The 57,671-nt window shown below is 44.1% G+C and carries 42 protein-coding genes and 1 tRNA gene (2 of these 43 cut by a window edge); 25 read left to right on the plus strand and 18 right to left on the minus strand.

The window, feature by feature from the left end:
• The 14 genes from DXX94_RS14490 to metH all read left to right on the plus strand — a co-directional run.
• On the plus strand, window positions 1–1,304 hold the 3' end of the coding sequence (locus tag DXX94_RS14490; protein ID WP_116016968.1) for a LamG domain-containing protein. 3,058 nt of this gene lie to the left of the window's left edge; only the last 1,304 of its 4,362 coding nucleotides appear in the window; the start codon falls outside the window, past its left edge; the stop codon is at window positions 1,302–1,304.
• Window positions 1,305–1,787: 483 nt separating this feature from the next.
• Window positions 1,788–2,831 (plus strand): rod shape-determining protein, encoded by a 1,044-nt coding sequence (locus tag DXX94_RS14495; protein WP_116001432.1) that lies wholly within the window; start codon window positions 1,788–1,790, stop codon window positions 2,829–2,831.
• 102 nt (window positions 2,832–2,933) lie between these two features.
• Window positions 2,934–3,884, plus strand: coding sequence for a rod shape-determining protein MreC (mreC, locus tag DXX94_RS14500; protein WP_116016970.1), 951 nt, complete (start codon window positions 2,934–2,936; stop codon window positions 3,882–3,884).
• Window positions 3,871–4,350, plus strand: coding sequence for a rod shape-determining protein MreD (gene mreD / locus DXX94_RS14505; RefSeq protein WP_116001428.1), 480 nt, complete (start codon window positions 3,871–3,873; stop codon window positions 4,348–4,350). The genes mreC and mreD overlap by 14 nt, the downstream gene beginning before the upstream one ends.
• Before the next feature lie 9 nt (window positions 4,351–4,359).
• Window positions 4,360–4,965 carry a Maf family protein gene (locus DXX94_RS14510; protein ID WP_116016972.1) on the plus strand — a complete coding sequence of 202 codons (606 nt, stop codon included), beginning with the start codon at window positions 4,360–4,362 and terminating at the stop codon, window positions 4,963–4,965.
• Between the two features lie 136 nt (window positions 4,966–5,101).
• Entirely contained in the window at window positions 5,102–6,568 is a 1,467-nt protein-coding gene (gene rng / locus DXX94_RS14515; protein ID WP_116001424.1) for a ribonuclease G, read from the plus strand.
• A gap of 152 nt (window positions 6,569–6,720) precedes the next feature.
• Window positions 6,721–10,770, plus strand: a complete 4,050-nt coding sequence (locus DXX94_RS14520) for a YhdP family protein (RefSeq protein WP_116016974.1) — start codon at window positions 6,721–6,723, stop codon at window positions 10,768–10,770.
• A gap of 28 nt (window positions 10,771–10,798) precedes the next feature.
• A complete protein-coding gene (locus DXX94_RS14525) occupies window positions 10,799–11,653 on the plus strand; it encodes a carbon-nitrogen hydrolase family protein (RefSeq protein ID WP_258872179.1) in 855 nt (284 codons plus the stop codon).
• The gene (gene tldD / locus DXX94_RS14530) at window positions 11,646–13,085 is read left to right on the plus strand and encodes a metalloprotease TldD (RefSeq protein WP_116018551.1); all 1,440 of its coding nucleotides are present in this window, start codon (window positions 11,646–11,648) and stop codon (window positions 13,083–13,085) included. The genes DXX94_RS14525 and tldD overlap by 8 nt, the downstream gene beginning before the upstream one ends.
• A 200-nt stretch (window positions 13,086–13,285) precedes the next feature.
• Complete coding sequence (locus tag DXX94_RS14535) at window positions 13,286–16,423, plus strand: efflux RND transporter permease subunit (RefSeq protein WP_116016978.1); 3,138 nt, start codon at window positions 13,286–13,288, stop codon at window positions 16,421–16,423.
• A gap of 6 nt (window positions 16,424–16,429) precedes the next feature.
• Window positions 16,430–17,602 carry an efflux RND transporter periplasmic adaptor subunit gene (locus tag DXX94_RS14540; RefSeq protein ID WP_116016980.1) on the plus strand — a complete coding sequence of 391 codons (1,173 nt, stop codon included), beginning with the start codon at window positions 16,430–16,432 and terminating at the stop codon, window positions 17,600–17,602.
• A gap of 125 nt (window positions 17,603–17,727) precedes the next feature.
• The gene (locus tag DXX94_RS14545) at window positions 17,728–18,798 is read left to right on the plus strand and encodes a trypsin-like peptidase domain-containing protein (protein WP_258872180.1); all 1,071 of its coding nucleotides are present in this window, start codon (window positions 17,728–17,730) and stop codon (window positions 18,796–18,798) included.
• 185 nt (window positions 18,799–18,983) lie between these two features.
• Entirely contained in the window at window positions 18,984–19,949 is a 966-nt protein-coding gene (locus DXX94_RS14550; RefSeq protein WP_116016982.1) for a homoserine O-succinyltransferase, read from the plus strand.
• A gap of 1 nt (window position 19,950) precedes the next feature.
• Window positions 19,951–23,667, plus strand: coding sequence for a methionine synthase (metH, locus tag DXX94_RS14555; RefSeq protein ID WP_220348112.1), 3,717 nt, complete (start codon window positions 19,951–19,953; stop codon window positions 23,665–23,667).
• Window positions 23,668–23,797: 130 nt separating this feature from the next.
• Here the strand turns inward: metH and DXX94_RS14560 are convergent, their stop codons facing one another.
• Window positions 23,798–24,805: an NADP-dependent oxidoreductase gene (locus tag DXX94_RS14560; protein ID WP_116016986.1), complete on the minus strand. Its 1,008-nt coding sequence runs from the start codon at window positions 24,803–24,805 to the stop codon at window positions 23,798–23,800.
• 234 nt (window positions 24,806–25,039) lie between these two features.
• On the opposite strand from DXX94_RS14560, the gene DXX94_RS14565 reads away from it, so the two are divergent.
• Complete coding sequence (locus DXX94_RS14565) at window positions 25,040–25,291, plus strand: hypothetical protein (protein ID WP_116001404.1); 252 nt, start codon at window positions 25,040–25,042, stop codon at window positions 25,289–25,291.
• Between the two features lie 77 nt (window positions 25,292–25,368).
• Here DXX94_RS14565 and DXX94_RS14570 read toward each other — a convergent pair whose 3' ends face one another.
• The 4 genes from DXX94_RS14570 to radA form a co-directional block, all read right to left on the minus strand.
• Window positions 25,369–25,662 carry a hypothetical protein gene (locus tag DXX94_RS14570; protein WP_116016988.1) on the minus strand — a complete coding sequence of 98 codons (294 nt, stop codon included), beginning with the start codon at window positions 25,660–25,662 and terminating at the stop codon, window positions 25,369–25,371.
• Window positions 25,663–25,667: 5 nt separating this feature from the next.
• Window positions 25,668–27,374, minus strand: a complete 1,707-nt coding sequence (locus DXX94_RS14575) for a methyl-accepting chemotaxis protein (RefSeq protein WP_116016990.1) — start codon at window positions 27,372–27,374, stop codon at window positions 25,668–25,670.
• Between the two features lie 443 nt (window positions 27,375–27,817).
• A complete protein-coding gene (locus DXX94_RS14580) occupies window positions 27,818–30,046 on the minus strand; it encodes a S9 family peptidase (RefSeq protein ID WP_374188851.1) in 2,229 nt (742 codons plus the stop codon).
• A gap of 112 nt (window positions 30,047–30,158) precedes the next feature.
• On the minus strand, window positions 30,159–31,520 hold the full coding sequence (gene radA, locus DXX94_RS14585) for a DNA repair protein RadA (protein WP_116016994.1): 1,362 nt from the start codon (window positions 31,518–31,520) through the stop codon (window positions 30,159–30,161).
• A 181-nt stretch (window positions 31,521–31,701) separates the two neighbouring features.
• Here radA and DXX94_RS14590 point away from each other — a divergent pair, with 181 nt between their 5' ends.
• Window positions 31,702–34,146 (plus strand): PilZ domain-containing protein, encoded by a 2,445-nt coding sequence (locus DXX94_RS14590; protein WP_116016996.1) that lies wholly within the window; start codon window positions 31,702–31,704, stop codon window positions 34,144–34,146.
• Window positions 34,147–34,257: 111 nt separating this feature from the next.
• Here DXX94_RS14590 and serB read toward each other — a convergent pair whose 3' ends face one another.
• Window positions 34,258–35,265 carry a phosphoserine phosphatase SerB gene (gene serB / locus DXX94_RS14595; protein ID WP_258872181.1) on the minus strand — a complete coding sequence of 336 codons (1,008 nt, stop codon included), beginning with the start codon at window positions 35,263–35,265 and terminating at the stop codon, window positions 34,258–34,260.
• Window positions 35,266–35,346: 81 nt separating this feature from the next.
• Between serB and DXX94_RS14600 the strand changes: the two genes are divergently transcribed.
• A complete protein-coding gene (locus tag DXX94_RS14600) occupies window positions 35,347–35,955 on the plus strand; it encodes an AhpA/YtjB family protein (protein ID WP_181901568.1) in 609 nt (202 codons plus the stop codon).
• Between the two features lie 17 nt (window positions 35,956–35,972).
• Here the strand turns inward: DXX94_RS14600 and DXX94_RS14605 are convergent, their stop codons facing one another.
• From DXX94_RS14605 to DXX94_RS14630, 6 genes are all read right to left on the minus strand, one after another.
• Window positions 35,973–36,773: a TatD family hydrolase gene (locus DXX94_RS14605; protein ID WP_116017000.1), complete on the minus strand. Its 801-nt coding sequence runs from the start codon at window positions 36,771–36,773 to the stop codon at window positions 35,973–35,975.
• Between the two features lie 92 nt (window positions 36,774–36,865).
• A complete protein-coding gene (locus DXX94_RS14610) occupies window positions 36,866–37,987 on the minus strand; it encodes an HDOD domain-containing protein (protein WP_116017002.1) in 1,122 nt (373 codons plus the stop codon).
• 73 nt (window positions 37,988–38,060) lie between these two features.
• A complete protein-coding gene (argS, locus tag DXX94_RS14615) occupies window positions 38,061–39,806 on the minus strand; it encodes an arginine--tRNA ligase (protein ID WP_116017004.1) in 1,746 nt (581 codons plus the stop codon).
• Between the two features lie 133 nt (window positions 39,807–39,939).
• Window positions 39,940–41,520 (minus strand): peptide chain release factor 3, encoded by a 1,581-nt coding sequence (prfC, locus tag DXX94_RS14620; protein ID WP_116017006.1) that lies wholly within the window; start codon window positions 41,518–41,520, stop codon window positions 39,940–39,942.
• Between the two features lie 169 nt (window positions 41,521–41,689).
• Window positions 41,690–42,478, minus strand: a complete 789-nt coding sequence (locus tag DXX94_RS14625; RefSeq protein ID WP_116017008.1) for an acyl-CoA thioesterase — start codon at window positions 42,476–42,478, stop codon at window positions 41,690–41,692.
• 6 nt (window positions 42,479–42,484) lie between these two features.
• Window positions 42,485–43,042: a YaeQ family protein gene (locus DXX94_RS14630; RefSeq protein WP_116017010.1), complete on the minus strand. Its 558-nt coding sequence runs from the start codon at window positions 43,040–43,042 to the stop codon at window positions 42,485–42,487.
• Between the two features lie 258 nt (window positions 43,043–43,300).
• Between DXX94_RS14630 and DXX94_RS14635 the strand changes: the two genes are divergently transcribed.
• From DXX94_RS14635 to DXX94_RS14645, 3 genes are read left to right on the plus strand one after another with little or no spacing between them, the layout of a single operon-like run.
• The gene (locus tag DXX94_RS14635; protein ID WP_116017012.1) at window positions 43,301–44,113 is read left to right on the plus strand and encodes a hypothetical protein; all 813 of its coding nucleotides are present in this window, start codon (window positions 43,301–43,303) and stop codon (window positions 44,111–44,113) included.
• Window positions 44,114–44,168: 55 nt separating this feature from the next.
• Window positions 44,169–44,543, plus strand: a complete 375-nt coding sequence (locus DXX94_RS14640) for a BlaI/MecI/CopY family transcriptional regulator (RefSeq protein ID WP_116017014.1) — start codon at window positions 44,169–44,171, stop codon at window positions 44,541–44,543.
• The gene (locus DXX94_RS14645; RefSeq protein WP_116017016.1) at window positions 44,536–45,804 is read left to right on the plus strand and encodes a M56 family metallopeptidase; all 1,269 of its coding nucleotides are present in this window, start codon (window positions 44,536–44,538) and stop codon (window positions 45,802–45,804) included. The genes DXX94_RS14640 and DXX94_RS14645 overlap by 8 nt, the downstream gene beginning before the upstream one ends.
• Before the next feature lie 38 nt (window positions 45,805–45,842).
• Here the strand turns inward: DXX94_RS14645 and rimI are convergent, their stop codons facing one another.
• The 5 genes from rimI to aceK form a co-directional block, all read right to left on the minus strand.
• Entirely contained in the window at window positions 45,843–46,325 is a 483-nt protein-coding gene (rimI, locus tag DXX94_RS14650; protein ID WP_116017018.1) for a ribosomal protein S18-alanine N-acetyltransferase, read from the minus strand.
• Between the two features lies 1 nt (window position 46,326).
• Entirely contained in the window at window positions 46,327–46,668 is a 342-nt protein-coding gene (locus DXX94_RS14655; protein ID WP_116017020.1) for a DNA polymerase III subunit psi, read from the minus strand.
• A gap of 101 nt (window positions 46,669–46,769) precedes the next feature.
• A tRNA-Trp gene (locus tag DXX94_RS14660) sits at window positions 46,770–46,846 on the minus strand.
• Between the two features lie 520 nt (window positions 46,847–47,366).
• The gene (locus DXX94_RS14665; protein ID WP_116017022.1) at window positions 47,367–48,044 is read right to left on the minus strand and encodes a tetratricopeptide repeat protein; all 678 of its coding nucleotides are present in this window, start codon (window positions 48,042–48,044) and stop codon (window positions 47,367–47,369) included.
• Between the two features lie 279 nt (window positions 48,045–48,323).
• A complete protein-coding gene (gene aceK / locus DXX94_RS14670; RefSeq protein ID WP_116017024.1) occupies window positions 48,324–50,066 on the minus strand; it encodes a bifunctional isocitrate dehydrogenase kinase/phosphatase in 1,743 nt (580 codons plus the stop codon).
• 465 nt (window positions 50,067–50,531) lie between these two features.
• Between aceK and queA the strand changes: the two genes are divergently transcribed.
• From queA to secF, 5 genes are all read left to right on the plus strand, one after another.
• Complete coding sequence (gene queA / locus DXX94_RS14675) at window positions 50,532–51,578, plus strand: tRNA preQ1(34) S-adenosylmethionine ribosyltransferase-isomerase QueA (RefSeq protein ID WP_116017026.1); 1,047 nt, start codon at window positions 50,532–50,534, stop codon at window positions 51,576–51,578.
• Window positions 51,579–51,683: 105 nt separating this feature from the next.
• Window positions 51,684–52,817 carry a tRNA guanosine(34) transglycosylase Tgt gene (gene tgt, locus DXX94_RS14680; protein WP_116017028.1) on the plus strand — a complete coding sequence of 378 codons (1,134 nt, stop codon included), beginning with the start codon at window positions 51,684–51,686 and terminating at the stop codon, window positions 52,815–52,817.
• A 93-nt stretch (window positions 52,818–52,910) separates the two neighbouring features.
• Complete coding sequence (gene yajC, locus DXX94_RS14685; RefSeq protein ID WP_116001367.1) at window positions 52,911–53,240, plus strand: preprotein translocase subunit YajC; 330 nt, start codon at window positions 52,911–52,913, stop codon at window positions 53,238–53,240.
• Between the two features lie 141 nt (window positions 53,241–53,381).
• Complete coding sequence (gene secD, locus DXX94_RS14690) at window positions 53,382–55,229, plus strand: protein translocase subunit SecD (RefSeq protein WP_116017030.1); 1,848 nt, start codon at window positions 53,382–53,384, stop codon at window positions 55,227–55,229.
• 9 nt (window positions 55,230–55,238) lie between these two features.
• Window positions 55,239–56,186 (plus strand): protein translocase subunit SecF, encoded by a 948-nt coding sequence (secF, locus tag DXX94_RS14695; RefSeq protein ID WP_116017032.1) that lies wholly within the window; start codon window positions 55,239–55,241, stop codon window positions 56,184–56,186.
• Between the two features lie 136 nt (window positions 56,187–56,322).
• Here the strand turns inward: secF and DXX94_RS14700 are convergent, their stop codons facing one another.
• Window positions 56,323–57,671, minus strand: the 3' portion of a protein-coding gene (locus DXX94_RS14700; protein WP_116017034.1) for a Na/Pi cotransporter family protein. Its footprint extends 436 nt past the window's final position; the window shows 1,349 of its 1,785 coding nt (coding positions 437–1,785); its start codon lies off the right edge, out of view — the gene reads right to left on this strand; its stop codon occupies window positions 56,323–56,325.

The raw sequence follows: 57,671 nt of genomic DNA on the forward strand, positions 1-57,671 counted from the left end.
AACCGAGTAATTTACGAATTAACTTACAGAGAACAGGCCCAACTGATGCTGCCGCGATAGAAGGTATTTTGAATCTGCCTGCTTTGGCCGACATAACTTCTGGAACGCCAGCTAATGTCACTAATCCTCTTGCTCAACCGTTGTTTGCAGCAGGAAAATACGAAACAACAGGGGCAAAGTACAGCGAAGTCGGTTTAGTAACACTTGATGTTTCTGATACCAACTTTGGCGATCAAACCCCTGCACTTATTGTTGATGGTGGGTTGTGGAATGCGAACAGCCTCAGCGAAACAACTGCCATAGATATTGGTCGTTTTATTCCTGCCTATTTTATTCAAACCGTGAAAGTAGATGCTAATGCCATGCCTGCAATTGACAATCACGGAACCTTGACGTCAGTAGAGCCACAAGTGAACTGGGTGTATTCAGGTCAAGAAGATACCAGTGGAGACGGTAGTATTAGATATCAGCAGCAGCCTAAAATTACTATTACCGCCTACAACAGTGATGACGAAGTGACGCAAAATTATATCGGCGACTTTATGCGCTTATCGCAGTCAAAAATTACCATTGAGTTACCAACTGAAGATAGTAAAAATGGTAAACTAAGTAATACTAAATTGGCGATATCAAAGGCAGAGATTATTACGAATAATCAGCTATTTGCTCGAATTGAAAAGGGTGAAGTTGATTATGAACTCAGTACAATGGATAACTTTGCGTATGCTCACGAAGAGAATGCTGAAATCCCGCCATTTGAGCCAGAATTTACTATGACTGTAACCCGAATTGAAGATGATGATGGCGTTACGGCGAATAGTAGGCAAAGCATCACACCAAAGCCGTTTGTGAATAGCTCAAACGAAACATTCAACGTTAGGTTTGGCCGTTTGGTTATTGATAATAGCTTTGGGCCTGAAACAAGCAATCTAAGACAGAATATTTACGTTGAATTTCTTAACGATAGTAATGTCTACCAATTGAATACTGATGATAGTTTCACAGTGCTAGAACTTACTGACTTGTCGCTTTCTAATATTGATATACCAAGCTTGCCCAGCCCTGCGACTGGTGTTGAGTCATTATCAACGCTCACATTGAGTGGCGGTGAGTTTACCGATTTTTCAGTTCTTGCCCCTGGCGTAAATAATCAGGGACAAACTAATGTAAATTATCAAAGTCCAACTTGGCTTCAATTTGACTGGGATGGTGATGGTAATCACGACGACAACGCCTCAGCGATTGCAACTTTTGGCCGCTATCGTGGTAACGATCGCATAATCTACTGGCGAGAAGTTAATTAACCTCAGCTCTGGATACCTAATGCGCTTCTAGCGGCTATTTTTACTGCTACCAGCGTTAAATTAACTTGCAATAGACTAGCTATTGACGCGCAAATTTGCCTTGATATCAGCAAAAATCTCTCGCTAGAAGACAACGATTAACATAAGCATTTGAAATGATTTGTTATTCACTATTTCTTATGCAAACCTGAGGTTAATTAGCAAGTACTAACTATGCGTTGGTGAGGATAATTAGCTGCCCCTTTTTGTTTGTGGCAGCTGATTGAGCTGGTAGATTTTTGTCAATCGTATTTTTATGTGCTGTTTTTTTAACCGCTTGATCTCCAATATGAAAAAAACTTGCCATTCAGCGTGATTTTTTGCGAATCAGTGCACACATCAGATAAATACTGGGTTATGATAGCTCGATCAAAAAATCAGAAATGATAAGCACATTCACGTTGCTGCGGCCAATCAGTAACAGTTATAGGGTATTGCGTTCATATGTTTAAGAAATTGCGCGGAATGTTTTCTAACGATTTATCAATCGATTTAGGAACAGCGAACACATTAATTTATGTAAAAGATCAAGGGATTGTACTTAATGAACCGTCAGTAGTGGCGATTCGACAAGACCGTGCAGGTGGCTCTAAAAGTGTTGCTGCCGTAGGTTTAGCAGCCAAGCAAATGCTAGGCCGTACACCCGGTAATATTGAAGCAATTCGCCCAATGAAAGATGGCGTTATCGCCAACTTCTTCGTCACTGAGAAAATGCTGCAGCACTTTATTAAACAAGTGCACAGCAATAACTTTTTACGCCCAAGCCCACGTGTTTTAATTTGTGTACCATGTGGTTCTACCCAAGTAGAACGCCGCGCTATTCGTGAATCTGCACTGGGTGCTGGTTCACGTGAAGTTTACTTAATTGATGAGCCGATGGCTGCCGCAATTGGTGCTGGCTTACCAGTGTCTGAAGCGACTGGCTCTATGGTTGTTGATATTGGTGGTGGTACCACTGAAGTTGGTATTATCTCGTTAAATGGTGTGGTTTACTCATCTTCTGTTCGCATTGGTGGTGACAAGTTTGATGAAGCCATTATCAACTATGTACGTCGCAACTTCGGCAGCTTAATTGGCGAAGCAACGGCAGAACGCATCAAGCACGAAATTGGTTCAGCGTACCCAGGCGAAGAACTGATTGAAATTGAAGTACGTGGTCGTAACTTAGCTGAAGGTGTACCGCGCAGCTTCACACTTAATAGCAATGAAATTCTTGAAGCACTACAAGAGCCATTAACGGGCATTGTCAGTGCAATTATGGTCGCGCTAGAGCAATCACCACCAGAATTGGCGTCAGATATTTCTGAACGCGGTATGGTGCTTACTGGCGGTGGTGCATTACTGAAAGACTTAGATCGTTTGTTAATGGAAGAAACGGGCATTCCAGTAGTGGTTGCTGAAGATCCATTAACTTGTGTGGCACGTGGTGGCGGTAAAGCGATTGAAATGATCGATATGCACGGCGGCGACCTCTTTTCGTATGAATAGCTTTCGTATGAGTAACGCTTATACAAATAGTTTTCTTAGCAAAAACTGACAGAGTGCCAGCGCCGCTGGCATTTTTTCCTTTAATCTGCACTTGGGTTAGTCATGAATCCAATCTTTAAACATGGCCCTTCTCTTCAGCACCGTCTTGCACTGGTCATGATCGTGTCTGCCTTGTTAATTTTCTTTGATCACAAAATGCAAAGCTTTGATAGCGCACGTGGCTATTTACAGTCGGTGGTGAGCCCATTGCAGTATATGGCGAATACGCCAAAAGAGTTGATGACATGGACAGCGGAAAACTTAGTCACTCGTCAGCAACTGATTGAAGAAAATGAAGCGCTAAAAGTTAACGAGTTAAACTTTCAGCAGCAACTGATGGAGTTGGTCATCGTGAAGCAAGAAAATGAACGATTACGCTCGCTGCTTGCATCGCCCTTGCGCACTGAAACTAAAAAAATGGTTGCCGAAATACTGTCAGTAGATAGCGACCCCTACTCGCATCAAATTGTGATTAACCGCGGTGCTAACGATGGTGTTTATGAAGGCCAACCAGTGCTCGACGAACAAGGCATTGTTGGTCAGATACTACACGTTGGTACTACCACTAGCCGAGTGATTTTAATTACCGACTTAACTCATGCTGTGCCTGTGCGCGTTAGCCGCAACGGTACGCGTATTATCGCCAATGGCTCGGGGCAAATAGATCGTTTATCGCATGCTCATGTACCCCATAGTGCCGACGTTCAAACCGGCGATTTGTTAGTAACGTCTGGTTTGGGTGGCAAATACCCTGAAGGTTACCCTGTATCGAATGTGATCATGGTGCGCAAAGATGAGTCTCGCCCATTCGCTCAGGTTTACAGTAAGCCTGTCGCACAAATTGATAAATTGCGATATTTGCTGCTGTTGTGGCCTGAGCAACCAGCCAGTATTTTTGCGCCTAAGCAGCTAAGTAAGCAGTCAAACAATCAACCGTCAAATAGCCAGTCGAGCATGCAACCAACAGGCTCAACAAATAATCGTGCACAGGAGGCAGCCAATGCTAGCCAATAACGGCATTATTATTGTACTGAGTTTGCTACTGGCATTAATTGCCAGCATAGTGCCGATGCCGCATAGTGTCGATGCGTTTCGCCCAGATTGGGTGCTGGTTGTACTTATTTACTGGAGTTTAGCGCTGCCAAATCGCGTGAGCGTTTTTACCGCTTGGGTGATGGGCTTTCTATTAGATGTATTGCTTGGGTCTACACTTGGCGTACATGCAGGCGCTATGGCCTTGTCTGTTTACATTGCCGCGGTTAACTTTCAAAAGATACGTAACTTTTCATTATGGCAGCAAGCACTAATCGTTGGTGTGTTAGCTGCGCTTTACCACTTGCTCGTATTCTGGATGCAGCGAGTGTTAACCGATGTGGTGTTCTTACCAAGCTATTTATATCCAGTGATGAGCTCGGTTATTTTATGGCCTTGGGCTTTCTTACTGCTGCGTAAAGTACGTCGCCATTTTAAAATTTCTTAGCGAGTGAACATGACTCAACCGGAACTTATTCTTGCCTCACAATCACCACGTCGTAAGGCGCTGTTAAGTCAGTTGGGCTACCAATTTAGCTGCCTACCTGCCGATATCGACGAATCTGTATTAGCCGATGAAAGTGCTAGTGATTATGTGCACCGTTTAGCTATTGCGAAAGCGCAAACCGCATTTGCTGCCGCCCAAGAAAAACAACTTAGCCAAGGCGAATTAGTTGTCTTAGGCAGTGATACTAATGTGGTATTCGATAATCATATTTTAGGAAAGCCGGAGAGCTTTGAGGATTTTGTCAGTGTGATGACCATGCTCTCTGGAGAGCGGCATCAAGTACTAACGTCAATTGCTGCGTTGAGTGAATCCGAGGTGCAAGCACAAGTTATTGTTACCGATGTGTGGTTTAAACAGCTATCCTCAAAAGAGATCAGCGATTATTGGCAAACGGGTGAACCACAAGATAAAGCGGGTGGCTATGGCATCCAAGGTATTGGCGGGCAGTTTGTCAGTAAGCTTGATGGCAGCTTTTTTGCCGTGGTTGGTTTACCGCTTTATGAAACGTCATTATTGCTCAATAAGTTTGGCGTTACTGGGCATGTGTCGCCATAGTGGGTTAGTGGAGCGGCTTTTAGCTGGCAAGTGGATTAGAAGTATTAACCAATAGACTATTGTTAGTAACCGTTGAGCGTTGTCTTTTTAAAACAAGGGTTAGCTAAAGGATTGGTATAAAAGAGAGGAGTGGTACATGAGTGGTGAGTTACTGGTTAATATTACCCCAAGCGAAACACGCGTTGCATTAATTGAAAACGGTGTGCTGCAGGAGCTACACGTTGAGCGTGAGGCCAAGCGTGGCTTGGTGGGGAATATTTATCTAGGTAAAATTATTCGTGTCTTACCCGGCATGCAAGCGGCATTTGTTGATATTAATTTAGACAAAGCTGCGTTTTTACATGCTTCTGATATTCACTCTAAGCTCATGCTTAATGACGATGGCAAAGAGCCTGAACAAGTGCCTGATATCCGCACACTTGTTCACGAAGGCCAGTACCTGATGGTACAGGTCGTCAAAGACCCGCTAGGCACCAAAGGCGCTCGCCTAACCACAGATATTACTATTGCTTCTCGTTACCTAGTGTTAATGCCAAATGCTAGCCACGCTGGTATATCGCAACGCATTGAAGACGTTAGCGAACGCAATCGCTTAAAAGATATTGTGGTACCTTATTGTGATGATAAGCACGGCTTTATTGTCCGTACTGCCGCAGAAGGTGCCGGTGAGCTAGAGCTTAAGCATGACGCAGAATTTTTACGTCGCGTTTGGGCGAAAGTCAGTGAACGAAAACAGCGCAAGCAAATTAATGCGCCTATTTATCAAGACTTGTCGTTGGCATTTCGCGTGCTGCGTGACTTTTTTGGCACTGAGCTTGAACGCATTCGCATTGACTCAAAGCTCACTTATGATCAGTTAATGGAGTTCACCCAAGAATTTGTGCCTAACTTAGCGCACGTGCTTGAGTACTACCCAGGTGAGCGACCGATATTCGATTTGTTCGATGTTGAAGCCGAAATCCAAAGGGCGCTAGAGCGTAAAATCATGCTCAAATCTGGTGGCTATTTGATTATTGATCAAACCGAGGCAATGACCACGATAGATATCAACACTGGGGCTTATGTTGGGCATCGCAATCTTGAAGAAACCATTTTCAGTACCAATGTGGAAGCCACGCAAGCGATTGCGCGCCAGCTAAGGTTGCGCAATTTAGGTGGCATTATCATTATCGATTTTATCGATATGGTAAGTGAAGATCATCGACGCCGTGTTTTACATAGTCTTGAAATGGCCATGGCAAAAGACAAAGTGAAATTTAGCATTCACGGCTTTTCGTCACTCGGTTTAGTAGAAATGACACGCAAGCGCACACGAGAAAGTTTAGAGCATATTTTGTGTGGTGAATGCCCCTCTTGCCAAGGGAAAGGAACGTTAAAGACGGTTGAGACGGTCTGTTTTGAAATACTACGTGAAATTGTTCGTGTTAATCGTGCTTATGATGCAGATCAGTTTATTGTTTATGCATCCACTGCGGTAAGTGAGTCTTTACTTAATGACGAGTACCACAATCTAGCAGAGCTTGAAGTCTTTATCGGCAAGCTAATTAAGGTTCAAACAGAACCTATGTACAATCAAGAACAGTTTGACGTAGTCATGGTCTAAAGCCTAAAGCTGGCGTGCGGCTAAAACTCGCTTACAAAGTAACGCTTGGCAAATGCCAACTGGTATGAAAGCCTCAATAGCAATAACAGGCTTAAACTATAGGCCTAAAAACTGGCAAAATAATTGGCGTTAAAAACTAGGTAGTAACAAATTTGAATATAACGGCATTTTCTAACAGGTGGTTAAATCGGCTCTACAAGTGTATCGCCATACTCTTGGTTGTCGTTGCCGTATTGATCAGTGCCATGCGCTTGTTACTGCCTTATATGCAAAATTATCGGGCAGAACTTCAAAACCATATTAATACGACCTACAACACCAATATTCACATTGGTGCGCTAACCATGGATTGGCAAAAAGTTGGGCCTGTTTTAGTCGCTAACAATGTTCGCTTGGTTGATACCGAATCAGCCGTTGTCTTTATCGAACATTTAGACATTAAAGTTAACTTTTGGCGCAGTATTCAACATCGCACCTTGGTGACAAGGGGACTGACACTAGACGGCGCTAAAGTCGTGATAGATACGACTAAACTTGCCAACAACGGCATCAGCACCGAAGACAGCTCAAATTACGACCGTTTATCTGACATTTTCCTGCTACACGTTAGCAATTTTTCATTAACCAATAGCCAAGTTGTGGTGCGAACGGCTAGTGGTGACAAAAAACTCGCCCTTAAACACCTTAACTGGCTTAACCAAGGTAATCGTCACCGCGCTAGTGGTGAGGTGTTAGCTCAAGGCTTAGCAACCAATACCGCCAAAGTATTGGTTGATTTTACCGGTAGTGAAGTGGCGGATATGTCAGGCCAAATCTACTTGCAAGGGCAGCGTGTTAACGTCACACCATGGCTAGATCGTGCCTTAATCCTAGAAAATGATAAAACCTACTCTGAGCTTAATTGGCAATCTTGGCTGACCATAGACAATGGCCTAGCCAGTAACTTACTCGTTTCAATCGAAGACTCTAAACTACGCTGGATAGTGGACGAGCAAGAGCATGAAGTACAACTTAAAGAAGCGTTGCTCAATGCTGACATTTTAGGTGATCGTATTGTCTTAAATTCTGCGCCAATTAATGTCGAAGTGAGCGGCCAAGCTTGGCAACCAATCTACCTCAATGCTGATGTGATTGGTGACGAAGTTGACGCTTATCTCTCTGGTCTAGATATCGCTGGCGTAAGCGAACTGCTGCCGTTATTTGTGGACTCACCAAAGCTTTCAGCAACACTTGCTCAGCTTAGCCCAAGTGGGCAACTAAGTGATATTCACATTCGCCGCTTGTCAGGTGAATTTGCCGCAACGGCTGAGCTAATTGATTATCAGCAGAATTATGCAAACGGAATTCCGGGCGTTGGCCGACTTAATGCCAGTGTTATTGCACAGGGTAAGCAAGTCATCGCTCAGCTAAAGGCAAGCGATAGCCAATTGGACTTTGCCGAGCACTTTAAACAGCCTATTGCTTTTACTGAGCTGGCGGCCAATTTATCTGCCCAATTTGGTGATAATGGCCTGAACTTAAATGTCGACAGCTTTGATTTTGTTGCACCTAACATTGCATTAGCAGGTAAAGTGAATATTGCGGTGCCTAAAGGTGGTAATGCGAGCATGGCGCTACTGGCAAATATTGAACGTGCAAATGTGCAGCAAGTTAATTTGTATTACCCACACCGCTTAATGGGTGACGATCTCGTTAACTATCTCGATCGCAGTTTAATTGATGGACAAATTAGCTCGGGTCAGGTGTTGTTTAATGGAGCCTTTCGCGATTTTCCGTTTAACGAGCAGCAAGGTATTTTTGTTGTTGATGCTGAGCTAAGCAATGCCACGTTTGCTTTCGACACCAAATGGCCAGCCATTGAGCAAATGGATGCCAATTTAAACTTTACCAATAATGGTATGTTGATAACGGCGCGCGAAGGTAGCCTGACGGGTTTAAATGTTGCAGGTGTTACCGCTGAAATTGCTGATCTCAGCAAAGAGCAATTACTACTGGTATCAGCAGACATTAACCAAGAGTCACCTGCCAATGTCACGCAATTAATGCAGCAAAGCCCACTGAAAAAGAGTGTGGGTGAAGTGCTGACGACACTGCAGATTAGTAATCCAATATCCGGTAAATTCGATCTATCGCTGCCACTTAAGGATATTAAAGGAGTGATGGCGAAAGGCTACGTTGACTTTATTGATAACCAACTAGAGTTAACTAAACCCGAGATGTCATTCGCTAACGTTAATGGTCGGCTGACCTACCAAAATGACATAATTGATACTCAGGACTTATCGTTGAAATGGCGTAATATGCCGCTGAGCATTGAAGTGACTGGCCGTGACCAGCAAGACTATTATCAAACCTTGTTGGCAATTAAAGGTGACTGGGCAGCTGAGGAGTGGTTGGCACAAGTACCAGATCCGCTAAAACCCTATGCGGATGGGCAATTGAATTGGCTAGGCCAAGTGGCGTTGAATTCGCATCGCGGTGGTGGCTTTAGCTACGAAGCCGATATTACCAGTGACTTATTGACGACAGCGCTTAATTTGCCAGCACCATATGGTAAAGCTAAGCAATCGTCATTACCGTTAACAGCGAAAGTAACAGGGCAGTTGGATAAATCGACGGTTTCTGTCAGTGCTGGCGAAGAGCTCAGTTTTTATGGCGTGCTTAGCCATAGTGAAACACAGTTTCAGCGTTCTCACTTAGTATTGGGTAATGACACCATGTTGTTGCCGATGAATGGTTTTCACATCACAACTAAGCTTGCTTTTGCCGACATACAGGCGTGGCAGCCTTTTATTGACGACATTCTAAAAAGTTTACCGAAAAGTAGTAAAGATAATAAAACCGCCAGTTTATTTCCTGCGCCAGAGCGAATTCGCGGTAATATTGACCAACTTGATGTCTTAGGGCAATCGCTCACCAATGTATCTTTTAACCTGCTTGATGAAAAAAATTGGTGGTTACTCAGGCTCAATGCCAAAGAGGCGCGTAGCGAGATAAAATTCTTCCCGAATTGGCACGAACAAGGGCTTGAAGTTGATGCTGATTTTATTCATTTAGCGGCTGATATGGGCGACCAAGGAATCGCAGATGAAGGCGCTAAAACAAGCGCAAATGAAGCCTCAGATAAGAACCAAACTACACAGCCGCCAGTTGAATTAACCTATCAAGAGCGTTTGGCATTATTTAACAGTATTCCGAAGTTAGATGTGGTGTGTGATAGCTGTAAACTGGGCAAACTAGATTTTGGTCAAGTGAGTTTTCAGCTTAAACACAATGGTGACAAGTTAAACTTGGAAAACTTTAAAGCCAAACGCGATAAATCTAAGCTTGAGCTTGCCGGTTTTTGGCAGTTAAGCCCTGAGCAGTCAATGACTGAGCTAACCGGCAAAATTAATATTAAAGAGCTTGAGCGTGAGTTTGATAAATTTGATTACGCCAGTGTGATTAAAGATAGCGGCATGGCAGCCGACTATGATGTTTATTGGCAAGGCGGCCCAACTGAATTTAGTTTAGCCAAACTCAATGGCCAAGCATCGATTGATATTGATGATGGTTACTTAAGTGAAGTGAGCGACAAAGGCGCACGTATTTTCTCTGTGCTGAGCTTACAATCACTGGTGCGTAAACTCACCTTAGATTTTCGCGATATTTTCTCTGATGGCATGTTCTACACCTATATTCGCGCCGACGCACAAGTTAAAGATGGGGTCTTGTATACCGACAATATGCGCATGAAAGGCGCAGCGGGTGACCTATCGGTGAAAGGCAATACTGAACTGGCGGCAGGTATTCTCGACTATCGCATGAGCTACAAGCCGAATTTAACTTCAAGCTTACCAGTACTCGCGTGGATCGCCACTTTAAACCCAGCAGTCTTCCTTGCTGGTGTCGCTATTGACGAGGTATTTACCTCAAAGGTGGTGTCAGAGTTTAATTTTGAACTGACCGGCAGTGTTAACGATCCTAGCTTTAAAGAAGTTAACCGCAAAAGCCGTGATGTGAGTGTTGGCCGCTCTACGCCGCCAACATTTGTCGAAAATAAGCCGACAATGCCAGCTAAGCCAGCAGAGCCGGAAGATATTATGCCAGAAGGTCAGCTTGATGAATTTATCCCACCGACACCGCTTGATTTAAACCTTAATCTGGTTCCTAATTTAGGCTCTAACTCAAGCCCTAACTTGAATATGTACAATAATGGCTAAGCAAACAGTTTGCCTCTCGGCGGTGCAAATGTGCGCCATACCGGATATTGATGCCAATCTAGCGCAAATTGCTGAGCAACTGACGGTGCTGACAAACAAGGGTGATAGCCATGCGGCTGCTAGTGTGACTAGTAACGCAGAAGTTAGTCATATTGTGCTACTGCCAGAATGTTGCCTTTACTTTGGTGGTAAAGAGCAAGATCAATTGCTGCTTGCCCATAATGCTGAGCAGCAGGCGAAGATATTTCAAGGGCTTGCTGCATTAGCTGAGCGCTATCAAGTGTATTTGCTTGCGGGTAGCTTACCAACGCCTGCCAATACAATTGACAAGTTTTACAATACGTCGTGTTTATTCTCACCGCAGGGTAAATTGCTCGGTGACTACCAAAAATTGCATTTGTTCGATGTCAGTGTTGCTGACAATGAAAAAAATTACCAAGAGTCACGCTACACAGCAGCAGGGGAGCAAACGAGCTGTATAGCGCTACCTTTTGCCCAATTAGGTTTATCAATCTGCTATGATGTTCGCTTTCCTGAGTTATATCGCCAATTAGCGGACCAAGGCGCGGATATCATTACCGTTCCAGCTGCGTTTACTCGAGTGACCGGTAAAGCGCATTGGCAAACATTACTGCAAGCAAGGGCGATTGAAAACCAAGTTTATATTATTGCTGCTGGCCAAGAAGGCGTGCATGCTAATGGCAGAGAAACCTGGGGGCATTCGATGATCATCAGCCCTTGGGGTGAAATATTAGCCGAACAGGAAGCGGGTATTGGCGTGATTAGTGCCGACTTTGATCCTGATTTGTTGGCGCAAGTAAGAAACAGTATTCCGGTTCGCCAACACAACCGATTTAAAACAGAGTTAATCCATGATGAATAAAGTTGAGCAAGTGTTACTTGCAGATAGTCAGTTAGACCGCAGTGCGTTAACCGACACCCTCAGTCAAATCCACCAACATCAAGTGGACTTTGCGGATTTATATTTTCAATCATCACGTCATGAATCGTGGATGCTTGAAGACGGCATTGTTAAAGAAGGCTCATACAATATTGAGCGTGGCGTCGGTATACGTGCGATTTCAGGCGAAAAAACGGGTTTTGCATACTCGGATGATATTTCACTACAAGCATTAGACAAAGCAGCCAACGCTGCGCGTGGCATTGCGGCAATTGGTCAGCATGGCAAGGTACAAGTTTTTAGCGATGTGAGCAGTGAAACGATTTATCATGCGATTGACCCACTAGCGAGCTTAAGCCAAGAAAAGAAAATCGCACTGATGCATGAGGTTGAAGCACATGCACGCAGTGTCGATAGTCGAGTTAGCCAAGTGATTGTCAGTTTATCTGGCGTTTATGAACATGTGTTAGTCGCAGCTACTGATGGCACCTTTGCAACCGATATTCGCCCGCTTGTTCGTTTAAATTGTTCGGTACTTGTTGAGTCTAACGGTAAGCGTGAGCGCGGTAGTTCAGGTGGTGGTGCCCGCACTGACTATAGCTATTTCTTTGAAGCCCAAGGGGATAAGCCAAGATATAAGTTTTACGCAGAAGAAGCTGTGCGCCAAGCGGTGGTTAATTTAGATGCCATTGATGCCCCTGCTGGTAGCTTCCCTGTCGTTTTAGGTGCTGGTTGGCCGGGCGTATTATTACACGAGGCGGTTGGTCATGGTCTTGAGGGTGACTTTAACCGCAAAGGTTCGTCAGCATTCTCTGGCAAAGTAGGTCAGCAAGTAGCATCTAGCCTGTGCACTATTGTTGATGATGGCACCTTGGCAGATCGTCGAGGCTCATTAAATATTGATGATGAAGGGACACCAGGCCAATACAACGTACTGATTGAAGACGGTATTTTAAAAGGCTATATGCAAGACAAGCACAATGCTGGCTTAATGGGCGTTGCACCAACGGGTAATGGTCGTCGCGAGTCCTACGCGCACCTGCCTATGCCACGCATGACCAACACTTACATGCTTGCTGGTGAGTCTTCACCAGAAGACATTATTAAGTCAGTGAAAAAGGGGATTTACGCGCCTAATTTTGCGGGTGGTCAGGTAGATATTACCTCTGGTAAGTTCGTATTCACTAGCGCTGAAGCTTATCTCATTGAAGACGGTGAAATTACCTCGCCAGTCAAAGGGGCAACCTTAATTGGCAGTGGCCCTGAATCCATGCAAAAAGTGAGCATGGTGGGTAATGACTTAGCCTTAGACGCTGGCGTTGGAGTATGCGGTAAAGACGGTCAAAGCGTCCCGGTTGGTGTTGGCCAACCGACATTAAAAGTCGATGAGATGACAGTTGGTGGTACTCAATAATCGCATTTATGATGGTTAACACTAAGGCTGCTTTTGCAGCCTTTTTTTATGAACTAAAGTCACAGCGTATAAGATGAGTTGTAACGACTTGTTACGCTTTGTCATTTTATCGCATAAATTATCGCGTTAAACTTATCGGGCTCCCGTCGCGAGCAGAGATTGGTTACCCTGTGCGGCGAAAACGAAAACTAGAGCCTGCCATGAATTTAACCCGAGCCGCATTAAAAAATCCTGCCGCAATTATTGTCGTTGCTGCCTTAATTATGGTGTTTGGTCTGTTAAGCGTGACTAAACTACCCATTCAGCTGACACCGGATATTGAACAGCCTCAAATCTCGATTTTTACTGGCTGGCGAAGTGCTGCGCCAGAAGAAATGGAATCCGTCATTATTGAGCCGCTGGAAAATGCCGTCAAAAATACGCAAGGAGTGACTAAAGTAACCACCTTTATCCAGCGTGGCTCAGGTAATATCACCCTTACCTTTGACGTGGGTGCCGATATGCAGAAGGCGATGCTTGAGGTGATTAACAACCTTAACCAAGCGCCACCACTGCCGCTTGATGCGATTGAGCCGGTGGTATCTGCTGGCGGCGGGCGAGGTGGGCCACAAACCGCGTCATTGCTGATCAAAACCTTACCTGATAACCCCAATCGCGATCTCGGCCAATACCAAAAGCTGATTGAAGATGTGGTGAAGCCGCGTTTTGCGCGTATTCCGGGGTTAGCGCAAGTGAATTTAGCCAGTCATCGTCCACGAGAATTAAGGGTAACCTTTGACCCGCTGCGTGCCGCTTCTCTTGGTTTACCTATCGCTGATATTAGCGCCACTATCGCACGAGCAAACGACGTTTCGGCAGGTACGGCTGATGTAGGACGACGCCAATATACCGTGCGCTTTGCTGGCAAGTATGATGTCGATAACCTCACCGAGATGATTGTTGGTTATAGCGGTAATCGCCCGATTTATTTAAAAGACATCGCAACAGTAGAAAACACCTTAGTTGATCGCAACGGCTTTAGCCTGCGCAGCGGTCAACCGGCTTATTACTTCACCTTAACAAGGCAAAATGATGCCAATACCGTGGCGTTACTTGATGAAATAAACGTTGCGATTAAAGAGCTCAATGAAGGGCCAATGCGTGCCGCCGGTCTTACCATTGATTTAAGTTTTGATTCTTCTGTTCACATTCGCAATGCCTTAACACTGGTGAAAAGTAACCTAGGGCTTGGTGTGTTATTAGCGCTGATGATCCTGTGGTTATTCTTGCGTGGTATGCGCAACACATTAATTATTGCGACCACGATTCCTATCTCTTTGTTTGTGTCATTTGTTGCGTTAAGTATTTTTGAACGCAGCTTAAACGTAATTTCGTTGGCGGGTTTAGCATTTTCGGTTGGCTTGGTGCTTGATGCAGCCATTATTGTGCAAGAAAACATTGTACGTATGCGTACCAATGGCTTGGATAACCACAAGGCTGTGCTTCGCGGTGCCATGCAAGTGACAGGTGCGCTGTTTGCTTCAACAGCGACAAGTGTCGCTATTTTTCTGCCGATATTATTTATGGAAGGGATTGAAGGTCAGCTGTTCTCCGATTTGGCGTTAACTTTGTCGATAGCCGTTATTGCTTCGCTAGTGACGGCGATAACAGTATTGCCAATTGCCAGCAAGTTTTGGCTGAAAAATGTGAAAGAGTCTGACCCTTATGACCATTATTGGCAAAAGCTAACAAACTTAGTGATGCGCTTAACCAACTCGCGAATTAAACGCTACAGCTGGGTTGGCGTGTTGCTCGGTGGCTCTTTAGTGATAAGCGTAACTATGTTACCGAAAACTGATTTTATGCCTCGTGCACCCATTGATGGCTTCTTTTACTCGCTAAACATGCCGCCAGGTGGCAATGTTGATTTTGTCGAAAATGAGATGGCCGCTTTAATCAAATCGCGTCTAGCGCCATATTTAGCTGGTGAGCAGCAACCTAAGATTAAGAGTTATAATTTCTATTCAAACGGCTCTGCCAATACTGGTGGCTTTATTTATGCCGACGACCCAACGCGGGTGGAAGAGCTGATGAACATAGTGCGTAACGAAATATTCAAAGGCTTACCTGATACACAAGCGTTTTTATTCCGTGGCTCTATGATTAACGTTTCTGGTGGTGGTAATGGCCGCACGGTTGATATTGATATTTCAGGCCCTGATATTGAAGCCTTGATGTCAGTTGCGCAGGTTGGCATTGATGCGATAAACCAGAACATGGCAAATACCACAGCATTTCCGATGCCGAGCTTAAGCTTGGCAGAGCCTGAGCTTAAGTTAACGCCTGACGACCAACGCATTACCCAAGCAGGGTTAACTCGCCATGATGTTGCCAATGCGGTACGCGCATTTACCAGTGGTTTATTCATTAACGAGTACTTTGACGGTAACGATCGAGTCAATGTAATTTTGCGCGCCGATCAATGGCAAACGCCAGATGAGCTCGCCGCTTTACCTGTGTATTCACCGTTCGCAGGCATTCAAACCATAGGTGAGCTAACCCAGATTGAGCGCACCGCTGGGCCCACGCAACTGCGCCGTGTAGACGGTAAGCGCACGATCAGTATTCAAGTAACACCACCAGCAGATATGTCGTTGGAAGAAGCGCTTGCGATACTGAGCGAAAAAGTTGTACCCGCGATGCAGATAGATTTGCCAGATGACTCATCAATTTTGCTCAGTGGTAATGCCAATAAAATGGCCGCCGCGATCCAAGATATGATCCAAAACTTTGTGTTAGCACTGGTGATTCTATTTTTGTTGATGACGGCTTTGTTTAAGTCAGCAAAAGATAGCTTATTAGTGTTAATGGTAATGCCACTAGCCGTTGCTGGCGGTGTTTTAGCGTTAAATGGCTTGAACTTGTTTACCTATCAGTCATTAGATTTACTGACCATGATTGGCTTTATTATTTTACTTGGTCTAGTGGTTAACAATGCAATCTTATTGGTTGATCAAACTCGCCAAGCTGAACGCGAAGGGCTAACTCGTCGCCGCGCGGTAGCACAAGCAGTGCGAGTAAGAGCAAGACCTGTGTACATGAGTACCTTAACCAGTTTATTCGGCATGTTGCCGTTAATGCTAATGCCAGGTGTAGGTAGTGAAATTTATCGTGGCCTGGCTACCGTTATTGTTGGTGGCATGATGGTGAGTGCGCTATTCACCTTAGTGTTGTTTCCTGCATTACTGCGTTTTAATGAATCAGACAGCAAGGTTGATGGCAGCGACGATGAAAATAATACCAATGACAATATTGAGCCGTTGCACCCAACACCACAACTTAAAATTAGCAATCGCTAGGAATTTATGATGTTTGTTAAACTTTATAGCCATAGTAAAAGTAGCCCAATTAAAAGCAACCAAAATAAAAGTAGCCAAAGCAAAGGCATCCTTCGTTCTTCACGCAGCGCGTCACGTAATAGATTTCGCTTAATCAACAGAGCTTTTAAGCCATTCATCTTGGCTACTGGTTTGCTGTTATCGCTAGTAAGCAATGCTAATGAAGCACCAGCTAGTGCGGTTAAAGTAGATGTTGTGACTAGCATGTCGCTAGCAGCAACGGCAGAGTTAATGGGTACAGTTCACAGTAAAATGCACGTTCCTATTACCGCTGGGGTTAGTGGCCGAGTTGATTGGGTGGCAGCACCAGGTAGCTTTGTAACTGCTGGTGGCGAATTAGTGAAAATGGATATGTTGCCATTGAAGTTAAGCCGAGCGGAGCATGTTGCTCAACTCAAGCGTGCCAAGGTTAATCGTGATTATTACGCTAATGAAGTGAATCGCTTAGAAACGTTACGTAAAACCAATGCCACGTCGCAATTTCAATTGGATCAAACGCGCTCTCAATTTGAACTGGCGGAAGCTGATATCGAAATTGCGCAATTGCAGTTAGAGCAAATTGACGATCAAATCTCACGCGCAACAGTGATAGCTCCATATGATGGCGTAGTCACTGAACGATTAGTGTTAGCCGGAACCGATGTTAATCGCAGCGATGTGCTCAGCCGATTCTTAGATACCGAGCACTTAGAAGCAAGAGTTTTTGTACCAGTAAAATACTTAGCATTCTTGCGCTTAGGCAATGAGCTAACGCTTGCCAATGAGCAACAAACATTAAATGCGTCGATCACCGCAGTGATCCCAAGTGCCGACCCTCGCTCGCAAACTTTTGAAGTGCGCGTTGAAATACCAAGTCACCTCAACACCCTATGGGCTGCTGGTCAATTGGTTAAAGTCACAGTGCCAATCCAGCAAGCACAACCGACATTAACGGTGCACCGTGATGCTCTAATCTTAAGAAAAGATGGTACCTATGTGGTGAAAGTTGGCGCAGATAACAAGGTATCGCGTTTACCGGTAAAGGTTGGCAAAGGAACGTTTGAACGGGTCTCTGTGAGTGGTGAATTGTACGATGGTGACAAAGTTGCTATTCGCGGCGCCGAGCGATTGCAAGACGGCCAAACCGTGGTTATTCAGTAAAACTCTAACTGTGGATAGCTGTCAGCTTTCACAATCAAGTTATCAACAGTCTATAAACTCCTGATATTAATGTGATAGAGTTAAGCCATAATAATAATTGGTTTAGCTCTTTCAGATCTCAAATTTTGTCAAAATTCATCGCCTTTATTAAATATATAGTTCAGTCAGCAAGCTATGGTGTGCTTGCTGCCGTTATCTTGATCTTGTTGGTACCTGATTTGCGCATGCAATTGGCTAACTCAACCTTTTTAAATGGCGAAAAAGAAGAAACCGCACCTTTGTCATACGCTAAAGCGGTCAGCAGAGCAGCGCCCGCTGTTGTCAATATCTACTCAACTGACCATGCTCAGCCTAGGCGCTATTCACGCAATGTCGCTAACACTACCCGTTTAGGTTCAGGGGTGATCATGGATCCTAACGGCTACATTTTGACTAACTACCATGTGGTGCAAAATGCGGATCTAGTGTCGGTATGGCTGCAAACAGGTCAGCGTTATGATGCGGTATTAATTGGTTTTGATATTTACACCGATTTAGCGGTACTTAAAGTCGACGCTGTTAATCTGCCGGTTATCCCGCAGCGCAATGACTTGGAATCGCTCTCTGGCGATGTCGTGTTAGCGATTGGTAACCCGCTGAATTTGGGGCAAACGGTCACCCAAGGTATTATCAGCGCAACGGGCCGCAATGGCTTAAGCAGTACTAGCTATTTACAATTCCTGCAAATGGACGCGGCCATCAATGAAGGCAATTCGGGTGGTGCGTTAGTTAACACAAACGGCGAGTTAGTTGGCATAAATTCACGTAAATTTACGCAACGTAATTCGCAGCTGAATGTGCAAGGTATCTTTTTTGCGGTGCCATATAAGCTCGCCAATCGAGTTATGCAAAAAATTATCGAAAATGGCCGGGTAACACGTGGTTGGCTAGGTGTTAATACCGAGCAGCTGCCATCACATACCAAAGGTTTTACCATTACTGCCATTAGCCCCAATAGCCCTGCGCAACGCGCTGGCTTGCAAGTCGGTGATTTGGTTTATCAATTTGATGATGTTGAGATTACGGGTGTTGAGCAAGCGCTAGATATCGTTGCAGAAACCAGACCAGGTAAAAGCATTATGGTAAGCCTTTACCGCAACAAGCAAACGCTGCAGTTACCTGTGCAAATTGGTGAGCTTAGAAATATCGGCAATTAAAGAGCATTTTAAATTTGGGGTCACTGACCATTAAGGCAATGGCTAGCTAAAGCAGCGCTTTACTTTATATCTCAGAATCATTTCTCAAATATGTTTAGACGTCTAAACGTTTAGATGTTGACATAGCTAAAGAACCAAGGCACATTTACTAGCTCAATTATTCGCTAGTGTCTTGTGGATTTGTTATGCCAATTAAAATTCCTGATCAGTTACCTGCCTTAAAAATTCTTGGTAACGAAGATATCTTTGTGATGTCGGAGCACCGCGCCGCCAATCAAGATATTCGACCGATGGAAATGGCGATCCTCAATTTAATGCCGAATAAAATTGAAACCGAAGTGCAAATTTTGCGCATGCTGTCGAATACGCCGTTGCAAATTAATGTCGATTTAGTGCGTATTCACGCCAACCCTTCAAAGAATACACCAACGTCGCATTTAGAGTCGTTTTATCGCTTGTTTGATGATGTAAAACACAAGCAATACGATGGCATGATCGTTACGGGTGCACCACTTGGCTTAATGAATTATAAAGAAGTCAGCTATTGGAACAAAATTCAAGAAGTCTTCGATTGGGCGCAGAATAATGTAGTTTCTACCATGTACTTATGTTGGGCTGCTCATGCGGCTTTATATCATCATTATGGCCTAGAACGTCAGCTTCGTGATGCCAAGCTTTCAGGTGTTTATCGCCATGATAAGTTACGCCCCCATGAAAAACTAACGCGTGGTTTTGATGATGAATTTTGGGTACCCCATTCACGCTACGGTGAAGTATTGCCAGAAGATTATCAATCGGTTGAGAGCTTAAATATTCTCGCGCAATCAGCAGAGGCAGGGGTTTATTTAAGTGCCAGTGAAGACAAACGCCAAGTGTTTGTCACTGGCCATCCTGAATATGACCCAACCACGTTAGACGATGAATATCGTCGAGATTTAGCCGCTGATTTGTCTGACGGTTTAACGCCAGCGATTCCCGTGAATTACTATCGCGATAACAATCCAGACTCTGCGCTTGAGAAACCGCCAGCGAGTAAATGGCGCAGTCATGGTAGCCTGTTGTTTAACAACTGGATCAACTACTATGTGTATCAAATCACCCCTTACCAATTAGATGCTGAGCATATTCAGACATCAATCACAGGAGAGTAACGTGCAGCAGTTAGCATCGTTTCAACAACTTCAGCAAGCCCTTAACGAGCGTATTTTAATTCTCGATGGCGGTATGGGGACAATGATCCAAAACCGCAAATTCAGCGAAAGTGATTTTCGCGGTGAGCGCTTTCAAGATTGGCACTGTGATATTCAAGGCAATAACGATTTATTGGTACTGACCCAGCCAGACACGATTAAGGCAATCCACTCTGAATACCTTGAAGCTGGCGCCGATATTCTAGAAACCAATACCTTTAACGCAACGACGATTGCCATGGCCGATTACGACATGGAAGCGGTAAGTGCTGAAATTAATCTTCAAGCCGCTAAACTGGCGCGCGCTGCGGCGGATGAATACACCAAGAAAACACCGCATAAACCGCGTTTTGTTGCTGGTGTGTTAGGGCCAACAAACCGCACCTGTTCGATTTCGCCTGATGTTAATGACCCAGCGTTTCGTAATATCACCTTTAATGAGCTCGTCACCGCTTATAAAGAATCGACCGAAGCGCTTATTGACGGTGGCTCTGACATTATTCTGATTGAAACCATTTTCGATACGCTAAACGCAAAAGCCGCCATTTTTGCCGTCGAAACGGTATTTGCAGAGCGCGGTGTGAAGCTGCCGATTATGATTTCCGGCACCATTACTGACGCTTCAGGTCGCACGCTGTCAGGTCAAACAACCGAAGCGTTTTACAACTCATTGCGCCATGCCAAGCCAATTTCTTTTGGCCTTAACTGTGCGCTTGGGCCTGTTGAGCTGCGCCAATACGTGGAAGAAATGAGCCGTATTTCTGATGTCGCGGTTTCTGCTCACCCAAATGCGGGTTTACCAAATGCCTTTGGTGAGTATGACTTCTCTGTCGAGGACATGAACGAGCATGTGCAGGAGTGGGCAAAGTCGGGCTTTTTAAACATTATTGGTGGCTGCTGTGGCACTACACCTGAGCATATTCGCGGCATGGCAGAAACCGTTGCTAACATCGCACCGCGCAAAATTGAAGCGCGTGCAACAGCGTGTCGCTTATCCGGCTTAGAGCCGCTAACCATTGAAAAAGAAACCCTGTTCGTTAACGTGGGTGAGCGCACTAACGTGACGGGCTCGGCGATTTTCCGCCGTTTGATCACCGAAGAAAATTACGACCAAGCGATCGCGGTTGCGCTGCAGCAAGTGGAAAATGGTGCACAAATTATTGATATCAATATGGACGAAGGCATGCTAGATTCAAAAGCGGCGATGGTGCGCTTTTTGAACCTAATTGCTGGTGAGCCAGATATCGCGAAAGTGCCGATTATGCTCGATTCCAGTAAATGGAATATTCTTGAAGCCGGCTTGCAGTGTATCCAAGGTAAGGGGATTGTTAACTCCATCAGCCTAAAAGAAGGCGAAGAAATCTTCCGCAAGCAAGCTGAACTACTTCGACGCTATGGCGCAGCAGTGATTGTTATGGCGTTTGACGAAGTAGGGCAGGCAGATACACGCAAGCGCAAGTTCGAAATCTGTAAACGCGCTTATCACATCCTTGTCGATGAAATCGGTTTCCCCGCAGAAGACATTATTTTTGACCCGAACATTTTCGCCGTTGCCACAGGTATTGATGAGCACAACAACTATGGTGTTGACTTTATCGAGGCGGTGAAAGACATCAAAGAAAACCTGCCGTATGCCATGGTCTCGGGTGGTGTATCGAATGTGTCCTTCTCATTCCGTGGTAACAACCCAGTGCGTGAAGCTATTCACGCAGTATTCCTGTACTACGCCATTAAAAACGGCATGGACATGGGCATTGTTAACGCTGGCCAACTCGCCATTTATTCCGACTTACCGGAAAAGCTTAAAACGGCGGTTGAAGATGTTGTACTTAATAGCGACGATGGCGCAACTGAGCGCTTACTGGAAGTTGCTGAAGAATATCGCGGTCAAGCAGGTGGCGGAAAAAGCAAAGTTGATTTAGCGTGGCGCGAATTGCCAGTCAACAAGCGCCTTCAACATGCACTAGTAAAAGGTATTAACGAGTTTATTGTTGAAGACACCGAAGAAGCGCGCCTTGCCGCCAGTCGACCGCTGGAGGTTATCGAAGGACCGTTGATGGACGGTATGAACGTGGTCGGTGACTTATTTGGCGCTGGCGAAATGTTCTTACCTCAAGTGGTTAAATCTGCACGCGTAATGAAGCAAGCAGTAGCACATTTACAGCCGTTTATCGAAGCGGAAAAAACCGAAGCCAGCTCTAACGGTAAAGTGCTACTGGCAACGGTAAAAGGTGATGTGCACGATATCGGCAAAAACATTGTTGGCGTGGTACTGCAATGTAACAACTACGAAATTATTGACCTTGGCGTAATGGTGCCATGCGAAGATATTTTGCGTGTAGCCCGTGAAGAAAACGTTGATGTGATTGGCTTATCAGGCCTTATTACGCCATCGCTTGATGAAATGGTCCATGTTGCCAAAGAAATGCAGCGTCAAGGCTTTGAACTGCCATTACTAATTGGTGGTGCTACGACTTCTAAAGCGCATACGGCGGTAAAAATTGAGCCACAATACGAGCACCCTGTGGTGTATGTGCCTAATGCGTCACGTTCGGTGTCTGTGGTGAGTACCTTGTTGTCAGACGAACAACGAGATGATTTTGTCGCTAAGCAAAAAGCCGAATACGTGAAAGTACGTGAGCGTCATAACAAAAAAGGCCCGCGCTCGTCACTTATTTCGTTAGAAGATGCGCGTGCGAATCCAACACCAATCAGTTTTGATAACTATACGCCGGTCAAACCTAAAAAACTTGGTGTTACGGTAATTGACGAGTTAGACCTTAACGAGGTGCGCAATTACATTGATTGGACGCCTTTTTTTATGACGTGGCAGTTATCCGGAAAGTACCCAAAAATCCTTGAGCATGAGCTAATTGGTGAAGAAGCGACTAAGCTATTTAACGACGCCAATGCCATGATTGACGATGTTATTCACAACAATAAGCTCAAAGCTAGCGCTGTAATTGGTTTATTCCCTGCGCATAGTGTGGGTGATGATATTGAGCTATTTGCTGATGAGCAGAGTCAGCAATCAGGCGAGCGTTTGATGCGTATTCACCAGCTGCGCCAACAAGGTAAAAAGCCAGACGGGCAATATAATCGCTGTTTATCTGATTTTGTTGCACCCAAAGGCACAACGGCCAATGGAAACGTGGTAGAAGATTACGTGGGCGCTTTTGCGGTATCTGCTGGCTTTGGCGCAGATGAACTGGTTAAAGCGTATGACGCTGAGCACGATACTTACAACAGTATTTTGTTAAAAGCCGTAGCCGATCGTTTAGCGGAAGCGTCAGCCGAGTACTTACATGAAAAAGTGCGCAAAGAATATTGGGGCTATGCACCTGATGAAACCTTTGATAACGAAGCATTAATTCGCGAGCAGTACCAAGGTATTCGACCCGCACCGGGCTACCCTGCTTGTCCTGAGCACACCGAAAAAGGCTTATTGTGGGAGCTACTGGATGTGGAAAACAACATCGGTATGGAGCTAACTTCTAGCTATGCCATGTGGCCGGGCGCAGCGGTTAGTGGCTGGTACTTTGCTCACCCTGATTCAAAATACTTTGCGGTCGCTAAAGTCAACAAAGATCAAGTATTGGATTATGCCGCCCGTAAAGGCTTCACAATAGAGCAAGCAGAGCGATGGTTAGCGGCCAATTTGGACTATGATCCGGATTAACGGCGCTGATTAAACTTTGCGTGAGTGACGAGTAACCAAGTTTTAAACTTTAGATATGAAAAAGCTCGAAAGTTTATGCTTTCGAGCTTTTTATTAATCTGAATGTATTAACTCTTGTTGAAGCGGAATACTAGACTTTAATCAGCTGCTTACCTGTATTTGCGCCTTTGTATAAATCAGCAAGTGCTTGTGGTGCATTTTCCAATCCTTCGGTAATGTTTTCGCGATATTTTAATTCGCCTTGCGTGTACCACTGGGCAAGTTGTTGCAATGCGGCTGGCGCTTTAGCGGTGTGATCAATCAACACAAAGCCCATTACCGTTAAGCGCTTGGTCAGGATATGGCGATCGCGGCGCGGGCCTAGTGGTGTTTCTGGCTCCCAGCTCTCAACTGCAGCGGTACCGACTTGTAGCGCACGAGCGTTCATCGCTAGGTTAGGGTAAACCGCATCGGCGATAGCGCCAGAGGTGTTGTCAAAAAATACGTTAATGCCTTCTGGTGCAAGCTCAGCAATCGCTTTTTCTAAGTTTTCGGTAGTTTTGTAGTTAAGCGCGTGATCGTAGCCAAATTCATTAACGCACATCTCAACTTTATCGTCGCTACCCGTTAAACCAATCACTTTACAGCCTTTAATTTTGGCAATTTGACCAGCGATACTGCCCACACCACCAGCTGCGGTTGAAATTAACACAGTTTCACCCGCTTCAATTTTACCAAGCTCATTAAGTACCAAGTAGGCAGTTAAACCATTTGGCCCTAATGCCCCAAGAGCGCTTGAAATTGGGGCTAGTTCAGGATTTATTTTACGTACCATTGGGTTAGGCTCACACACGCAGTATTCTTGCCAGCCGAAAATGCCGTAAACCGTGTCTCCTTTGGCGTAATCTGGGTGTTTCGAGTCAACAATTTCACCAACACAAATTGAACGCATGACTTCATCAATTTGCACTGGTGGTAAGTAGTTTGGCTCTAGCGATACCCAGCCACGCATTGCAGGGTCAATCGATAGGTAAATATTTTTAACGGCAATTTGACCTTCAGCTAGGGTTAAATCTAGCTCGGTGGTTTTTGCTGAAAAGTGCTCTGGTCCTGGGATGCCGTCGGGGCGATTTGATAATACGATTTGGCGATTTTGCATCACACTCTACCTTTTATTCTTAGCTTCTAATAATAATCTGTTACCCCATTATAACCATCGCGTCAGTAACTGGTTATCAGGTAATCTATTAACAGTAATGCAATTTTTGAATAACGACAGGCTATTTTCACAAGTTGAAGACTACGGCTGAGCTAGGTTTTGCTGAGAATGATAGCTCTGTTAAATCAGCTCGCGTAAAATCCTTGTTCTGTAACTCGTTATCTTTGTTTATAAATGGCTAAACCTCGTAAAAAACTGCCGGAAAAGTCTGTCGATATTTATTGTAGCAAATGCAATAGCGCCTTATTCCAATACAAGAAGGGCGGTAAAGGTGCGTTAGTCAAATGCTTTAAAGAGCGTATTACTAAAGATTTCACCAGTGAGCCTTGTCAGTGCCCTAATTGTCAGCAAGTGTTTGCTCGAGAAACGCTAATTCGTGGCACACCTGCGTATAAAATGATTGGTGGTAAGGTGTGGTTTAAATAATGTTTGATGTGGTAAATAAAAAGGGAGCCTGAAGCTCCCTAGTTGTTAATGATTGATTCGGCCAAAGCTAAAGCCAATTACACCGTAAATTGTGCAATCATTTGGTTTAACTGCTGAGTAATATCGCGCTGTTCTGCGCTCTTGCTAGCCATATTACCCGTTTGCGACACAGTGGTTTCGGCCAGATCGTTAACTGCTGAGGTTTGTCGCGTAATTTCGTCTGATGCAAGTACTTGCTCACGGGTTGCCGACGCCGTTTCATTTGATTGCTGCTCAATAAGTGCAATTGCCTGATTAATTTGCAGTAATTTGTCATTTACTTGCGTAATAATATCAGCGCTTTGGCTAGTTTTATCGCGACCAACGTGCATGGCATCTACGGCACTGCTGCCGATGCGTGAAGTTTGGCAATGATTTCTTCAATCTCGCCTGTTGATTCTTGCGTTCGACTCGCCAAGGTTCTCACTTCGTCGGCAACAACGGCAAAGCCTCTGCCTTGCTCGCCAGCGCGCGCGGCCTCAATAGCTGCGTTTAACGCAAGCAGGTTAGTTTGTTCTGCAATACCTTTAATAACTTCAAGCATGGCGGTGATTGCTTGCGAATTATGGTGTAACTCTTCAACCACATTGGCGGCGTTTGAAACATCATGGGTTAGCTCATCCATCAACTGGCTTGCTTTGGCTGCTAACTGTTGCCCTTCTGCTGATTCAGAATTGGCTTGAGTGGCATGATCAAGGGCTGTTTGTGCATTGTCAGAAATACCGTGAATGGTTTGTGTCATCTGCGATGTTGCCGTTGCAATTTGCTCAATATAGCCTTTTTGCTCAGACATAGTACTAGAGAAATTATCTACGAGGTCGCTAACATCGCTCGATTCAACCAGTACCTTCTCTGTCGTCGTTTTGCTTTGTTTCACAATGTGTTGAATATTCTCGACAAATAGATTAAACGAATCGCTTAACTGGCCCAACTCGTCGTTTCTACTCATTTCAATTCGCTGCGTTAGGTCGCCTTCACCAGTGGCAATATCGTCCATTGCTTTGGCAATTTGTTGAATCGGCGTCGTTAATAGCCGTTGAATGGTTAGCATCATCACACCTGCAGTGATCAAGATAATGACAATAACCGCTAGTGAAGACGTCCAAATCGAATGGTTTACTGGCTCATCAATAACGTATTGCGGCACCATAAAGCCAACACGCCAATCAAGCGCTAAGGTGTCATCTTTTATGCTGGCAACGTAGACTAGGTAGTCTTCACTTTGCCAAGTGACATGCGTTAGCGCTTCGTCTTTTTGCTCCGCAAGTCGCATTAAATCGCCAAAACCTGCTGCGCCTTCAATTTGACTGTCGACCACATTTAGTTTTGGCAGACTGCTCATGTCGATGCGATTTTGACTGTCAGGGAATGAAATCAGTTGACCGTCAGCAGTAAATAAAAAGCCGTAGCCTAGGCCTTGGAATTTCATCGTGTCAATTAAGCTGTGGCGAATTTCAGAGGCGAGAATGTCGATTCCCATTACACCGAGCAGCGCGCGATTGTCGCCGTATACTGTGGTTTTAATGGAAGTGACAATCGACTTGTCGTTGGCATCAATTTCAGGCTTGGTAATAAACAAGCGATCTTTTGATAGCGCTTCGTGCCACCAAGGACGCACACTGGTTGAATAGTTTGGATCGTTGTAGCGACCGTTTAAATCAAAGTACTCGTGTGTCGCTTTGGGCGCGTAAAACACTGACTTGATCATCGGGTCGCTTTGAGATTCGTTTTTAAAGAGCTGAACAATTTGTTGGTAGGTTTTATCGCCTGAGATATCGCTACCTCGTTCGGTGTAATTTGCAAACCATTCATTGACGAAAGGGTTGCTTTGCAGTGAGGTAACCACACGCGAACGTTCGCGGAAGAATTCATGGATACCATCAGATGCTTGCGTTGTTGAAATGCGAATGTTTTGTAAAACAGAGGCTTCAACACTTGTGGCCCGTTCACTGGTAACGGTAAATGCCACAATAATGGCAATAACAGAAATAATGCTAGATACAGACAGCAGTACCTTGCGCATTACAGAGGGACGATTGGACATACTTCACCTTAATCATTTTACTTCAAAATACATCTTCTCAACCAAGTACAGCTTGTCGATTTTATTGTTATGTGAACCACTATTTTGACTAACTTGCTTCAGAAGTTCGTTATATCACCTGACTTACTATCGATATAATTATTATTAATGGGCGATATCACGAACCCTAATCTTGACCAATCTGGTCGGATTTGTCACGTCAAAATTATTCATCCGTTGTGAATAATTACGCAGTAGTGATTGTTAAGGTGGCGACACAAAACTAAGCAGTAAATAAAGCTGAGCAGTAAATTTCATTCAGCTATCTAGATGATTTGCAGCTAGATAAGTGCGATTGTTGGGCAAGCTTCAGAATAAAACGGATAAAAGAGTGGGAAACAGTAGGAAGTGAAAAACAAAGGCGGCTTATAAGCCGCCTTAAAGAGTACGTCTAAATCGCCAGTTTATGGTTGGAAGTGACGATTAAAGAAATTCACTATGGTGCCATTCAAATGCACTTTAACGGCTTTGCCGCGCATACTGTGCTTACTGCCTGGGTATGTCATTAGCTCGAATGTTTTGTTTTTATCCTGCATCGCTTTAATTAGCTTAGTGGTGTTGGTGAACAATACGTTATCGTCAGCCATGCCATGGTAAACCAGCAATGCGCCTGATAGTCCATCAATATAAGGGAAAACACTACTCGCATCGTAACCTGCCTGGTTAGCTTGTGGGTGGTTTAGATAGCGTTCGGTGTAGTGAGTGTCATACAACATCCAATCGGTTACCGGAGCGCCAGAAACACCGGCTTTAAAGTAATCGCCCGCCTTGAACATGGTCATCAGTGCCATATAACCGCCGTAAGAATGGCCGTATATACCAATGCGTTCTTTATCAACGAACGGTAAGGTATGAAGGTATTTTACGCCAGTGATTTGATCGGTAACTTCAACGTCACCCAACTTTTCATAAATTGGGAATTCAAATGCAGTGCCACGATAGTTTGAGCCGCGGTTGTCCAGTTGGAACACGACATAGCCTTGTTGCACTAAATACTGAGTTAAGTACTCCTTTGAGCCCCATTGATTGGTAACGCGCTGCGCATGTGGGCCGCCATAAACGCGGACAATCACAGGGTACTGCTTACCTGGCGCCATGTTTTTCGGCTTGTATAACTTGTAGTAAAGGTTGGCTTGACCATCATCAGACTTGAGCGAGCCAAACTCTGGTTGCACCCAATCGCCTAGATAAGGGGTTAGTGGGTGGGTTTCGTCAAGTTTGTTTTCTGATAACCAAGTTAGGTGCTCGCCGCCAATTTGGTGCAAACTCACTTGTTTAGGCTGGGCAATGCTCGAATAATCATCCAAATAGGTTTGGTAATCACCCGCAATAGTCACATCGTGATAGCCGTTACGTTTGGTGACGCGCGCAACGTGCTCTGGCGATTTACCTGATAACGGCGCTTTGTAAAGGTGACGTTCAAGCGGAGTATCGGCACGACCAGTAAAGTAGACCCAGCCATTTTTTTCATCAACCGCTTTGATGCTATCTACCACCCATTCGCCTTTGGTTAGCTGGGCGGTTAATTCACCTTTCTTGCTGTAGTGATAAAGGTGTTTAAAGCCATCACGCTCTGATGCCCAAATAAAACTGCCATCGCTTAAGAAACGCAGATCATCGTGCAGGTTTAGCCAGTAATCTGACGTTTCAGTTAGCAATGTGTTTTGGCGGCGCGATTTAATATTGTAGCTGCGTAGCTCTAGAGTTTGCTGGTTGCGACTCTGCCATTGGTAGGTTAGCTGTTGGCTATCTGGCATCCAATTAACACGTGGTAGATAAATGTCGGTTTTATCACCAGTGTCGACAAATCGAATACGCTTACCTTTAACGTCCACAGTTGCCAATTGAATGTTAACGTTGTTGGTGCCAGTTGCAGGGTAGCGCTGCTCAATTAGTTTAATTTCTTCCGCGTAAATTTCATTGCGGATTTCTACTTGTACTGGCGATTCATCAACTCGTAAAAAGGCTAAGTTTTGCTCGTTTGGCGCCCACCAGTAACCTGTCATTCGACCCATTTCTTCTTGGGCGACAAACTCTGACATGCCGTTTTTAATTAGCCCGCCACCGTCTTTGGTTAAACGGCGTTCTTTGCCCGAGCTTAGCTCGTAAGCATAAATGTTTTGCTCACGAATAAAGGAAATGTAATTACCCTTTGGCGAAAACTTAACGTCGGTTTCAAATTCCGGCGTATCGGTAATACGACGTGCAGTCTGTTCAGTTAGACTGTAGTAGTAAACGTCACCATTAAGTGGAAACAATAACGCGGTGCCGTCGCTAGAAAAGGTATACTCCATAATGCCTGAGCCATAAACACGTTGGCGTTCGCGGCGTGCTTTTTCTTCGTCAGACAAGGTTTCAGGGCCTGAGAAAATATCGTTGGAGTCAACCAGTAAGCGATGCTGTTTATCGGCAAGGTTGTATTCCCACAAGTCATAACGGTACAAGTCTTCTTTTTTACCTTGTAGATAGGTAACGCGTTGGCCGTCTGGAGAAAACTTAAGAGACTTTGGCGTTTGACCACTAAGTGACGGCGAACTGTAAATACGCTCTAATGAAAGCTGTTCGGCATACACAGGTTGCAATGCCAGCGCACATCCCAGAGTGAGTGCGACTCGAGTGAATAACGTCATAATAAACCTGGATTTTATTATTGATAAAAGTGGTTAATGCCAATGCGTTGAAGCAATCTAAGCATTAACCAAGGATTTTGTGTTGTCGCATACTAGCAAAATTCACCGGCTAAGGCTAAATCGCCTCTAAAGCTTCGCTCAGCTTTTTAACGCCGATAACTTTCATGCCATCAATCTTAGTTTTTGGCATATTGTTATACGGCACAATCGCCCGTTTAAAACCGTGCTTAGCGGCCTCATTGATGCGCTCTTGACCACTAGGCACAGGGCGAATTTCACCTGACAAACCTACTTCACCAAATACCACTAAATCTTGCGGTAGGGCGCGATCGCGAAAACTAGAAACTAACGCTAAAAGTAAGGCCAAATCGATACTAGTTTCAGACACTTTAACGCCACCAACCACGTTAACGAATACGTCTTGGTCATTCATTTGCAGACCGCCGTGGCGATGTAAAATCGCCAGTAGCATGGCAAGTCGGTTTTGCTCAGCGCCAACCGCAACACGCCTTGGATTACCGAGCGCGGAGTGATCCACTAAGGCTTGAATTTCAACCAGTAGCGGTCGAGTGCCTTCCCATAAAACCATAACGATACTGCCTGGTGTTTGCTCTTCACCACGGTTAAGAAAAATCGCAGACGGATTTTTGACTTCTTTAAGCCCAGTACCTGTCATGCCAAAGACGCCGAGCTCATTGACTGCGCCAAAACGGTTTTTATGGCCACGCAAGGTGCGATATCGTGAATCGGTTGAGCCTTCGAGCATAATGGAGCAGTCAATACAGTGCTCAAGTACTTTAGGGCCAGCCAAAGAACCGTCTTTGGTGACATGGCCCACTAAAATCATGGCAACGTGGTGCTGTTTGGCAAAGCGGGTTAAGAATGCGGCGCTTTCGCGCACTTGTGAAACACTTCCCGGTGCCGACTGAATATCGGCCATATGCATTACTTGTATGGAATCAATAACCATGATTTTTGGCTGCTCACGCTCGGCAATATGGCAAATATTTTCAACGCTAGTTTCTGATAATAACTTCAACTGATCGGTGGCTAGCCCTAAACGCTTGGCACGCATGGCGACTTGCTGCAAGGACTCCTCACCTGTGATGTACAAGGTTGGCATTTGGCTCGCTAAGTGACACATGGTCTGCAGCAATAATGTACTTTTGCCCGCGCCAGGCTCACCACCAATTAAAATCGCACTGCCTGGTACGATACCGCCACCTAAAACACGATCGAACTCAAGGAATCCCGATGAAAAACGTGGTAAATCTGTTAAGTCGATACTATCTAACGTTTGAACTTGCGACGCGACGCTGCCAGCGAAGCCTGAAAAGCTTCCTCCGCGGCCACTTGCCTTGGGCTGACGAAACTCTGAAATAGTGTTCCAAGCCTTACATTCTGGGCATTGGCCGAGCCAACGAGAAAAGTCAGCACCGCATTCAGTGCAGACATACGAAGTTTTATTTTTTGCCATGATTATCCTTTTGGGGCACAGATATTGCTAGCTCGATGCGTTAGATATTGATTTTAATTAAATTGTGTTTAAAAATTGGCGCTTAATACTGTCTTAACTGGTTATTATCGGCTAAGTCTTATATATACTGGCTTGTGTCGTAATTCGCAATTAGCGCCATTGTAAAGAAAATAGAGATTAGATGACCAAGAATTTTTCTCAATATGCAAAAATCATTGAGCGTTTTAGAGGCCAAGTAAAGCAATCCGACTTTGAGGCAACTTTTTTAGACGCGACAAAAAATATTGCGAAAACCGAACGCTTCCTACTAAAAATGGAAATTAAGCGTTTGGCACAACCTTGTACTCGTTTGATTGATTTACGTGGTCATGTCGATGGTGAATGTAAAGCCTTTGAAGATGAAGAGCGCACGCATTATCTCGATGACTTAGCGATTCGAGTATACAAAGATAATGTCAGCGCTTATGGCGGTTACACCTTCGGTGTTTACGAGGCAGTAAACAATACTGAAAACAATTTTCGCGTTATTTATCAACGCGAGAAAGCCGGCAGCCTGCCAACAGCAGCGCCAAGCGGCACACCAAAAGTTCAAGAAAAACTCTATTACCCCGCTAAATTTGTACCTTTTGGAGATTTTTATAATCGCCAAGAAGAACGCATGAATTTCGCGATCGCCGTTGGTGTAACGCTTGCTAATGGTGAACAAATAGAAGCGACTAGCTCAGACTTAAGTATTTCAGGTGTTAAGCTGCGCTTTGCGGCCATGCAAAAAATATCGGTTGGCGATGTTATTAAGCTTGAATTTACTGGCCTAACGCAGGAGTTCCAATTTGGTAGTCAGTCCATCTTTGAGTATCAAGTAGAAAACATCAGTATTGAAAACCAAGTTCAACTGATTGGTGCGTCACGCATTCTCGACAAAGAAAAAGATGGTTTTAAGCAGTTTCTCAAAGGTTTTATTCAAGGCAACAAACGCCGCTATAAAGTTAATTTAGACAATACCATTGCCGCGTTAAAATCTCGCAGCTTAGAACAATTTGCCTTGCCGAAAATCAATGAGTTACCAGTATTTGTGGCAGCCAGAGAAGGTAAATTTGTACCGCGTTACGCATTAACCTGTAATAACAATCAAGCGGTATATCAGTACTGGCAAAATGAAGCGAAGCAAAGCACGTTATATAACTTGATTGATTCAGATCGAGTTGAGCGTATGCTACGTGCTGAAAAAACTGGACACTCCTTATTGGTGTACAGCTTTGTTCATCAAAGTCAGGGGCGCTCTTATTTTTACACCGCGGATGAGAAGCAACTTGCTCAAGATGAATCATTTGCGAGGCACTTTTTAGGCTTTGCCGCGTCGAAATCGACATTTGCCGTTACTATGCTCTCAATTGTTGCAGTTGATAAAGCAAAGGCGAATGCACCATTAACGCTTGCAAACACCTTGACCAAAAAAGATGCCTACCTAGACATGCCAATTTCGGAAGAGGTGCAAAGTATTCTTTCGGGCTTGTCATATATTGTCGTCGCGACTGACGTGACCACAAAGCAAATACGCAGTGATTACCAGCAGTTTAATTACGACGACATTGTCACCAGCAAGTTAAAAGCATTTGGTCACAAGCGTTTGGTTAACGTGCCTGCTATGGATGAAATTGGTGTTAACTATCGAAATCAACGACAAGAGCCTAGATTTGTCTATAAGACTCCTGTCGAGGTTGAGGCGGAAGGTGTTATGTGGACAGGCACTTCGCAGGATTTTTCGGTATCAGGCCTTAAAGTGCACTTAGATAAGTCGGCGGTATTAACCAAAGGCGAAATTGTTAAAATCGCCTTCCCGAATCTACAAAAAATTACGTCAACTTTTGAGTTAAAATCGCTGCCTTATGAAGTCATGCGCATCAATAAAAAGAAAAATGTGCTGAATTTACGCGTTCATGTTGAGCGTCATCAGCATATTGGCAGAGCTTTCTTCAAAGTATTGATTGAAAAAAATAAAGCCAAGCTGACCAAAGAAGAATACGCAGACATGACACCGGGTCTTGCCAAAGCATTACGCACAATCTACGCGAAAAGTACGAGCGTCCCGAGCTTCTTCGTGCAATCAAGTGGCAGTCGTTACAAGGTTGAAACTTTGGCAATCGGTAATAATGAAAAACCGTTTTTAATGAGCATGAAGGGCTTAAGTGATCGGCCTAAGCACCTCAATCTTTACCCATTATTACATCACCCAGAAGCCGCTAATCTAGTTAACCTCACGTTGAAAAAACTACAACAAGCTGATGCTCCAGCAGAGGAAACCTTGTTTATTTCAATTAAGCGAAATGTTGACGCGATTGATCAGGCAGTGACAACTAAGTTAGCCAGTGAACTAAGTTCCACTAAATTGAAAAAAATGTTTATCGACAAGGCGCGAAAAAACGGTGAGTTTTACTGTGTGCAAATTAAATTGTCTCGCACCGTAGAGCCGGATATGGAGCACTTGAACCCAGAGTTAAGCTATATTGGTTCTTATGCAATTCATCGCGGTAAGCAATTGGAACAGGAAATTTGGAGCGTTGCTGGCGTCATGCAGTGTTTCGATATCACCCAAGAAGTGATAAATCGCCATAAACTGCTAAATTAAAAACATTCACCAGTGATCAAAACAAAAAAGCCAGTATATTTCGCAATATGCTGGCTTTTTCTTATGATGTTTTTTCTTGTGTTGCGTTTTTCTTCGGCAGGAAAAAGTGGGTTATTTTAACCAATGAAGCATACAATCCAAGCCACTATGGCTAATGCTTGAATCGGCTTTCGCCAGTACGAGCGGTTTTGCTTTATAGGCGACACCTAGGTGAGCTGCTTCCATCATCACAAGATCATTAGCACCATCGCCCATGGCAACCGTTTGTGTTGCCTTAATGCCATATTGCGCAGCGAGTTCAATAAGCACGTCTGCTTTCTTTTGAGCGTCAACCACATTGCCAAGCACCTTGCCTGTTAATTTCTCATCAACAATCTCTAGCGTGTTCGCATAGGCGGCATCTAAACCTAGCGTTTCTTTCAGATGGTCAGCAAAATAGGTAAAGCCGCCGGAGGCAATAGCAACACGCCAATTGTGTGCTTTTAATGCCTCAACTAAGGTGACTAAGCCTGCCATTAACGGCAAGTTATTCGCGACTTCTGCAAGAATTAATTCTGGCGCATCTTCAAGGGTGGCAACGCGTTGATGCAAGCTTTGCGAAAAATCTAGCTTACCTTGCATTGCTAGTTCCGTTACCTCGGCAACTTTTTCACCAACGCCTGCCAACTTTGCAATTTCGTCAATACATTCAATTTCAATCGTGGTGGAATCCATGTCCATCACCAATAAACCCGGTTCGTCTAAGCGTGGTGCGTCAGCGACAATGGCTGCTTCGAAATTCTCGCTTTGGGTCAATGTTACTAACTGCTCGCGCGCAAATGTAATGTTTTCACATTCAATTGCAAAACTGACACTTTCCAGTTGATTCCGTTGATTGACCGCGGTTAATGCGGTCAACGATAGTTGGCATTGCTGTTCGATACGAGCAAGTAAGCTGACACTAAGCGAGCTAAAAACCACAAGTTCAATGTTTGAATTTTGCGCCTGATACTCGCTAAATTGAAAACCGCTCGGGGTTGTTGAAAGGCACACAGGCGCTTGAGCTAATGCAGTTTGAAAGGCTTGTGAAAGCGACTGGTCGCTGACACTGACATCAGATTGAAAATTGCTGGTAATCACGAAAGAGTCCTAAATTCAGTATTTAAACAGATGCATACATGCTATATGGTATAAATATTGTTCACTTGGTTAATGGCTACGATGCAAACAGAATTGCCTTTATACCCCAAAATATCATCGATTTATAACAAAATTCTGCAATTAGCGATCGCGATAGTCTTGATTGTTGTGCTGCTCAATATGCTGATAACTCGTTATAACGACCAAGCTCAGTTAATTTCTAGTCAACAGCAAGCGTTCGCTGATGATTACATTAACCAAGCAGCACAAGCTATGTTGGTGTTATTAAAGCAAGGTAAAAAAGCCGCAACAAATGACTACTTAGCAAAGCTTGCGTTGCCTGAATTTATTGCGGGAGTGACCTTGTATGATCAAACTGGGCAAACTGTCGGCGTTGGTGGTACTGAGCAGACCATTCACGAATTATTTGGCATCAACACGCCAGAAATATCGACATCTTCCGACGTGACTCCGCTTGTAGTTGAGCTTAGGGATGAAAAGCTGCAAGGGTATTTACGCTTTACTATCAGCAAACATGCGTGGCAACAAAGCTTGCAACAGGCTAATACTGAACATCAAGAGGTTATGCGTTATATGCTACTCGTAGCTGGTTTGATTGGCTTTTTGTTAGCGCGCGGGTTAAGCCGTTTTAGGTCGCCCACTTCATTGCTTAAAAGCAAACGCCGCTAATAACGAGGGTATTTAAGTCACAAGTTAAACAAGCGGTTTATATTGGCTTCAATCTGCTCGCTTAACATACATTTGTCTTCACTGCGTAAATTAGCTAGCGCGTCAAATACATCGACAACATGTTTGGGGTGATTAGCTAGTCCCTGAAACCCCGCCAGTGGCATCGCTGGTGCATCGGTTTCTAATACCAAAGATTCAATAGGCAACTTTTTAACAGTGTTGATGGTTTTGGTCGCTCTGGGGTAAGTAATGGTGCCACCAATACCGAGTAAAAAACCTAAGTCCAAATACTGCTTTGCCTGTTGGTAGCTGCCGGAAAAAGCATGAATAATACCGCCACGGCTTAGCTTAGCCGCTTTTAGGCTACGTACAACTTCGGGGTGGGACCGCCGGTGGTGAACGATTACGGGCAGTTGATGCTGCTTGGCTAGCTCAAGTTGCTGTTCAAAGATAGCGATTTGTTGGTTGAGGTGCTGCGTTGGTTCTTTGCTGTCTTTAGCTATTGTCCCATCAATACCCATTTCACCGAGTGCAATCAACGAAGCTTTGTGCTCCGCTATTAATTTGTCGAGTTGCTCAATGGCATCATCAGCCAAACCATCGAGAAACCAAGGGTGAATGCCCAAGCAAGGGTAGAGGTCAACTGAGCTTATCATTTGTGCTGGCAGCGATAGCACTTGTTGCCAGTTTTGTGGGCCAATACTAGGCACAATAATGCGCTTTATTTGCTGTGCTTCACAAGTTGTTAGCACCTCATCCAATGACTGGCTAAGTTCGTCAAAATCTAGATGGCAATGGCTGTCAGTAAAGGTTAGCAAGTGATTCTCAGTGATTGTTGGTATGCGGTTTACATATAAAAAAGGTTAGCATGAAGCTAACCTAATTTGTTCATCTGATCATTTGGAGCGGGCTAGAAATTGCGAATTTTTTCCGCACGTGCCACTAGTTTTTCTAACATGGGCTCAAGTTTAAATTTCTCAATAAAAAGCGGTGACAACTCGCGCTCTTTTAGCAAGGTATTCGCCAAGTAAACAGCATGCGCAGTACCAAATGGTTTATTGAGCAGTTTTTCCGGTTGATATTGCAATACCAAAGCTTCGACAATGGCATAAGGAAAGCCCCATAAATGCAACAGATAACCACCTACTTGCGCGTGATCGGTATTAAATAACTTTTGCTCTAAGCCAATGTTATCGCTGCCATTTAAGCGCTCTGCCATAAACTTTTTGGTTTGCTTTTCGTCAACTTCATAGAGCACCAATTTGCCAATGCCATGCAGTAAACCAGTCAGCAATGCTTGTTGCTTTAGCTGTGCCTTAACAATAGATGCCGCCATTCGCGCGGTGGCTAAACAGTGCCGTTGTTCTTGCTCAATTGAAAAGTCAGGAATATTGGGCTGATAGGAAAACATCTCTGCCGTCATCACAATACAGCACAGGGTATCAACCCCCATTTTAGTGATGGCATCACCAATGTTTGTGATTTGCTTGCCCTTAGCCATTGCTGAGCTATTGACGAATTGCAGTACTTTAGCAACCAGTGCTGGGTCGCGACTAATAATTTCGGCAATCTTTGCTGAGTCGGTATTGCTTTGTTTCAGCAGCTGATTAAGCTGCATATAAACCTTAGGTGGGCTTGGTAGAGTTTTGACCTTAGCAACGGCATCAACAATGTGTTTTTTGGTGATAACTTTGTGCTGTGGCACCATGGCTTCAAGCAAGGTAACCAGGTCTGCAGCGTGAATTGGTGAACGAATCTGCTCGTGTGCTAAATCGAAGTCACTGTTGTCATCGTGGGTAACGACAATTTTAAGGGCATGAGGAGCCGCTTGAATAAGTGCTTTTAGGCACGCTTCTACCGCCATATCCGCCAATTGCTCGTTAACTGCAATGACGTCGTAGCGGCTAGCGGCAAGCAGCTCAAGTGCCTGTTCAGCATTGGCAACCTGGCTTAAGGTATGATTCCCGCGACTAAAAATTTTATTTAGCGTTGCTTGATCGGCGCTATTAGCCCCGATAAGTAAAAGCTTCATTACGACTTCACCTCTTCCTTACTCCCTAAAAGTAACATTTTATTCAAGCTGCATCCCTGTTACAGGGAGCGTATTACATACGCTCCATAACATCGATACCTAAGATATCTAAGCCCTTGGCAAGTGTGCTTGCAACACTTGCACAAATCGCCAAGCGTGATGTTTTGGTTTCTTCGCTAATACCTTCTTTTAGGATTGGGCAAGCTTCATAGAAGCTCATGTACAAGCTGGCTAACTCGTATAAGTAGTTGCAAAGTAGGTTAGGGGTACAGTCAGCAATCACTGAATCTAGTACTTCTTCCAACTGAAGTAGTTTAAGGGCTAACGCTTTTTCTTGTGGTGATTCAATTGTTGCTGGCTCTGTCAAGCTTGCCGCGTCAACACCCGCTTTGCGGAAAATACTTTGAATACGCGAGTAAGCGTACTGTAGGTATGGCGCTGTCGCCCCTTCAAAGCTCAGCATAGTTTTCCAGTTAAAGATGTAGTCGCTAGTGCGGTTTTTCGATAAATCAGCGAATTTCACTGCGCCAATACCCACTTTACGCGCGACTTCTTCAAGTTGCTCATCGCTGATCTCTGGGTTTTTCTCTTTGATCAAATCAGTTGCACGGGTAACCGCTTCGTCAAGTAGCTCTGCTAGCTTAATTGTACCGCCAGTACGGGTTTTAAATGGCTTGCCATCGTCACCCATCATCATGCCGAATGGGCAGTGGTCGTAAGCCACTTGCTCCGGTAAGAAACCGGCTTTACGAGCAACAATTTCCACTTGTTTAAAGTGCAAGGCTTGGCGCGCATCGGTAAAGATAATGATGCGATCAGCGTTTAGCTCGCCACTGCGGTAACGACAGGCTGATAAGTCGGTAGTGGCGTATAAGTAACCGCCACCTGATTTTTGCACGATAAACACCGATGGCTCGCCATCTTTGTTCGCCATTTCGTCGATAAAGACGACTTTTGCACCTTGGTCTTCAACGGCAATTTCTTGTGCCATTAATTCATCGATAACTTTTGGTAAGTCCGGGTTGTAGGCGCTTTCACCCATAATATCGTTACGGGTTAGGGTAACGTTTAGCTTTTCGTAAATCTCTTCACTATGGGCGATAGAAATATCGATAAACTGTTGCCATAACTTGTCGCATTCCGCGTCGCCACCTTGAAGTTTTACAACGTATTCGCGGGCGCGATCGGCAAAGCCTGCTTCGTCGTCAAAGCGCACTTTAGCTTCACGGTAGAAAGCTTCTAAGTCAGATAGGGCAGTTTCAGCTACTTCATCGGCGGCTAGCTTATCGCTGAGGTGCGCTAGTAACATACCGAACTGCGTACCCCAGTCACCCATATGGTTTTGACGAATAACTTTATCACCACGGAACTCTAACGCACGTACCACAGCGTCACCAATAATGGTTGATCGTAAGTGACCAACGTGCATTTCTTTCGCTAGGTTCGGCGCGGAGTAATCAACCACTACCGTTTGAGGCTCTGCACGTTGACTAACACCTAAGTTAGCATCGGCGGCGCTGGCTGCTAACTGGCTAGCTAACCAGTCGTTGTTTAAATGAATATTAATAAAACCTGGGCCTGCAAGTTCGATATTGTCGGCAATATCCGCAAGTGCAGGTGTTAAGTGCTCAACCACTTTCGTGGCTAATTCACGTGGGTTCGTTTTTAACTTTTTCGCTGCGCCCATCACGCCATTGGCTTGATAGTCACCAAATTGTGGCTTAGTCGATTGGCTAACCGCCGGGTTGGTATCTGCTGGTAAGCCTGCTGCCACCATAGCAGCCAACACTTTTTCCGAAAGCAAAGACTTAATATTCATGTTAAAAGATCTCTATCTGTATGCAGTTAAGCAAGCTAGGTAGTGGGTTATAGCACTACCTAGTTAAAATTTTTATGACGCTACAAGCAACTCATCACCATAGCGCCGAATATTTGGGGAGCTAGCCTAGTTGCTAATGCTCTCTGGTTTTATGGAACACTATGTCTGGATGACGCTCTTGTGCCAAGTTTAGGTTAACCATGGTTGGTGCGATATAAGTTAGGTTATCGCCGCCATCTAGCGCCAAGTTATCTGATGCTTTCTTGCGGAATTGATCAAGCGTGCGCTCGTCATCACAAGTACACCAGCGCGCTGTGGCAACACTGATCGGCTCGTAAATCGCATCTACGTTGTATTCGGTTTTTAAGCGCTGAACCACCACTTCAAATTGCAGTACACCGACCGCGCCAACGATCATATCGTTGTTATCTAGTGGTCTAAATACTTGTACCGCACCTTCTTCTGATAACTGAATTAAGCCTTTCTGCAGTTGCTTAGCTTTAAGTGGATCGCGCAGGCGAATACGACGGAACATTTCTGGTGCGAAGTTCGGAATACCGCTGAACTTCATTTCTTCACCATGGGTAAAGGTATCACCAATTTGGATACTGCCGTGGTTATGTAAACCAATAATATCGCCAGCAAAGGCTTCTTCAACGTTTGCACGATCGCCCGCCATAAAGGTTACCGCATCAGCAATTTTCACATCTTTACCAATACGCACTTGACGCATCTTCATGCCTTTGCTGTATTTACCCGAAACGATACGCATAAATGCAATACGGTCACGGTGTTTCGGATCCATATTTGCTTGAATTTTAAAGACGAAACCTGAGAATTTTTCCTCGATGGCTTCTACATCGCGTTTGTCTGTTGCGCGTGGCTGTGGCGTAGGTGCCCATGTGGTTAAGCCATCAAGCATATGGTCGACACCAAAGTTACCGAGTGCGGTACCAAAGTATATTGGTGTTAGTTCACCTCTTAGGAATTCGTCTAGGTTGAATTCGTGCGATGCACCAACGACTAGTTCTAATTCTTCACGCAAGTCTTCTGCGAAGGCACCAATTTCAGCGTCTAGCTCTGGGTTGTCTAAGCCTTTAATCACGCGTTTTTCTTGAATCGTGTGACCTTGGCCTGTGGCGTAAAGGATGGTTTCATCGGTTAATATGTTATATACCCCTTTAAACTCTTTACCCATGCCAATTGGCCAAGTGATTGGCGCACATTTAATTTTCAGTACGTCTTCCACTTCGTCCATTACTTCCATTGGATCACGGGTATCGCGGTCCATTTTGTTCATAAACGTAATGATTGGCGTGTCACGCAAACGGGTAACTTCCATTAATTTAATGGTTCTGTCCTCAACACCTTTGGCGGTGTCGATAACCATTAAACAAGAGTCTACCGCGGTTAGTGTACGATAGGTATCTTCCGAGAAGTCTTCGTGACCTGGGGTATCGAGCAGGTTAACTAGGCAGTCAGCGTATGGGAATTGCATTACCGAGGTGGTGATCGAGATACCACGGTCTTTTTCCATTTCCATCCAGTCAGACTTAGCGTGCTGACCTGATTTCTTACCCTTTACCGTACCGGCAGTTTGCAAAGCTTGACCGAATAATAATACTTTTTCGGTGATCGTGGTTTTACCCGCATCCGGGTGAGAGATGATAGCAAACGTGCGGCGTTTGCCGACTTCTTGCTGTTGTACAGACATGCCTGATTCCTGTAACGATAAGGGTGAAAATTAAAAGCGCAGTATTATAGCGAGAAGTGTCGATAAGAGCAGCAAAAATTATTTGTCATTTATTGTTACTACTCGCACTTATTGACTATAAATCACCCCTGTCGAATCAACGAATCAAGCACTCATCTATAAAAATACTTTAATCGAAAACTCCCACCACTTGACGACTGATAGCAATCAGCTTGCCATTGGCATCCCAAATATCAGATTCCATATGACAATAGCCATCGGCAGCTTGGCGTGGGAAGGATGAATAGGCGAGCCAGTCAGTTGGCTTGATTTCGTCATGCGGGTGCAAAAACTCAATATTCCAGTTCATGCTGCTCGCCGGTGCTGGCCATTTTAAGGTTTGCAACACTGGGCAAGGGTAGCCATCGATTAACGCGATTAAGTGAGCATCAGTAATAGCTTCTGGCGCTTTGCTAAAACGAATCCAGCCTTTGATATGGTTCTTTTTACTGCCCATAAATGGGAACTTACCTTCCACTAGGTTGAGGTCTAAGTGTTTTAAAAACTTAGGCACGACTTTCGGAATTGGTGGAATAAACTGTGCTTTTTTTGCCGGCGGTAAATCGTGTTGCTCAGTATTTTCAACCGCGATTTTCGATTGGCGATCAACTGCAAAACACACTTGGCAAATCACCGCGACTTTATCCTGTTGAATTATCTTGCCAAATGCTTGAGTGGCATTTTTACCTTCGCGCAAGATCTCAACTTGTAGCTCAAATGGCTCATCTACCGCCAATGGTCCGACAAAGTTACAGTTAAATGAGCGCATTGGCCTATAGTTAGCGACTTTCGATTTGATTGCCTGATAGAGCACTGCCGCTGAAACACCACCAAATACGGTACGCCCTTGTCCCCAGCTAGCGGGAATGGTGAGTGTCGATGAGTTTGTTGCTTGCGCGAGTAGGGTATCTATATGCATAAAATGCTAATTCCTTGATAGGGTTTGCGGTGTCACTTCGATGGTTTCCTCACCATCTGCTTGGCTAGTAATGGTCAACCAAAGTTGACCTTCAGAAAGAGTACATTGCAGATGCATTTGGCGATCAACTAAATTAGTTAATTGTTCGGCTAACTCAGGCGCTATCGTGGTAACGGTTAAATTGCTTTTTAAGCGAAGTTGGTTCTCTTCTTTTTGCCACCACTGGTTAAACGGGCCATCGGCATAACTGTAAATGGTCATTTGCTTGGCTTGGTTGCAGCCTTTTTTAATGCGTGTTGCCGACGGTTGGCCGAGCTCTATCCAATGTTCAATTTCATCGTGTAAGTTTTTTTGCCATAAATCAGGCACATCAACATCGCTTAACCCTTTGGTAAAGGCTAGTGACTCGTTGGCATTAAAAATAAAGGCCAAGATGCGCAGCATCATTCTTTCGTTGTTTTCAGAAGGGTGACGAGCAATGGTGAGGTCGTGCTCGGCGTAGTAGTTTCTATCCATATCAGAGATGGATAACTGAACTTTAAATATTGTTGCTTTTAGCGCCATAAGAAATGATGAATATGAGTAGTTGCTCTAATTATATTCACACAATGGCAGATATTGTCACCTGCTAATTAGCAAATTGGTTGTCTTGGTTTTTGCGTGTGTAGCCTAAAAAATAGACTTGCAAGTTAAAATTACATGTGTAATTGTTATTTTTGATTACATGTGTAATCAATGAAGGTAAAGCTTAATGAAAATCAATCAATTTCGTTCCGCAGGTTAAATGAGCAAGCTCTATTTTGACTCCAAATGGGAATTAGTATGAAAGCAGTAAAAGTGATTGTAAAACAGATGGTACTGGGTGTACTTGCTATGGTGACAGCCGGTTGTAGTACACCTACCGTGCACTTATACGGTCGCTACTTAACTGAGGAACAACAAACCAACGTTATTCAACAGTTGCAAAGTAACCTAGGGGATAAATCGTTCAACATCTCTGTTAACCAACATCAGTTTCCTGAGTCGATTAACGATACCACCATTATCTATTCTCCTTTTATCTCAGATCCTGCGATTGTTCATTTGTTAGCAAACGAGTTATCCAACCTTGATTGGCAAGTAACTCGGACTTCGGCCTTAAAAGAAGGTAATCATTGGTTTCAAAAAAACTCTATTGGGGTATTTCTGGTGCCGAATAGAGTTAACCCGCATGCTGGAACTTTAATGAGAGATATGGCGAATTTATATCGAATTGAACACAATCCAAGTGAAGATGCGCCAAGTGAACATGACCATGTCGAGTATGAAAAAGGCGAGCATGGCAAAAGCGAACAGCCTAGAGCCGCTCGCTGTGAAACCCCATTAACACTCAGCTTAACACTTGAAGGTCGATATTCCTTTAGTGAAGAAGTAAAAACCGAAAACTATAGCTATGGCACCAGCGGCCAATGGCGAATGCGAGCATATCCATTTATTGAGATGCGTCCCGACACTGGTGGTCGTTGGCTTTATTTTGAAGCTCAGCAAGAATCAAGACACGATCAAATAAGCCAATTGCACGTGACGAAATTAACACCAATAGAAGATTACGCAAATTTAGCAGGCTGTCAGTTTGTTTATGGTCAGCGTAGTTAGGTAGGTCAATTGCCAATGAGATTTGGTAATAGAGGCCGCAAATTAGGAAATTATTATGATTGATATTAGCAATGCCGAAGCCGAAGTATTAACGATACTTTGGGGGCAACAGCCTCTGTCTGCTGGCGATATTATTGAACAGCTGAATCAGGAACGCCCTTGGCATGAAAAAACAGTGAAAACTTTGCTTAATCGGCTGGTAAAAAAAGGTGCAGTAGGTTTCGAGAAAGATAAACGTCGCTACCTGTATTACCCGGTTTTAGAACAAGCCAGTTATCAACAACACGCTAGCCAGTCGTTGATAAAACGTTTGTTTAGCGGCCGAGTTTCACCTCTAGTTGCTGGTTTTGCTAAGCACAACAATTTGCAAAAAGAAGACATCGAGTCGTTGAAGCAGTTGATTAGCGACTGGGAGCGAGAAAATGATTAACTGGCTTGGCGAGGTAATCATCCCATTTACATTAGTTGCTGTGGTGTTACTGCTGACTAGACGCTATTTATCCCACTTTTACAGCCCTCAAATGGGATACGCTAATTGGCTGCTATTACCTGTAAGTTTGATTGTCCCATTTATTGAGTTGCCAAACTGGTTTGCTGTTGTTAGCGAAGGGCAAAGCGTGCAGCGGTACTTGGCAGTTTACACAGGTGAACCTTTAAGTGCTCCTGCTGAGTTACCTTTGCTTACTATTTGGCTTGCTGGTGTACTCAGTTTACTGGGCTTTTGGAGTATTCAGCATCTTAAACTGATCAACTCACAGTCTAATTGGCAGCTTGCTACCAATGAATTATTGCATCATGAAGTGCTAGCAAACAGCGCATTAAAAGTTTACCGAACACAGCAGGATTATAGCCCTGCGCTAGTCGGGATAGTTAAGCCGAAACTTTTGATCCCCAAGCATTTTGAGCATTTATATTCGAAAGAGCAGCAACAGCTGATTCTTGAACATGAACTTTGCCATTTCAATCGAAATGACATGGTATGGAACACCATTGGGCTGCTGATAGTGGCTTTAATGTGGTTTCACCCTCTGGCATGGCTAGCGTATTTGCGCTTTCGCCGTGATCAGGAAATTTCCTGTGATCAAACCGTGTTGGCGCGCAAACACACGACTTGCAGGATTAACTACAGTAAGGCCTTGTTGGTGGCGGCACAAGCATCTCCACCACTTGGCTTTGCTCAATTATCCTTTAAAGAATATGGAGATAAAAACGTGATGTTTGAACGCATTAATATGATTAAACAAGGCTACCAAAAATCCAAACTGGTAAGTGCTGCGGTGTTGGTGGGAGCATTAAGTGTAATGTCGGCAATTAGCTATGCTGGTGATGGCTACTCAACAAATGATACGCATAAGTCGAGTAAGAAAATGAGTAACTTGGCTGACCACATCAAACCGACAGTGCGCATTGAGCCCAAATATCCGATTCAAGCGGCACGCGATAGAGTTGAAGGTTCGGTGGTGCTTAAATTTGATATTACGCCAAGCGGCAGTGTCAGCAACATTAGTGTTGTTAAAGCTATTCCTGAGAACGTATTTAATAAAGTTGCAACAACAGCGTTAGCGCAATGGCAATATGAAACATCGGCTAGTGGTTCAACCAATAATTTAGTGCAGTTGGATTTTATGATGGATGATAATTCTACATTTAATTTCGCTAACTTGACCGAGCAAATAACGGTGAGTAATTAGCGAAGACGTAGGAAAAGCTGGTACGTAAACAGTGTAAGTTAGCTTACCAGCTTTTTCCCCATCACAATCGAGTCTTCATAGCCTGTTGCCGTTGGGTAGTAACCAGTGCGGCGGCTAATTTCGGTAAAGCCGTGGTTGATGTAAAGCATAATAGCGGCCGTATTGCTGGTTCTAACATCAAGCCAAAGTTGCTCGCCACCAAGGTTTTTCGCTTGTGCAATAAACTGCGTTAGTAGCGCATTGCCAAGCCCTTGACCTTGCTCAATGGGGTTCACGCAAATATTCATTAACGTGGCTTCACCTAAAATATATTCACCAATGTAAAAGCCGATAATTTTACTGTTGCCGCTGGCGTCAATTGTTTGTGCATAGTCACCAAAGTAGCGGCCGCCTACACAAGAACGAAATAGCTTTTCTGTCCATGGGTGGGTATGGCAAGCATTTTCAATTGGCATCAGCGCAGTCACATTATCCAATGTAATTGCGGTGTAGGTGAGGTTGTTAATACTTGAACTTGTCATTTTAATTAGCGAGTAGCAGCCAAAGTTGCTGCTTCAGTTGAGGCTTGCTAGCAAGCACGTCTAAACTTGGCGTGACTAGATGTTGCTTGGTTAACTCGATAGCTTCTGCTTGATGAAATTGCCAATCAAGTAAGCCTAAATCTATTTTATCTTCTTTAATACTGACTTCAGTTTGATTCAGTGACAGCGCAGTCAAAATATCTAAATATAAGCGATGGTTTGCTGTTGCTTTGACATCAATGGCTAAATAGTCTGCTGTAGGAGCTGAGTTTTGTTGATCTCGTAGTTGATACAAGTCAATGCCCATGGCGGTCAATTTATCGAATGCTGCTTGCTGGATCATAATAGGCAAATACAATTATCACTTGTGATAAACAATGATTAACGAGTTTGTTGAGCAGACTATATGTTACGAAGTAACTGAAAGTAAAGAGAGAGAAAAAGTGGCAGGGGTAGAGAGATTCGAACTCCCAACCGTCGGTTTTGGAGACCGCTGTTCTACCAATTGGAACTATACCCCTGCAGAGGCGTTGCATTATACCCAACCAAAGTTAAAGGTAAACCCCTTAAAAAGCGAAAATTGCAAAAAAATAGCGGTTTTTAATTGTTTGCTGGTATTTTCAGCAGAAAGGGCTTGATAAGTAAACAAGCCCTTTCTGCTGACAGGGGGCAACTAATACCAACTTGAATAATTATTTGATCACTCAGCGAGAATTTAAAGGCTCATAGACAAGGCTTGGCGTGCAGAGAATGGTTATTCTCTCTTTTTTGAACGAAAAGCAAATGGCATAACGCAGTATATGAGACTTTAAAACTCGCCCTTGGGGATGCATAAGTAGCATGATAACTGCACAAAATTCACTTGATGTAGAACAACTATATCGTCATAAATTTCGTTTGTTCTAATACTGCTTATGTCATTCTGAGAGACTAAATAATTACTCAAATTGGTATAAATATTCGAGATAGAGGTTTTAAGTATTTTGATCTAGATGAGTAGAATCTAGTTCATTCAACAAGCTATCTTTGCCGGTTAGTTTCCTAGGGCGTTGAAGCCCAATTACTCGGCCAATCAACCGTTCTTCGGCTGCGCTCTTTGAAGATGTTTAGCTGTGTGTCTAAATACTCTTGTACAGATGCTTGCTTGTTTTTGTCAGTTTGGTGCCACACAAGCCAATTTTCAGCTACTTCTTCATTTAGTTGAGGTAGTTGCGCCAGTATTGCTGGTTGAGCACTTTTTAGTTGTTCAACTAGGCTTTGCATACTGCTATCACCTTGCCGATAGGCTTGTGCCAACCAGTAATCTGCTTGCGGTAAGTTTTGATTGTGTAAATAAATCACCCCTAGAGTATGCATCGCACCAGGGTGCTTGCTTTGTGCGGCTTGCTCTATGTAGGTAAGGCCTTTTTCAGGGTCTTGGTAGTGATCGTTGGATAAATAGATGAGCCCCATTTTATATTGAGCACTTGGTACACCTTTAAATACAGCTTTTTTGTAGTATTTAAATGCGCGGCGCAAATTCTTTTTCGTGCCATAACCGTTGTAGTACATATCCGCTAAGGTGGCGATAGCTTCTTTGTGGCCACTACTAGCATATACATCGAAGTCATTAAAGTAACTGCGACACTTGGTACTCAAGCAAGATGTTATTTCATTTGAAGCGTAACTAGACGCTGAGTAGAAAGACAACAGCGCAATAACTAATAGTGATTTTCTCATGCTAAATTCCTTCTTATTCCAAGTATGTTATCCGACTATGTTACCTAAAGTAGCAATTGCTAATTTGGCTGTTAGCGTTTGCATTGATGTATAAATTAACCTTTCTATTCGCCGACCAACTCACCCCTCAACTCGCCCCTCAACGGCAATCCCTCAACGCTTTGTATTAAATTTACCTGCCTTTTAAGCTCTAATTTTAAACCCTATATTCAAAAGTGAATAGGCTTTGAAATCTTTGCACATATTCAAAGCCTATTAATTCACATAACAAGCTAAAAGCTAATTGTGATGGGAGGTCGGTTTTGAGTGATAAAACCTGACTTCATCTGGGTATGGAAATACATCTTCGACAATACCCGCAGCCACATTTTGTTGTGCTTGCTGCCAATAACTGGCCTCTAATAGCTCTGGGTGATGTTGTAAAAACGCTCTGCGATATTTCGGGTTAGCTAGTGCAAACGTCGCTAACTCCTCTGGGAACATATCGCCAGGGTCTACTGTATACCAAGGCTCTGAAGCATAAATTTGCTCTTCAGTTTTAGGTTCAGGCTTCACTCTAAAATTCACTTCGTCCATGTAAGTGATTTCATCATAATCATAGAAAATAACGCGGCCATGGCGAGTCACACCAAAGTTTTTCAAGAGCATGTCGCCAGGGAAAATATCGGCAGCAATCAGTTGCTTGATGGCTGTACCATAGCCCAACATAGCATCACTAATTTCCTCATCACTTGCTTTAGCAAGGTAGAGATTAAGCGGCGTCATTCTGCGTTCAATATACATATGCTCGATAACCACCAGATCGTCTTCGTAGCGAATAATCGATGGCGCAACTTGTTCTAGCTCTGCTAATAACTCATCAGAAAACCTGTCTTTGGGAAAGGCAACTTCGGAATACTCCATGGTATCGGCCATTCGACCCACTCTGTCGTGCAGCTTCACCAGACGATATTTAGACTTCACATCTTTTTTCGTCATTTGTTTGCTTGGCGCAAACTTGTCTTTAATGATCTTAAACACATAAGGGTATGACGGGAGGGTGAATACTGACATCACCATACCTTTGATCCCTGGCGCTAGCTCAAGCTTGTCGTCGCTTTGTGCTAAGTGGTGCAAGAAGTCGCGATAAAATTGCGTTTTGCCTTGTTTGTGGTAGCCAACCGCAGAATAAAGCTCAGCCTTGGTTTTACTTGGCATCAACTCTTTTAAAAAGTTAATCATGGGCAGCAAATAAGGACAATCAACAAAGAAGTAGGCACGAGCGAAACCGAATACGACCGCCATGTCTTCTTTATTGGTTAACAAGGTATCAACGTAAATATGGCCTTGTTCATCGTTAAGCAGCGCCACAATAAAAGGCGTTTCACCGCCCGGTGAAACCACGCGACCAATAATGTAAGCGCCTTTATTGCGATAGAAAACTTGATCAAGAATATCAAACTTCATCTGGTCGATTGGGTAACGAGTTTTGTCTGCTTCGCGTGAAAAGCGACTGATTACGATATCAATATCACCAGCTAAATCACGAAACGGCAGGGTAAAGCCCGCTTTTTCCATGATTGTCTCAATGGTTTTTTCTAAGCCTTGCTCATTGGGTTCATAACGTGTGTAGATTTGTTTTTGACGTAGGTTGTTTAAGCATTCTTGAGAAGACTCAACAAAAATAAAACCGTTGTGGTAGTACTTGCGCTCAAACAGATGACAAAAAATGGAATTGTAAAAGCTTTCGGCTAAATCGGACTTGTCATGATAGAGCAGCTGCTCAACATATTCTTGTTTAATTGCTTGCCATAGCGCTTCGTCTAATTCTGAAATGGCAAAGTCTTGGCGTATGGTGGCTAAGGTCTCTTTGATACGTAGATCATAAAAATCGGTTCGTTGGCGTGAAGCTTCTTGCACTTCATGCCATTGTGCTTGCTCAAAACGCTCTTTCGCTGAACGAGTGATTTCACCAAATAGGTACATATGGCGCTCAAAACCGTTAATAATGGTTTTGGCCACGGCGATAGCTAAGTTATTCATATAAACATCCTGATTTATACCAATTGAATTAACTAATTGATCAATTCAGAGCGCTGTCAGCGGTGGGAGAACAAGCTAAATTTTTGTTGATATAGTTATTCTACATCTCATCAATTTGGCGAAGTTATCGCGACGCTGACACGCTCCCAAAGGGCGAGTTTAAAAGGCTCATATGCATCGTTATTGATTTTGCCTCCCATGAAAAGAGGGGAGCGACCATTCTCTGCAATCAATGCCTTGCCTCTGAGCCTTTTAATTCTCGCTGAATGATTAAGTATTTATTTAAACTGGTATTACTTAACGGCTTAGCCGAAAAAACTGCTCAGTTGAGCATAACCGATGAATCTATTTAGTGCTTGCGTTTTTTTTGCCAATAGTCGCTATTGAATCTATCAATATTGCTTGAATTTACGCCGCCTCGGCACTAGACTTACGCGGTTTTTTTGTTGCTGGCTGGCGGTGTATATGCGTGTTTCTGATTTTGCTTTTGATTTACCTGAAGAGTTAATTGCTCGTTATCCAAAACAAGATCGTACTGCCAGTCGTTTAATGACGGTTGAAGGCAGTAGTGGCGACATCACAGATGGCACTTTTGTTGATGTGTTAGCGCAGCTAAACGACGGTGACTTACTCATTTTCAACAACACTCGTGTAATTCCTGCCCGCATGTTTGGTAAGAAAGCCTCGGGTGGTAAGCTCGAAGTGTTGGTTGAACGGGTATTAGATGAACATCGAGTGTTAGCTCATATCCGCTGTAGCAAATCGCCAAAACCTGGCACTGAAATTATTTTGGAAGAGTCTGTGTCGGCAACGATGGTTGCTCGCCACGACGCACTGTTTGAATTGGCATTTGAAGGCGAAGAAAAAGTCTTAGACATTCTCGAACGCATTGGTCATATGCCATTGCCACCTTATATCGACCGCCCAGATGAAGACTCAGATCGCGAGCGTTATCAAACCGTTTACAATGAAAAACCTGGCGCTGTTGCTGCGCCAACCGCAGGTTTGCATTTTGATGATGACTTACTGGCAAAAATTCAAGCCAAAGGTGTAGATCTTGCTTTTGTTACCTTGCACGTTGGCGCGGGGACTTTCCAACCGGTAAAAGTTGAAGAAATTGCTGATCATGTCATGCATGCAGAATATGTGGAAGTCTCGGAAGACGTCGTGGCGAAAATCGAACAAACGAAAGCTAATGGTGGCCGTGTTGTCGCCGTTGGTACCACCTCGATGCGCTCACTCGAAAGTGCAGCGAAAGCGGCAGATGAGCAAGGCAAATTAATTGCCCCGTTTTATCAAGACACAGATATTTTTATTACCCCAGGTTTTAACTTCAAAGTGGTCGATGCACTAATTACTAACTTCCACTTGTCGGAATCAACCTTGTTAATGCTAGTCAGCGCCTTTACAGGTTACGACAATATGATGCGTGCCTATCAACACGCAGTTGAGGAAAAGTATCGCTTTTTCTCATACGGCGATGCGATGTTTTTAACGCGCCAAAGCCGTTAACGCTTTTTTTTAGAAAAGTATTACCAGAAACATTGAGTTAAACACGTTTAACTTAACCCCTAAACTGAAGCCGCTGGTCTGTTTTACTAGTGGGCGGAGAATACAATGAAATACGAATTAATTAATAAAGACGGTAAAGCACGTCGCGGCCGTTTGACCTTTGAACGTGGTACGGTGGAAACGCCAGCGTTTATGCCTGTGGGCACCTACGGCACGGTTAAAGGCATGAAAACCGAAGAAATTAAAGAGATTGGCGCAGAAATCATTCTCGGCAATACCTTTCACTTAATGCTACGTCCAGGCACAGACATCATCGAACAGCACGGTGATCTGCACGACTTTATTAACTGGGACAAGCCTATTTTAACCGATTCAGGCGGCTTCCAAGTATTCAGCTTAGGCAAGATGCGTAAGATCACTGAAGAAGGGGTAAAATTCTCTTCACCAGTAAACGGTGAGAAAATTATGCTAACGCCAGAGCGTTCAATGGAAGTTCAACGTGCGCTAGGCTCAGACATCGTGATGATTTTCGATGAATGTACCCCATACCCTGCCACTCACCAAGAAGCCAAAGACTCAATGGAGCTATCACTTCGTTGGGCACAGCGCAGTAAAGATGCGCACCAAGGTAACCCAAATGCGTTATTCGGCATTGTTCAAGGTGGCATGTATGAAGATTTACGCGAAGTTTCTGTTGACGGCCTAAAGGCAATTGATTTTGACGGCTATGCGATCGGCGGTTTATCAGTTGGTGAGCCGAAAGAAGATATGATCCGCATTTTAGATCACACCACCCCCTTGATCCCGGAAAATAAACCCCGATATCTGATGGGAGTAGGCAAGCCAGAAGATTTAGTGGAAGGTGTGCGCCGTGGCATAGATATGTTTGACTGTGTCATGCCAACTCGTAATGCCCGTAACGGCCACTTGTTTGTTAGCGATGGTGTGGTGAAAATTCGCAACGCGAAAAACAAAACCGACACTGGCCCACTAGATCCAGAGTGCGATTGCTACACCTGTAAAAATTACTCAAAAGCTTATTTGCATCATTTAGATAAGTGTAATGAAATTTTGGGCTCGCAGTTAAATACCATTCATAACCTGCGTTATTATCAGCGTGTGATGAAAGGTTTGCGTGATGCGATTGAGGCAGGTACATTGGATGACTTTGTTGCCGATTTCTATGCCCGCCGAGGCTTACCTGTACCGCCATTAGCGGAAGGTAGTGAGCAAGTTTAATCATTTTGCACAGCAGCAAAATGTAGCGCTTTATTAGCGTTAACAAAGCGCTAAGAATTCAATTTATAAATATTAAAAGAAGTAGAGGAAATTATGAGTCTATCTTTAGGTACTATTTTTGCCCAGGCACAACCGCAAGGTGGTGGTATGGAAATGTTAATCATGCTGGCCGTGTTCGGTTTAGTGTTTTATTTTATGATTTATCGCCCACAAGCGAAGCGCGTAAAAGAGCACAAAACCTTAATGTCGGCACTATCTAAAGGTGACGAAGTACTGACCCAAGGCGGTTTAGTGGGCAAAATTACTAAAGTGTCTGACGAGAAAGACTTTGTGGTAATCGCTATTGCTGAAGGTACTGATGTGACAGTACAAAAAGCATCAATCAGTGCGGTACTGCCAAAAGGAACAATGAAAAGCCTCTAATCGAGGCTTTTTGCGTTCTTTAGCCCAACGTTTTTTAACCCAAGTAGCTGAGCAGCTATGTCAGGTAGACCTAGCAAGAGCGTTCAGCTAAGCAAAAGCGTAACGCTAACAATAGCGAAACAATAAACTAGTGGAATTATTGTGTTAAATAAAACCCCTCTATGGAAAACGCTGATGGTGATGTTCGTTATCGCCATTGGTATGTTATACGCTTCACCTAACCTCTACGGTGAAGATCCCGCGGTTCAGGTTTCAGGCCTACGCGGTGTTGAAGTAGATGCTTCAACGTTAGACCAAATTAAATCTCAGTTAAGTGAAAACAATATTGAAGTGATGAGCATCGCCCTTGAAAAAGGCCAAGTGCTAGCGCGTTTTCGCGATACTGAAAACCAAATTAAAGCGCGTGACTTGTTACACGACACTTATGGCCGTGACTACTCAGTGGCGTTAAACCTAACACCTGCAACACCGGACTGGTTAGCTGCAATTGGTGGTTCACCAATGAAGTTAGGTTTGGACTTAAGTGGTGGTGTTAGCTTCCTAATGGAAGTGAACATGAAAGAAGCCGTTAATAAAGCACAAACGGGCTTAGTGGGTGATTTCCGCTCTGAGCTACGCGGCGAAAAAATTCGCTACCGCAGTGTCAAGCTTGACGGCGATGCGATTAAAGTGGTTTTCCGTAATCCTGAAGATTTGGAAAAAGCGGAAGACTACCTAAGCAAGCAGAATCGCGATTTGTTATTTACGATGGACGAAGATTCACTGACCTTAAAAGCAGTGATGACAGAGCAAAAGCAAAAAGAGATTCGCGAATATGCCTTACAGCAAAACATTACCATTATTCGTAATCGTGTTAACGAATTAGGTGTTGCCGAGCCGCTAGTCCAGCGTCAAGGCCAAAAGCATATCGTGATTGAATTGCCGGGTGTTCAAGACACGGCAAAAGCAAAAGAAATTTTAAATGCGACGGCAACCATTGAGTTCAGAATGGTGGATACCGATAACGATATTGGTAATGCCTTGGATGGCCGAGTGCCAGCTAGCTCGCAATTGCTATATGAACGCAATGGTACGCCAGTACTGCTGAAAAAGCGCATCATGCTAACAGGTGACCATATTGTTGATGCAGGCTCTGGCTTTGATGAATACAGCCGCCCGCAAGTAAACATTACCCTTGATTCACCAGGTGGTAGTAAGTTCTCGAACGCGACCAAAGATAATATCGGCAAGCCAATGGCAACGGTATTTATTGAGTACAAAGGTACCGATCGCAAAGATGCCGACGGCAATACCATCTTCGAAAAAGTGGAAGAAGTGATCTCAGTTGCGACAATTCAAGCGCGTCTTGGTAAAAACTTCCGTATTACGGGTGCTGGTAGCCAGCAAGAAGCGCATAACTTAGCGTTATTGTTACGTGCAGGTGCTTTGATTGCGCCAATTCAAATTGTTGAAGAGCGTACAGTTGGTCCATCACTGGGTGCTGAAAACATCAAATTAGGCTTCCAAGCGATTATTGGCGGCTTTGCGTTAGTGTTTATCTTTATGATGATTTACTACCGTGCTTTTGGTGTGGTAGCAAACCTAGCGCTAGGTGCTAACTTGATCATGATTGTTGGTGTCATGTCGATGATCCCAGGGGCGACCCTAACACTACCAGGTATGGCAGGTATTGTATTAACCGTAGGTATGGCGGTTGATGCAAACGTACTTATTTTCGAACGTATTCGTGAAGAATTACGCAGCGGTAAATCAGTACAGCAATCTATCCACCAAGGTTATGACGCAGCATTCTCAACTATTTTAGATGCTAACATCACCACTTTAATTGCTGCCTTCATTCTATTTGCTGTCGGTACAGGCCCAATCAAAGGCTTCGCGGTGACCTTATCAATCGGTATTATCACCTCGATGTTTACCGCGATTGTCGGTACACGTACGGTAGTTAATGCAGTTTGGGGCGGTAAACGCCTTGATAAAATTAGTATTTAGGTGATAGTGATGCAAATTTTAAAGTTAAAAGAAACTGTTGCCTTTATGCGCTACCGCAAGGTAGCCATGGTGTTCAGTATCCTGATGATGGTAGCGTCGATTGCTTCGCTAGCGATTAACAAATTGAATTTTGGCCTCGATTTTACTGGCGGTGTTAAAGTTGAAGTGGGCTTTGAACAAGCCGCTGATTTAACGAAAATGCGTCAGGTACTTGATGCTAACGGCTTTGATGATGCTGTGGTTCAACTTTTTGGTACCAGTCGTGACGTGGTGATCCGCATGGGTGAACGCCCAGGCGTGAAAGCAGAAACCTTAGGCGATCAAATACTTTCTGTACTAAAAGACGGTATGAGCGTGAATGTTGAAATGCGCCGTATCGAGTTTGTTGGTGCCAGTGTTGGTGACGAGCTTACCGAACAAGGTGGCTTGGCGATGTTAACCGCCTTGATTTGTATCTTGGTGTACGTTGCGTTTCGTTTCGAATGGCGCTTTGCACTAGGTTCGGTGTTCGCGTTATTCCACGATGTATTACTTACCCTAGGTTTGTTCTCAATATTAGGCATTGAGTTCGACTTAACGGTATTAGCGGCGATTTTGGCGGTAATTGGTTACTCGCTTAACGATACCATTGTTGTTTCTGACCGTATTCGTGAGAACTTCCGTAAAATTCGCGAAGGTGGCCCAGAAGAGATCATCAATATCTCATTAACGCAAACGTTAAGCCGTACCTTTATTACGTCAATCACCACGTTATTGGTATTGGCCGCACTATTCTTTAAAGGTGGCGCGCTAATTCACGGTTTTGCGACAGCATTGTTATTTGGTGTGTTTGTCGGTACTTACTCATCTATTTATGTGGCAAGTTCAATTGCCTTGGCGTTAGGTATTTCAAAAGAAGACCTAATTCCAGAAGTGGTAGAAAAAGAAGGTGCTGATCACGAAGAAATGATGCCATAGGCACAGATTCTTTTAGGTTAGTAACGATAGAAAAACGCGCTTGAGTTAATCACTCAAGCGCGTTTTTTATTGGCTCGTTGTCGTTAACAATGACTAGTCAGTGCCAGTTTGAGTGGCAGTCGTTTGCATAGTTACACTAGTCCGGCTCTTGAAACAGTTTTTTCGGCAAGGAAAGTTTAGCGATGCGTTTGCTAAGTGAGTAAATTCTTTTCATGCTGTCCATCAACTCATTTTCCATATGCGTAACGTCAATATTTTCTGCCCCTTCCTGCTTAAGACGCTTGGCCTGCATTTGAATGGCTTCGCGTACTAGTTGGTTAATATTATCTTTCATGTGCAGAATGTTTTGTGCCGCCAATTCATCGTCATTTTGCGTGATAGTTTGTGTTGTACTAAGAACTTCTCTTAGCTGATAGTAAAGTTGGCTTAAAATCGTACGTTCGGTCTCTGTTGCTTTTAATTTAAGACGAACCGCTTCTTTACCTACTTCGACTAGGTTGGTTTCAATTACATCACCAATGCGCTCCAAATCTTCGTTAATGCTAAGGTAGCGCATCATGTTTTCATTCTCTTGCTCGGTTAGGTTCTGCAATGTTAGTTTGCGGATATAGTCAGTGATTTCGGCGTGCAAAATATCGGCTTGGTCGTCCATTTTGGCAATTTCATCAAATTTTCTCGCGTCACGCTCACGAAACGCATCACCTGTTTTAGCCAGCATTGCATCAACAATTGACGCCAAATGAGCAAGCTCGCGGCGCACCATATCAAGCGCTAGTGCAGGTGTTTCCAATAAATCATTATCGAGATAAAGCGGTTTGATAATCGCTTTCTTAGGTGTAGTTTTGTCGGGAATAAGGCGCTCAACCAAGCGGCCAAACTGTGCTGTAAAAGCAATAAATATCAGCGTATTGGCAACATTAAAAATGGTATGAGCATTGGCTATTTGCCTTGGTACTTCTGCTGCCAGTTTTTCTGTACCGGAGAGGTTTGCCGCAACGGGTGACACATAAGTTACTAAAACGGCAAGCTGGGGAATAAACAAGAGCCACAGCAGCACACCAACAATATTGAAAATAATATGAATGGCTGCCGCTCGTTTGGCTTCGGTTGGTTTACCAATAGAGGCGAGCAGCGCGGTTACACAGGTGCCAATATTTGCGCCAAAGGCAAGCGCAATACCGGCGGGCAAGCTAATAAAGCCTTGACTTGCCATGACAATTACAATGCCTGTTGTTGCCGATGAAGATTGCACCAGAGCAGTAAACAAGGCTGCTACCAAGATACCGTACAGCGGCCTTTCCATGCTGGTCATTAGGTTGATAAAAGGCTCATAGCTGCGCAGCGGCGACATTCCTTCACTCATAATACCCATGCCAAAGAAGATAAGGCCAAGCCCCATTAGCACGTTACCGTAATGCTGCACCTTTTCTTTCTTTGAAAGAAATAACATGGCAAAGCCCAAGGCAATCATTAAAAGTGCGGCTT

Origin of the sequence: Thalassotalea euphylliae (assembly GCF_003390375.1) — a bacterium.
GTDB classification, from domain to species: Bacteria; Pseudomonadota; Gammaproteobacteria; order Enterobacterales; family Alteromonadaceae; genus Thalassotalea_F; species Thalassotalea_F euphylliae_A.

Excerpts from the sequence above, each read along its gene's own strand:
- DXX94_RS14495 (WP_116001432.1), top strand. The coding sequence starts at position 1,788 with ATGTTTAAGAAATTGCGCGGAATGTTTTCTAACGATTTATCAATCGAT.
- mreC (WP_116016970.1), top strand. The coding sequence starts at position 2,934 with ATGAATCCAATCTTTAAACATGGCCCTTCTCTTCAGCACCGTCTTGCA.
- mreD (WP_116001428.1), top strand. The coding sequence starts at position 3,871 with ATGCTAGCCAATAACGGCATTATTATTGTACTGAGTTTGCTACTGGCA.
- DXX94_RS14510 (WP_116016972.1), top strand. The coding sequence starts at position 4,360 with ATGACTCAACCGGAACTTATTCTTGCCTCACAATCACCACGTCGTAAG.
- rng (WP_116001424.1), top strand. The coding sequence starts at position 5,102 with ATGAGTGGTGAGTTACTGGTTAATATTACCCCAAGCGAAACACGCGTT.
- DXX94_RS14525 (WP_258872179.1), top strand. The coding sequence starts at position 10,799 with ATGTGCGCCATACCGGATATTGATGCCAATCTAGCGCAAATTGCTGAG.
- tldD (WP_116018551.1), top strand. The coding sequence starts at position 11,646 with ATGAATAAAGTTGAGCAAGTGTTACTTGCAGATAGTCAGTTAGACCGC.
- DXX94_RS14535 (WP_116016978.1), top strand. The coding sequence starts at position 13,286 with ATGAATTTAACCCGAGCCGCATTAAAAAATCCTGCCGCAATTATTGTC.
- DXX94_RS14540 (WP_116016980.1), top strand. The coding sequence starts at position 16,430 with ATGATGTTTGTTAAACTTTATAGCCATAGTAAAAGTAGCCCAATTAAA.
- DXX94_RS14550 (WP_116016982.1), top strand. The coding sequence starts at position 18,984 with ATGCCAATTAAAATTCCTGATCAGTTACCTGCCTTAAAAATTCTTGGT.
- DXX94_RS14560 (WP_116016986.1), bottom strand. The coding sequence starts at position 24,805 with ATGCAAAATCGCCAAATCGTATTATCAAATCGCCCCGACGGCATCCCA.
- DXX94_RS14565 (WP_116001404.1), top strand. The coding sequence starts at position 25,040 with ATGGCTAAACCTCGTAAAAAACTGCCGGAAAAGTCTGTCGATATTTAT.
- DXX94_RS14570 (WP_116016988.1), bottom strand. The coding sequence starts at position 25,662 with ATGCACGTTGGTCGCGATAAAACTAGCCAAAGCGCTGATATTATTACG.
- DXX94_RS14575 (WP_116016990.1), bottom strand. The coding sequence starts at position 27,374 with ATGTCCAATCGTCCCTCTGTAATGCGCAAGGTACTGCTGTCTGTATCT.
- radA (WP_116016994.1), bottom strand. The coding sequence starts at position 31,520 with ATGGCAAAAAATAAAACTTCGTATGTCTGCACTGAATGCGGTGCTGAC.
- DXX94_RS14590 (WP_116016996.1), top strand. The coding sequence starts at position 31,702 with ATGACCAAGAATTTTTCTCAATATGCAAAAATCATTGAGCGTTTTAGA.
- DXX94_RS14600 (WP_181901568.1), top strand. The coding sequence starts at position 35,347 with ATGCAAACAGAATTGCCTTTATACCCCAAAATATCATCGATTTATAAC.
- DXX94_RS14610 (WP_116017002.1), bottom strand. The coding sequence starts at position 37,987 with ATGAAGCTTTTACTTATCGGGGCTAATAGCGCCGATCAAGCAACGCTA.
- argS (WP_116017004.1), bottom strand. The coding sequence starts at position 39,806 with ATGAATATTAAGTCTTTGCTTTCGGAAAAAGTGTTGGCTGCTATGGTG.
- prfC (WP_116017006.1), bottom strand. The coding sequence starts at position 41,520 with ATGTCTGTACAACAGCAAGAAGTCGGCAAACGCCGCACGTTTGCTATC.
- DXX94_RS14625 (WP_116017008.1), bottom strand. The coding sequence starts at position 42,478 with ATGCATATAGATACCCTACTCGCGCAAGCAACAAACTCATCGACACTC.
- DXX94_RS14630 (WP_116017010.1), bottom strand. The coding sequence starts at position 43,042 with ATGGCGCTAAAAGCAACAATATTTAAAGTTCAGTTATCCATCTCTGAT.
- DXX94_RS14635 (WP_116017012.1), top strand. The coding sequence starts at position 43,301 with ATGAAAGCAGTAAAAGTGATTGTAAAACAGATGGTACTGGGTGTACTT.
- DXX94_RS14640 (WP_116017014.1), top strand. The coding sequence starts at position 44,169 with ATGATTGATATTAGCAATGCCGAAGCCGAAGTATTAACGATACTTTGG.
- DXX94_RS14645 (WP_116017016.1), top strand. The coding sequence starts at position 44,536 with ATGATTAACTGGCTTGGCGAGGTAATCATCCCATTTACATTAGTTGCT.
- rimI (WP_116017018.1), bottom strand. The coding sequence starts at position 46,325 with ATGACAAGTTCAAGTATTAACAACCTCACCTACACCGCAATTACATTG.
- DXX94_RS14655 (WP_116017020.1), bottom strand. The coding sequence starts at position 46,668 with ATGATCCAGCAAGCAGCATTCGATAAATTGACCGCCATGGGCATTGAC.
- DXX94_RS14665 (WP_116017022.1), bottom strand. The coding sequence starts at position 48,044 with ATGAGAAAATCACTATTAGTTATTGCGCTGTTGTCTTTCTACTCAGCG.
- aceK (WP_116017024.1), bottom strand. The coding sequence starts at position 50,066 with ATGAATAACTTAGCTATCGCCGTGGCCAAAACCATTATTAACGGTTTT.
- queA (WP_116017026.1), top strand. The coding sequence starts at position 50,532 with ATGCGTGTTTCTGATTTTGCTTTTGATTTACCTGAAGAGTTAATTGCT.
- tgt (WP_116017028.1), top strand. The coding sequence starts at position 51,684 with ATGAAATACGAATTAATTAATAAAGACGGTAAAGCACGTCGCGGCCGT.
- yajC (WP_116001367.1), top strand. The coding sequence starts at position 52,911 with ATGAGTCTATCTTTAGGTACTATTTTTGCCCAGGCACAACCGCAAGGT.
- secF (WP_116017032.1), top strand. The coding sequence starts at position 55,239 with ATGCAAATTTTAAAGTTAAAAGAAACTGTTGCCTTTATGCGCTACCGC.